This is a genomic window from Nitrosospira sp. NpAV, assembly GCF_000832065.1.
GTDB lineage: Bacteria > Pseudomonadota > Gammaproteobacteria > Burkholderiales > Nitrosomonadaceae > Nitrosospira.
The window spans coordinates 1-57,671 of record NZ_JXQM01000012.1; the positions used below are offsets into that span (position 1 = coordinate 1).

The 57,671-nt window shown below is 51.5% G+C and carries 55 protein-coding genes and 3 tRNA genes (1 of these 58 running past the window's edge); 38 read left to right on the forward strand and 20 right to left on the reverse strand.

All coding sequences use genetic code 11. The features are described 5' to 3' along the window. The first annotated feature begins 709 nt into the window (after positions 1 to 709). Positions 710 to 1,087, forward strand: coding sequence for a hypothetical protein (locus tag SQ11_RS08125; RefSeq protein WP_041513673.1), 378 nt, complete (start codon positions 710 to 712; stop codon positions 1,085 to 1,087). Between the two features lie 290 nt (positions 1,088 to 1,377). Here the strand turns inward: SQ11_RS08125 and SQ11_RS08130 are convergent, their stop codons facing one another. After that, entirely contained in the window at positions 1,378 to 2,082 is a 705-nt protein-coding gene (locus SQ11_RS08130) for a glutathione S-transferase family protein (protein ID WP_041513674.1), read from the reverse strand. 203 nt (positions 2,083 to 2,285) lie between these two features. After that, entirely contained in the window at positions 2,286 to 4,487 is a 2,202-nt protein-coding gene (metG, locus tag SQ11_RS08135) for a methionine--tRNA ligase (RefSeq protein WP_041513675.1), read from the reverse strand. Between the two features lie 381 nt (positions 4,488 to 4,868). Between metG and apbC the strand changes: the two genes are divergently transcribed. The 3 genes from apbC (at position 4,869) to SQ11_RS08150 (ending at position 8,161) form a co-directional block, all read left to right on the forward strand. Beyond that, positions 4,869 to 5,957, forward strand: a complete 1,089-nt coding sequence (apbC, locus tag SQ11_RS08140; RefSeq protein WP_041513676.1) for an iron-sulfur cluster carrier protein ApbC — start codon at positions 4,869 to 4,871, stop codon at positions 5,955 to 5,957. A gap of 81 nt (positions 5,958 to 6,038) precedes the next feature. Further along, on the forward strand, positions 6,039 to 6,605 hold the full coding sequence (gene dcd, locus SQ11_RS08145; RefSeq protein WP_041513743.1) for a dCTP deaminase: 567 nt from the start codon (positions 6,039 to 6,041) through the stop codon (positions 6,603 to 6,605). A 380-nt stretch (positions 6,606 to 6,985) separates the two neighbouring features. Continuing rightward, positions 6,986 to 8,161: a type III PLP-dependent enzyme gene (locus tag SQ11_RS08150; RefSeq protein ID WP_041513677.1), complete on the forward strand. Its 1,176-nt coding sequence runs from the start codon at positions 6,986 to 6,988 to the stop codon at positions 8,159 to 8,161. A gap of 237 nt (positions 8,162 to 8,398) precedes the next feature. On the opposite strand, the gene SQ11_RS08155 is transcribed toward SQ11_RS08150, so the two are convergent. After that, entirely contained in the window at positions 8,399 to 8,905 is a 507-nt protein-coding gene (locus SQ11_RS08155; protein WP_041513678.1) for a dihydrofolate reductase, read from the reverse strand. Continuing rightward, a complete protein-coding gene (locus tag SQ11_RS08160) occupies positions 8,902 to 9,696 on the reverse strand; it encodes a thymidylate synthase (protein WP_041513679.1) in 795 nt (264 codons plus the stop codon). Before SQ11_RS08160 ends, SQ11_RS08155 begins: the two co-directional genes overlap by 4 nt. A 108-nt stretch (positions 9,697 to 9,804) precedes the next feature. Between SQ11_RS08160 and SQ11_RS08165 the strand changes: the two genes are divergently transcribed. After that, positions 9,805 to 11,292 (forward strand): leucyl aminopeptidase family protein, encoded by a 1,488-nt coding sequence (locus tag SQ11_RS08165; RefSeq protein ID WP_041513680.1) that lies wholly within the window; start codon positions 9,805 to 9,807, stop codon positions 11,290 to 11,292. A 136-nt stretch (positions 11,293 to 11,428) separates the two neighbouring features. Here SQ11_RS08165 and SQ11_RS08170 read toward each other — a convergent pair whose 3' ends face one another. Further along, positions 11,429 to 12,430, reverse strand: a complete 1,002-nt coding sequence (locus SQ11_RS08170; protein WP_041513681.1) for a zinc-dependent alcohol dehydrogenase family protein — start codon at positions 12,428 to 12,430, stop codon at positions 11,429 to 11,431. Further along, a complete protein-coding gene (locus SQ11_RS17865) occupies positions 12,427 to 12,768 on the reverse strand; it encodes a hypothetical protein (protein WP_232297942.1) in 342 nt (113 codons plus the stop codon). The genes SQ11_RS08170 and SQ11_RS17865 overlap by 4 nt, the downstream gene beginning before the upstream one ends. On the opposite strand from SQ11_RS17865, the gene aroC reads away from it, so the two are divergent. Further along, complete coding sequence (gene aroC, locus SQ11_RS08180; RefSeq protein ID WP_041513683.1) at positions 12,712 to 13,893, forward strand: chorismate synthase; 1,182 nt, start codon at positions 12,712 to 12,714, stop codon at positions 13,891 to 13,893. The two genes, SQ11_RS17865 and aroC, sit on opposite strands and share 57 nt — an antisense overlap. 466 nt (positions 13,894 to 14,359) lie before the next feature. Here the strand turns inward: aroC and SQ11_RS08190 are convergent, their stop codons facing one another. The 5 genes from SQ11_RS08190 to SQ11_RS08210 form a co-directional block, all read right to left on the reverse strand. After that, complete coding sequence (locus SQ11_RS08190) at positions 14,360 to 17,281, reverse strand: EAL domain-containing protein (RefSeq protein ID WP_041513685.1); 2,922 nt, start codon at positions 17,279 to 17,281, stop codon at positions 14,360 to 14,362. A 14-nt stretch (positions 17,282 to 17,295) separates the two neighbouring features. Beyond that, a complete protein-coding gene (locus SQ11_RS08195; protein WP_232297934.1) occupies positions 17,296 to 18,558 on the reverse strand; it encodes a porin in 1,263 nt (420 codons plus the stop codon). A gap of 4 nt (positions 18,559 to 18,562) precedes the next feature. Next, on the reverse strand, positions 18,563 to 19,012 hold the full coding sequence (locus SQ11_RS08200; RefSeq protein ID WP_232297935.1) for a substrate-binding domain-containing protein: 450 nt from the start codon (positions 19,010 to 19,012) through the stop codon (positions 18,563 to 18,565). 207 nt (positions 19,013 to 19,219) lie between these two features. After that, the gene (locus SQ11_RS08205) at positions 19,220 to 20,014 is read right to left on the reverse strand and encodes a PEP-CTERM/exosortase system-associated acyltransferase (protein WP_041513687.1); all 795 of its coding nucleotides are present in this window, start codon (positions 20,012 to 20,014) and stop codon (positions 19,220 to 19,222) included. Between the two features lie 622 nt (positions 20,015 to 20,636). After that, positions 20,637 to 20,723 (reverse strand) — tRNA-Leu (locus SQ11_RS08210). Between the two features lie 73 nt (positions 20,724 to 20,796). On the opposite strand from SQ11_RS08210, the gene rnr reads away from it, so the two are divergent. From rnr to dnaB, 7 genes are all read left to right on the forward strand, one after another. After that, positions 20,797 to 22,983 (forward strand): ribonuclease R, encoded by a 2,187-nt coding sequence (rnr, locus tag SQ11_RS08215; RefSeq protein WP_052494097.1) that lies wholly within the window; start codon positions 20,797 to 20,799, stop codon positions 22,981 to 22,983. Positions 22,984 to 23,048: 65 nt separating this feature from the next. Beyond that, on the forward strand, positions 23,049 to 23,789 hold the full coding sequence (gene rlmB / locus SQ11_RS08220; protein WP_041513688.1) for a 23S rRNA (guanosine(2251)-2'-O)-methyltransferase RlmB: 741 nt from the start codon (positions 23,049 to 23,051) through the stop codon (positions 23,787 to 23,789). A gap of 275 nt (positions 23,790 to 24,064) precedes the next feature. After that, positions 24,065 to 24,442: a 30S ribosomal protein S6 gene (gene rpsF, locus SQ11_RS08225; protein WP_041513689.1), complete on the forward strand. Its 378-nt coding sequence runs from the start codon at positions 24,065 to 24,067 to the stop codon at positions 24,440 to 24,442. A gap of 16 nt (positions 24,443 to 24,458) precedes the next feature. Then, entirely contained in the window at positions 24,459 to 24,755 is a 297-nt protein-coding gene (gene priB, locus SQ11_RS08230; protein WP_041513690.1) for a primosomal replication protein N, read from the forward strand. A 21-nt stretch (positions 24,756 to 24,776) separates the two neighbouring features. Further along, on the forward strand, positions 24,777 to 25,061 hold the full coding sequence (gene rpsR, locus SQ11_RS08235) for a 30S ribosomal protein S18 (protein WP_041513691.1): 285 nt from the start codon (positions 24,777 to 24,779) through the stop codon (positions 25,059 to 25,061). A gap of 11 nt (positions 25,062 to 25,072) precedes the next feature. Continuing rightward, on the forward strand, positions 25,073 to 25,528 hold the full coding sequence (rplI, locus tag SQ11_RS08240; protein WP_041513692.1) for a 50S ribosomal protein L9: 456 nt from the start codon (positions 25,073 to 25,075) through the stop codon (positions 25,526 to 25,528). 130 nt (positions 25,529 to 25,658) lie between these two features. Beyond that, on the forward strand, positions 25,659 to 27,047 hold the full coding sequence (gene dnaB, locus SQ11_RS08245; RefSeq protein WP_041513693.1) for a replicative DNA helicase: 1,389 nt from the start codon (positions 25,659 to 25,661) through the stop codon (positions 27,045 to 27,047). 153 nt (positions 27,048 to 27,200) lie between these two features. On the opposite strand, the gene SQ11_RS08250 is transcribed toward dnaB, so the two are convergent. The 4 genes from SQ11_RS08250 to queD form a co-directional block, all read right to left on the reverse strand. Continuing rightward, positions 27,201 to 27,545, reverse strand: a complete 345-nt coding sequence (locus SQ11_RS08250; RefSeq protein ID WP_041513694.1) for a VOC family protein — start codon at positions 27,543 to 27,545, stop codon at positions 27,201 to 27,203. Positions 27,546 to 27,612: 67 nt separating this feature from the next. Next, positions 27,613 to 29,046 (reverse strand): PhoH family protein, encoded by a 1,434-nt coding sequence (locus SQ11_RS08255; RefSeq protein WP_052494098.1) that lies wholly within the window; start codon positions 29,044 to 29,046, stop codon positions 27,613 to 27,615. Next, positions 29,043 to 29,513, reverse strand: coding sequence for a peroxiredoxin (locus tag SQ11_RS08260; RefSeq protein WP_041513695.1), 471 nt, complete (start codon positions 29,511 to 29,513; stop codon positions 29,043 to 29,045). The genes SQ11_RS08255 and SQ11_RS08260 overlap by 4 nt, the downstream gene beginning before the upstream one ends. Positions 29,514 to 29,692: 179 nt before the next feature. Further along, the gene (gene queD / locus SQ11_RS08265; protein ID WP_041513696.1) at positions 29,693 to 30,160 is read right to left on the reverse strand and encodes a 6-carboxytetrahydropterin synthase QueD; all 468 of its coding nucleotides are present in this window, start codon (positions 30,158 to 30,160) and stop codon (positions 29,693 to 29,695) included. 17 nt (positions 30,161 to 30,177) lie between these two features. On the opposite strand from queD, the gene SQ11_RS08270 reads away from it, so the two are divergent. Next, entirely contained in the window at positions 30,178 to 31,038 is an 861-nt protein-coding gene (locus tag SQ11_RS08270; protein WP_041513747.1) for a radical SAM protein, read from the forward strand. Positions 31,039 to 31,118: 80 nt separating this feature from the next. On the opposite strand, the gene SQ11_RS08275 is transcribed toward SQ11_RS08270, so the two are convergent. After that, a complete protein-coding gene (locus SQ11_RS08275) occupies positions 31,119 to 31,403 on the reverse strand; it encodes a DNA-binding transcriptional regulator (RefSeq protein ID WP_041513697.1) in 285 nt (94 codons plus the stop codon). Between the two features lie 288 nt (positions 31,404 to 31,691). Between SQ11_RS08275 and SQ11_RS08280 the strand changes: the two genes are divergently transcribed. The 8 genes from SQ11_RS08280 (at position 31,692) to SQ11_RS08315 (ending at position 38,357) form a co-directional block, all read left to right on the forward strand. Next, on the forward strand, positions 31,692 to 32,921 hold the full coding sequence (locus tag SQ11_RS08280) for an aspartate kinase (RefSeq protein ID WP_041513698.1): 1,230 nt from the start codon (positions 31,692 to 31,694) through the stop codon (positions 32,919 to 32,921). Between the two features lie 80 nt (positions 32,922 to 33,001). Continuing rightward, a tRNA-Ser gene (locus SQ11_RS08285) sits at positions 33,002 to 33,094 on the forward strand. A 914-nt stretch (positions 33,095 to 34,008) separates the two neighbouring features. Then, a complete protein-coding gene (locus SQ11_RS08290; RefSeq protein ID WP_041513699.1) occupies positions 34,009 to 34,374 on the forward strand; it encodes a helix-turn-helix transcriptional regulator in 366 nt (121 codons plus the stop codon). Between the two features lie 12 nt (positions 34,375 to 34,386). After that, positions 34,387 to 34,863 (forward strand): ArsI/CadI family heavy metal resistance metalloenzyme, encoded by a 477-nt coding sequence (locus tag SQ11_RS08295; protein ID WP_041513700.1) that lies wholly within the window; start codon positions 34,387 to 34,389, stop codon positions 34,861 to 34,863. 5 nt (positions 34,864 to 34,868) lie between these two features. Next, positions 34,869 to 35,366: an arsenate reductase ArsC gene (locus SQ11_RS08300; RefSeq protein WP_041513701.1), complete on the forward strand. Its 498-nt coding sequence runs from the start codon at positions 34,869 to 34,871 to the stop codon at positions 35,364 to 35,366. A 61-nt stretch (positions 35,367 to 35,427) separates the two neighbouring features. Then, positions 35,428 to 36,714, forward strand: coding sequence for an arsenic transporter (locus tag SQ11_RS08305; RefSeq protein WP_041513702.1), 1,287 nt, complete (start codon positions 35,428 to 35,430; stop codon positions 36,712 to 36,714). A 318-nt stretch (positions 36,715 to 37,032) separates the two neighbouring features. Continuing rightward, positions 37,033 to 38,043, forward strand: a complete 1,011-nt coding sequence (locus SQ11_RS08310) for a zinc-dependent alcohol dehydrogenase family protein (protein WP_198140828.1) — start codon at positions 37,033 to 37,035, stop codon at positions 38,041 to 38,043. 237 nt (positions 38,044 to 38,280) lie between these two features. Beyond that, positions 38,281 to 38,357, forward strand: a tRNA-Arg gene (locus SQ11_RS08315). Between the two features lie 221 nt (positions 38,358 to 38,578). On the opposite strand, the gene SQ11_RS08320 is transcribed toward SQ11_RS08315, so the two are convergent. Beyond that, complete coding sequence (locus tag SQ11_RS08320; RefSeq protein WP_052494099.1) at positions 38,579 to 39,100, reverse strand: class I SAM-dependent methyltransferase; 522 nt, start codon at positions 39,098 to 39,100, stop codon at positions 38,579 to 38,581. A gap of 369 nt (positions 39,101 to 39,469) precedes the next feature. Between SQ11_RS08320 and SQ11_RS16785 the strand changes: the two genes are divergently transcribed. Next, positions 39,470 to 39,685 (forward strand): hypothetical protein, encoded by a 216-nt coding sequence (locus SQ11_RS16785; RefSeq protein ID WP_074633349.1) that lies wholly within the window; start codon positions 39,470 to 39,472, stop codon positions 39,683 to 39,685. A gap of 206 nt (positions 39,686 to 39,891) precedes the next feature. Here SQ11_RS16785 and mnmC read toward each other — a convergent pair whose 3' ends face one another. From mnmC to SQ11_RS18240, 3 genes are all read right to left on the reverse strand, one after another. Beyond that, complete coding sequence (mnmC, locus tag SQ11_RS08325) at positions 39,892 to 41,736, reverse strand: bifunctional tRNA (5-methylaminomethyl-2-thiouridine)(34)-methyltransferase MnmD/FAD-dependent 5-carboxymethylaminomethyl-2-thiouridine(34) oxidoreductase MnmC (protein ID WP_041513704.1); 1,845 nt, start codon at positions 41,734 to 41,736, stop codon at positions 39,892 to 39,894. A gap of 90 nt (positions 41,737 to 41,826) precedes the next feature. Beyond that, positions 41,827 to 42,573 carry a TerC family protein gene (locus tag SQ11_RS08330; RefSeq protein WP_041513705.1) on the reverse strand — a complete coding sequence of 249 codons (747 nt, stop codon included), beginning with the start codon at positions 42,571 to 42,573 and terminating at the stop codon, positions 41,827 to 41,829. Between the two features lie 322 nt (positions 42,574 to 42,895). Continuing rightward, positions 42,896 to 43,198 (reverse strand): L-histidine N(alpha)-methyltransferase, encoded by a 303-nt coding sequence (locus SQ11_RS18240; protein ID WP_084226782.1) that lies wholly within the window; start codon positions 43,196 to 43,198, stop codon positions 42,896 to 42,898. 431 nt (positions 43,199 to 43,629) lie between these two features. On the opposite strand from SQ11_RS18240, the gene SQ11_RS08340 reads away from it, so the two are divergent. The 15 genes from SQ11_RS08340 to SQ11_RS08410 all read left to right on the forward strand — a co-directional run. Beyond that, on the forward strand, positions 43,630 to 44,139 hold the full coding sequence (locus tag SQ11_RS08340; protein ID WP_041513706.1) for a PRC-barrel domain-containing protein: 510 nt from the start codon (positions 43,630 to 43,632) through the stop codon (positions 44,137 to 44,139). A 230-nt stretch (positions 44,140 to 44,369) separates the two neighbouring features. Continuing rightward, on the forward strand, positions 44,370 to 45,512 hold the full coding sequence (locus SQ11_RS08345; RefSeq protein WP_041513707.1) for an MFS transporter: 1,143 nt from the start codon (positions 44,370 to 44,372) through the stop codon (positions 45,510 to 45,512). 70 nt (positions 45,513 to 45,582) lie between these two features. Then, positions 45,583 to 46,992 carry a 3-isopropylmalate dehydratase large subunit gene (gene leuC / locus SQ11_RS08350; RefSeq protein ID WP_041513708.1) on the forward strand — a complete coding sequence of 470 codons (1,410 nt, stop codon included), beginning with the start codon at positions 45,583 to 45,585 and terminating at the stop codon, positions 46,990 to 46,992. A gap of 51 nt (positions 46,993 to 47,043) precedes the next feature. Beyond that, on the forward strand, positions 47,044 to 47,169 hold the full coding sequence (locus SQ11_RS08355; RefSeq protein ID WP_041513709.1) for an entericidin A/B family lipoprotein: 126 nt from the start codon (positions 47,044 to 47,046) through the stop codon (positions 47,167 to 47,169). A 3-nt stretch (positions 47,170 to 47,172) separates the two neighbouring features. Next, a complete protein-coding gene (gene leuD / locus SQ11_RS08360) occupies positions 47,173 to 47,811 on the forward strand; it encodes a 3-isopropylmalate dehydratase small subunit (RefSeq protein WP_041513710.1) in 639 nt (212 codons plus the stop codon). A 224-nt stretch (positions 47,812 to 48,035) separates the two neighbouring features. Continuing rightward, positions 48,036 to 49,097, forward strand: a complete 1,062-nt coding sequence (gene leuB, locus SQ11_RS08365; protein WP_041513711.1) for a 3-isopropylmalate dehydrogenase — start codon at positions 48,036 to 48,038, stop codon at positions 49,095 to 49,097. A gap of 18 nt (positions 49,098 to 49,115) precedes the next feature. Further along, entirely contained in the window at positions 49,116 to 50,228 is a 1,113-nt protein-coding gene (gene asd / locus SQ11_RS08370; protein WP_041513712.1) for an aspartate-semialdehyde dehydrogenase, read from the forward strand. After that, positions 50,174 to 51,256, forward strand: a complete 1,083-nt coding sequence (locus SQ11_RS08375; RefSeq protein WP_156972447.1) for a FimV family protein — start codon at positions 50,174 to 50,176, stop codon at positions 51,254 to 51,256. The genes asd and SQ11_RS08375 overlap by 55 nt, the downstream gene beginning before the upstream one ends. A 126-nt stretch (positions 51,257 to 51,382) precedes the next feature. Beyond that, entirely contained in the window at positions 51,383 to 52,189 is an 807-nt protein-coding gene (truA, locus tag SQ11_RS08380) for a tRNA pseudouridine(38-40) synthase TruA (protein ID WP_041513751.1), read from the forward strand. 43 nt (positions 52,190 to 52,232) lie between these two features. Then, positions 52,233 to 52,859, forward strand: coding sequence for a phosphoribosylanthranilate isomerase (locus SQ11_RS08385; protein ID WP_041513713.1), 627 nt, complete (start codon positions 52,233 to 52,235; stop codon positions 52,857 to 52,859). Further along, on the forward strand, positions 52,846 to 54,042 hold the full coding sequence (gene trpB, locus SQ11_RS08390) for a tryptophan synthase subunit beta (protein WP_041513714.1): 1,197 nt from the start codon (positions 52,846 to 52,848) through the stop codon (positions 54,040 to 54,042). The genes SQ11_RS08385 and trpB overlap by 14 nt, the downstream gene beginning before the upstream one ends. A gap of 16 nt (positions 54,043 to 54,058) precedes the next feature. Beyond that, entirely contained in the window at positions 54,059 to 54,880 is an 822-nt protein-coding gene (gene trpA, locus SQ11_RS08395; RefSeq protein ID WP_041513715.1) for a tryptophan synthase subunit alpha, read from the forward strand. Next, positions 54,877 to 55,746, forward strand: a complete 870-nt coding sequence (gene accD / locus SQ11_RS08400) for an acetyl-CoA carboxylase, carboxyltransferase subunit beta (protein ID WP_041513716.1) — start codon at positions 54,877 to 54,879, stop codon at positions 55,744 to 55,746. Before trpA ends, accD begins: the two co-directional genes overlap by 4 nt. Positions 55,747 to 55,812: 66 nt before the next feature. After that, on the forward strand, positions 55,813 to 57,120 hold the full coding sequence (folC, locus tag SQ11_RS08405; RefSeq protein WP_232297936.1) for a bifunctional tetrahydrofolate synthase/dihydrofolate synthase: 1,308 nt from the start codon (positions 55,813 to 55,815) through the stop codon (positions 57,118 to 57,120). Between the two features lie 134 nt (positions 57,121 to 57,254). After that, positions 57,255 to 57,671 carry the 5' portion of an SPOR domain-containing protein gene (locus tag SQ11_RS08410; RefSeq protein WP_041513717.1) on the forward strand. It continues 216 nt past the right edge of the window, so only the first 417 of its 633 coding nucleotides appear in the window; its start codon is at positions 57,255 to 57,257; its stop codon lies off the right edge, out of view.

Genomic DNA, 57,671 nt, shown 5'->3' on the forward strand with positions numbered 1-57,671 from the left:
GGACGGATGGTCAGAGTCCTTACTGCCTTGCTGCGGACGGATGTTCAGAGTCCTTGTTGCCTTGTTGCGGACGGATGGTCAGAGTCCCTTTTACTACTGGGGGGCGAATGTTCAGAGCCCCAGATATTAGAAAAGATCTGCTTGGGAAAAGTTTCCACAATCTTAATTCACGTTCTAAAACGAACGTCTCCTGCCTTCAAACACGTCAAATTGTAAACTTGCCTGCAATTCTTGTCTAACCTGCTTAATGCACCTTTAATCCGGAAAGACACTACACATAATATGGTATTACAAATGTAACATAACATAAGTCCAGAAAATGTCAAATTTTTTTTAAATGAAATTTAATAGTCGAGTTACAGTTAGTTTTAATACTTGAATAATAGCTGCCCGAGCATCAATTAAGGTTAACGTTATCGTTATATTGATAGGAACGGGATGATATTGCGGGATTCATTAGCAGGACGCGGAACTGTTCCAGTAAAAAAATATACGGCTAGAATTTTACGGAAAATACTCCGGGTTTCTGGAACAGCCAAATGCTACAAGTCTAGAACACTCCTCATCGTCGGAGAGCCGGTTATCTTTTCATGCGCGGAAGTTCGCGGCGAATAAGAACTTGACATATATTGTTACTCCGTTATATTTTTTCACCGTCATTTAATTGTATTCCCGAATCGTATCTAAAATTCATAAGGTAAAAGAGAAAATGTCATTGATAAAAATAAAAACGTTTTCCGCAGCTTTATTTGTCGCCAGCTGCTTATTGGCTGGGTGCGCTCATGAAGCTCGGCGAAGTCCAGATGTTCTTAAAGCCGAACAAGACACACGAACATCTGGCGAACACGCTGCGTTGGCAAAGCATTTCGAAGAGGCAGCGAAAGAAATGCAGTCCAAAGCGAATGAACAAAAAAAGTTGCTAAAACGTTATGAGGAGAAACACTATCTGTACGATCGACAACCCCACGATCTGGAAGCGCATACCCGGGCTTTGATACTAAAATATGAGCAGGCGGCAAAGGCATGTGCGGAGGAAGCCATCTATCATAGAAAAATGGCATCAGAAGCCGCAGAGCTGAAGAAGTAACACTCTTCCAGGCAAGCTTTCTATAATTGGGGCCTGCAATAATGTCTAATCAGGAGCCATTTACACGCAAAATTGCACCTTTCGCCCCACGAATGTGCCAAGCGGGTTGAGAAATACCTTGAACTGATCTTCTCTTCAAGGGCGTTTCCATGACGACTGACGTACGGCCGGAGTCGGCGCATGGTTGTGCTGGCGAAACAGGTCGATATTCCAATGATGCCTCTCATACTGTTAAGAAATTCCACAGTGTAGGGCGGGTGAGTCAATTGCGCTTCGGTAACGACCCACTCCTATTGTAAATCCGGATAATATTCCGCTTTGATCCGGTTAACATACTTTCTCAGATTGTCTTTCGACAAACTATATTCCTTGAGCGGGGATTCAATCGGGCAGCCAAGGGTATTGATCAGAAAGCCGAAGGCCGTGGCGTCCAGGCTGACCGGCTGATTTCCCAGGAAATACTTTTTGTCCCCCAGGCATGCGGATAATGCGTCAATATCCAGCATGCCAAGCTCAAAAATTTCTTCCGCTGTGTGCCGGCCGGTGCCGTGCCCATAAATCTGTTTATTGATCTTATAGCGGTAGATGATCGCCGCTATATCGCGAATGACCGGCGGCAGAACTCCAAATATGGCTCTTTTATTGATTTGCCAGTTTGCGTCCGTGTATTGCCAACGCGAATACATCGTGGCCCAGAATAGATGTTCTTCAATCAAGCGCTGCATCGCTAGCGCCAGCGCCGACTCTGCAGGATTCAAGTGTTGATCAAGATTCTTATAATGGGTTTTAAGGTGCTGTATGATGAAACGGGAATCCGCCAATTTTAGATCGCCGTCTTCGATATAAGGTAGTTTGCCCTTTGGCGCCAATAATGGCAGCGTCGTCTTGATGGTGTATTCGATGCCTGCCATTCTTAGATATGTTTCTATTTTGCAGCAGAAATGACTTAGATTTGGATTACCCCAGGTACGCTCGAATTGATAAAGTACCAACATAAAGAAACTCCATGATCTCTTTGGACCAAGCGATTGGTTTGTCGCTTGCAATTCAAAAGTGTAGAAGCGTAGCGTAATGTATTGCAAAATGCAAGTTGCTAATACACGACCATGGAGTATGGCGGCAAGCTGCTCAAAGGATATTCTTGCAGTGTCTCCATTCTGGGGGAAATGGGCGGGACGTCAGCGGGTTGGCACAGCTGCTATTTCACACGCATTCCCGGCTGCGCTCCTTCATCGGGAGCAAGCAGATATGGTCCGTCGCTCCCATTTCCCGCTGCCAGCACCATTCCTTCCGACATACCGAATTTCATCTTGCGCGGCGCAAGATTAGCCACCATGATGGTCAGACGACCTTTGAGTTGTGCGGGATCATAGGCAGACTTTATACCGGCAAATACGGTTCGTTGCTCCGCACCGATATCCAAAGTGAGTTTCAACAACTTATCTGCGCCTTCTACCTGTTCGGCATCAATGATTTTTGCCACTCTGAGATCAATCTTGGTGAAGTCATCGATAGCGATGGTTGCCGATGCGGTACCTTTTACATTCGCTGCATCGGGGGAAGATGATGGGGGTGGGGTTGCGGAGTTTTTTTCTTCCATGATTTGCACTTGTTGTTTGGTTTGTGATGGTTGTGTTGTCGGCTGCAAGCTCTCCTTATTGACCTTGATCAATGTCTCGATCTGTTTGGAATCGATACGGGCCATAAGATGTTCATAATTATTGATCTGATGACCATCAGGCAATAATCTGTTTTGTGAATTCGCATCGTTCCAGGTAAAAGGATTTACTCCGAGAAATCGCTCTGCTTCTATGGCAAGTTTTGGCAGCACCGGTTTTAAATAAATGGTCAAAATCCGGAACATATTCAATGCCACACTACATATTTCATGCAATTCGGTGTCGTTCTCACCGCTTCTTGCCAGCTCCCATGGCTTCATCCGGTCCACGTATTGATTGGCCACATCGGCCGCAAGCATTATTTCCCTTATCGCCTTTCCGTATTCCCTGCGGTCATAAAAGTATGCAATCGAGACGTGGCGGCCGAGGAAAGTATCTCCTTCACCCAGTTCGCAGAAAAGAAACTGATTGAACCACTTTCTGCTGGTTTCTGAAATAGTGTGGGTAAGCTTGCCGCCAAATTTTTTAATAATGAAACCGGAGCACCTACTGGCAATATTGATGTATTTTCCTACCAAATCGCTGTTAATGCGTGCAATGAAATCATCGAAATTGAGGTCAATATCTTCCATGCTGTCATTCAGTTTGGCGGCATAGTAATAGCGCAGCCATTCCGGATTCAAGCCCTGTTTCAAATAGCTCTCCGCCGTAATGAATGTCCCACGGGACTTGGACATCTTCTGTCCGTTGACGGTAAGAAATCCATGGGCGTAAATTTGGGTTGGGGTGCGATAACCGGAGAATTTCAGCATTGCGGGCCAAAACAGGGCGTGAAAGTAGAGAATATCCTTCCCGATGAAATGCATCATTTCCGTATTGCCGCCCGGCCGCAGAAACTCGTCGATTTCCGCTTGAGATCGCTGCTTCTGTTCGAAGTAATTCTTGAAACTGCCGAAGTAGCCCACGGGGGCGTCCAGCCAGACATAGAAAAATTTCTTGCCACCTGTTCCGGGAATCGGAAAGCCAAAATAGGGTGCATCGCGGGAAATATCCCAATCAACGAGGCCACCTGAAAGCCACTCGTTCATCTTATTGGCGGCTTCTGGTTGAAGTCGCCGTTTTGCTTCCGGCGTAGTGCCGGATTGGCCTTCAAATGATTCAAAAACCCACTTCTCAAGGAATGCCTTGCAGCGCGGATCGGAAAGCTTGAAGAAGTGATGTTTTGAGGATTTTCGTTCCGGAGTCGCGCCGGAAACGACGGAGTATGGATCAACCAGATTGGTGGATGAATACGTCGCGCCGCAAACTTCGCAGGAGTCGCCATATTGGTCTTTGGCATGGCACTTTGGACATTCGCCTTTGATATAGCGATCAGGCAAGAACATCTGCTTGACAGGGTCATAGAACTGCTCGACCGAGCGTTTCGCGATTAAGCCCTTAGCTTCGAGCTGAGAATAGATGTCTTCGCAAAATTGGCGGTTCTCAGGTGAATCCGTAGTGTAGTAATTGTCGAAGCCGATGTGAAAGCCATTGAAATCAGTTTTATGTTCATGCCATACACGATCTATCAACTGTTTGGGCGTGATACCCTCCTGCTCGGCGCGCAGCATGATCGGGGTGCCATGCGTGTCATCGGCACATACGTAATGCACCTCGTGCCCTTGCATTTTCTGGAAACGCACCCAGATGTCGGTCTGAATGTATTCCACCAGATGTCCGAGATGGATGCTGCCGTTGGCGTAGGGCAGGGCGGAGGTGACGAGAATTTTTCGCTTGTTCATCAATTGCCTATGGAAATTGTCAAACATAATTGTAACAAACTGCAGGCTACGCGGTCTGTAGAACTGCAGGAAGCCAACTCTCGATTCACTGGAGCGTCCAGATTCCTTGCTTTTTCCCGGTAAATTAAGCTGTCGTTTAAAGCCGGATAATCCGTTAGAGCGCAAGGTAATAGAGACCGCCAGCACTCGGGTGGGTTCGCAGAGCCACTTAATGAATTATCTGGACTAAATATGCGGGGATTATGCTGCGTATTCATTTTTCATTGTGTTCCCGTTTTTATTTTTTAGTCAACAGACTCACACCCCCGATATTTGTTAATATTTTAAGTTTGTTGTGATTTATGTGTTCCTTCCACAGGCGCAGGGTAAAGGAGTAGTAAAGTGGCTATCACCGAACAGCAAGTGCAATCCGCTCTCAAGGAAATTACTGATCTGAGCACCGGCAAGGATTATGTGGTTAGCAATGAGGCGCGTAACATCAAAATAGATGGCGATAACATTTCACTTGATATTGTCCTCGGATATCCGGCGAAGAGCGTGATCGAAAGTATCCGCAAGCAGGTGACCGGCAAACTCAAAACCATTCCGGGCAGTGGTAACGTGAGTGTCAATATCACGAGCAAGATTGTTTCTCACAGCGTGCAGCGCGGAGTGAAGCTCATTCCCGGGGTGAAGAATATCATTGCAGTGGCTTCCGGCAAGGGTGGGGTGGGCAAATCCGCCACGGCGGTAAATCTGGCGCTGGCGCTGGCTGCGGAAGGCGCTTCTGTCGGCATTCTGGACGCCGATATTTATGGCCCTTCACAACCCCAGATGCTGGGGATCACCGGTCGCCCCGAATCTCCTGATGGCAAGAGCATCGAATCGATGGAAGCGCACGGCATCCAGGCCATGTCCATTGGTTTCCTGATCGATGTGGAGACACCCATGGTGTGGCGCGGACCGATGGTCACTCAGGCGTTGCAGCAATTATTGAATGATACGCGCTGGAATGACGTGGATTACCTTATTGTGGATATGCCGCCTGGTACCGGTGACATCCAGTTGACGCTTGCCCAGAAAGTGCCGGTTACGGGTGCGGTTATTGTCACCACCCCGCAGGATATCGCATTGCTGGATGCTCGCAAGGGACTCAAAATGTTCCAGAAAGTCGGTATTCCCATAGTCGGCATTGTCGAAAATATGAGTACCCATATTTGTTCTCAGTGTGGTCATGAGGAACATATTTTCGGCGCGGGTGGTGGAGAAAAGATGTGCAAAGATTACGATGTCGAGTTTTTGGGAGCCCTGCCGCTCGATATCAGAATCCGCGAGCACACCGATGCCGGCACTCCCACGGTGGTGGCGGATCCCGATGGACGCATAGCGGAGATCTATCGCGGCATTGCGCGCCGTCTCGCAGTCAAGATCGATGAGTTGTCGCTGGATCACTCCGCATTATTTGCAAACATAGTGATTCAGGATACCTGATGATCCTGTGGTGGACCGGATTTGATGACGTGCCGGTCCACGCCTAACAATTCGCTTATATTCCTGCCCTTAATACTTCAAATGACCATCAAGTCTGACAAATGGATTCGTCGCATGGCGGCGGAGCATCATATGATCGAGCCCTTTGAGCCCAATCAGATCAAGCATGCGAATGGCCATAAGATCGTTTCATATGGGACATCGAGTTATGGTTACGATATTCGCTGCTCGGATGAATTCAAGCTGTTTACCAATATCAACTCCACTATCGTCGATCCCAAGAATTTTGATTCCAATTCATTCGTCGACGTGAAGAATAAGATTTGCATTATCCCGCCCAACTCATTTGCGTTGGCGCGCACCGTCGAATACTTCCGCATTCCGCGCAATGTACTGACCATTTGCCTTGGAAAATCCACCTATGCGCGTTGCGGCATCATTGTTAATGTCACGCCGTTTGAGCCGGAATGGGAAGGCTATGTCACACTGGAATTTTCAAACACTACTCCGCTGCCTGCCAAGATTTACGCGAATGAGGGAGTGGCCCAGGTAATTTTCTTTGAATCCGACGAAGTATGCGAAACCTCTTATAAGGATCGTGGAGGGAAATATCAGGGGCAGCATGGCGTGACCTTGCCAAAAATTTGATTTCGTTTGTGGATCGAGAAAGGCCTCGTCCGGTCAAAAAATGGTTTGGAATGGAGTCATCTTTATATTCAAGATATCTCCAGAAAACCACAAAATTTGGTCGTTATAAAACGTCCGATGCCTACAATATCTTTGTTCAGAGTCAGCAACGGTAATATGATGCAGGACAGATTCTTCCACAGCATTTCGGGCATTCACGATTATTTTTTTTAGATAAGAAAAAAACGCTTGATTCCAGCAAAATGCGGTCTATAATCCGCTTTTTTTCGCCACATAAAGAACAGGAGGTCATCATGAAAAGCAAAGCAAACTATTTTGACACGGCTGATTTGGTAAACATCCATATTCCCGTAACGTAGCGCCTCCCCGAGGAGAATCTCATGCAAATGCGTAATGCCGCTCTACGGCAAAAAGTAGAGTCCGAAGCAGTATTCGACACCCATCCCGAAGTCAGCCTGGATTTTCAATATGTCCAGGAGACCCTGAAAAAGGGCTACAGCAAGCCATTCCTGCTGGTTGACAGCAATATCATCCGTAATAAAGCCCGCCGTTTCAAAGCTGCCATGCCGCGCGTGCAGCCACACTATGCCGTCAAGGCCAATCCGGATCCACGCGTTCTGAGAACCATGATCGAGGAGGGCGTAGGTTTTGAAATCGCCTCTATCGCCGAACTGGATCTGCTGCTCAGCCTGGGTGTGCCCGCTGTCGAGATATATTACAGCAACCCTATGAAATCAAGGGCTTATCTGGAGTATGCGGCGTCCAAAGGCGTTGAATGGTATGTGCTGGACAGTGTCGAAGAGCTGCGTAAAATCGTGAGCGTCAAGCCGGATGCGAAAATGTATTTGCGCATCGATACACCCAACATTGGTAGCGATTGGCCGCTGGCAGGCAAGTTTGGCACGCACGCAGCAGAGATCGAAGGCATTATTAACGAAGCGGCAAAACTTAAGGCCGACCTTGCCGGGGTGACTTTTCATGTAGGCTCTCAGTGCCGCAATCCGCAGAACTGGCGGGTGGGTATCGAGCGAGCCCAGAAAGTTTTTGCCGATATGCACCATGCCGGGTTGACTCCGCGCTTACTCAATATCGGTGGCGGTTATCCCGTACGCCATATCAAGCCCATTCCCTCGATTGAAATAATAGCGGAAGTCGTGAATACGGCCATCGCGGACCTGCCTGAGGGCATTCGTGTCATGGCCGAGCCGGGGCGTTATCTAGTGTCCGACGCCGCGTATTTCGTCTGCCGCGTGGTGGGGACAGCCACCCGCAATGGCAAACGCTGGATGTATTGGGATGCAGGGATGTTTGGTGGCGTGATCGAAGTGACGGAAGGTCTGCGCTATGAAATTCTTTCCGATCGCTCGGGACAAGCTATTCCCTGGTCCGTCGCCGGGCCGACGTGCGATTCGGTGGACATTCTGATGCGCGACGAAATGTTGCCCGAGGATATTCAGGAAGGCGATTTCATCTATATTCCCAACGCCGGCGCCTACACTACGGCCTATGCCAGCAACTTCAACGGTTTTCCGTTACCGGATGTGATGGTGTTGTAGCCAGGATCAAACAGGATTGTGGAAAGACAGACGGCGGGCGCAATGAAGATGTGTCCCGCCGTTTTTGTTTAGGCGTTCATGCCCAAGCGGCAGGTGTATCCTTATCCTGATGCTTCACCCGCCAGCTATTTTCGCCGCTTGCTGAGCGTCCATAGATCAAGCTATGGACTTCTCCCTACCGGGAAAATTTTTTCGCAACCTTCCGCGCCATCATCTCGCGTCCGAATGGATACTGGGTTAATTCCACTTGCGGTCCAGCACGACAAAATGATATTCCAATCCATCATCATCCAAATGATGCTTCTCGCGCGAGGTTTCGCGCCATTCGCCTCGATTGAATTTGGGAAATAGCACGTCACCATCAAAATCTTTCTGAATCTCGGTAATATACAATCGGTCGCAGACCGTCAAACCTTGCTGGAATATTTCTGCCCCGCCGATAATGAAGCTCTCGGCCGTATCAGCGCATTCGTAGCAGGTCCTCAGTGCGGTCGCCAACGAGCCCACTACAATAGCACCCTCGATCTTATAATCGGGCTGCCGTGTAACAATAATGCTGGTGCGGCCCGGTAACGGCCTGCCGATGGATTCGTAGGTTTTCCGGCCCATGATGATGGGATGCCCCATGGTAAGCGCCTTGAAGCGCTTCAGATCAGGGGGCAGCCGCCAAGGCAACGCATTATCCTTGCCGATAACACGATTTTGGGCCATGGCCACCAAAATGGAAAGACGGCGGGGGGTCATACCGCGACAGTCGCTTTGATTGCCGGATAGGGGTCATAACCTTCCAGTGTGAAATCTTCATATTTGAATCCAAAGATACTATCGATCGCCGGATTCAAATTCATCGCCGGCAGTGTCCTCGGTTCCCGGCCTAGCTGTTCCTGAGCCTGTGTCAGGTGATTGAGGTAAAGGTGGGCATCGCCCAAGGTGTGCACGAAATCTCCAGGTTTCAGATTGCATACTTGTGCCACCATCAGCACGAGCAGCGCGTAGGAGGCGATATTGAACGGAACGCCCAGAAAGATATCGGCACTGCGCTGGTATAGCTGGCATGAAAGCTTGCCATCAGCAACGTAGAACTGAAATAGGGCATGGCACGGTGACAATTTCATTTTATTCAACTCACTTACGTTCCAGGATGAGACGACCATGCGGCGTGAGTCGGGAGTATGCCTGATCTGCTCGATTACCTCGCTTATCTGATCGATTCCCTGTCTCTCCACATCCGGCCAGGATCTCCACTGCCGGCCATATATAGGGCCCAGATCGCCATTTTCGTCAGCCCATTCGTCCCAGATGGAAACACCATTCTCCTTGAGGTACCTGATATTGGTGTCGCCTCGCAAAAACCACAGCAATTCATAAATAATGGATTTCAGATGACATTTCTTGGTGGTCACCAGCGGAAATCCTTCAGATAAACTGAAACGCATCTGGTGGCCGAATACCGAAAGCGTGCCGGTGCCCGTACGATCGGATTTCTTGTGCCCGTGCGTGAGCACATGGCGCATTAAGTCGAGATACTGGCGCATAGAGGTCAGATGACGGAAAAATATCCGAGGCTTAGGTGCGGCGGCGGCCGGAACGGATGCATGGTGTATATAATAACAAGCTTATATTTTACAGGATAGGCCACCGATATGCTTGCAACGCTGACACAAAATGCTTCGCCTATAAGTCAACCCATCAAGGCAACACATATCCTGGTAGTGCTGCCAAAGTTGGAAGGGGTTTCGGATAAGTATCTGGATAAATTTGACTTTATGGGCAAGAACGCACTGCAATCACTATTATCGCGACGCAGGATGCGGCTTCGAGAAATGGACGATACACCCGCGGTTGCCAATCTCGACAGCGGAGCTTTATGCGCATGGGTCATGGTGGATTCAGGCAAATCCCTATTCGGGCAACAAACCTCCGTTCGCAAAGGGTTGCAATTGCTATTGGAGGAAAATCCGATTGAAATGCATCTTGCGATTTACGGTAACCCGGACGAAAAGCGTGCATTTGCGGAACTGGCGGTATATGCCGCCTGGATCAATGGCTGTGTGCTGCCATCGCGGAAAACCAGCAGGAAAAAGCCGGGCAGGAAGCCATTGGCAAGAATCGTGCTGCATGGATATAAAGACGCGGACAATTTTGCCTTGACGCAGGCCAAGGCGGAAGGCAACCTGCTCACGCGTGAACTCACGGTGCTGCCACCCAATGAATTGACGCCCGGGCTTTATCGCAGACACATCAAGAAGCTTGCGGCGGACGAAGGTTGGAAGTATCAGGAGTTTGATGTCAAGGCGCTGCGCAAGATGGGTGCGGGTGCATTTGTCGCCGTGGCCCAGGGTAGCGACCCGGAGGATGCCGCCATCGTGCATTTGCAGCGGCGCATCAAGCGTGCGCATAAAACCGTGGCGCTGGTAGGCAAGGGTATCTGCTTCGATACCGGGGGCCACAATTTGAAGCCGCCTCGCTACATGCACGGCATGCATGAGGACATGAATGGATCCGCCGTGGCCCTGGGTATTTTGTTGGCCGCAACGCGCGTCAACCTGCCGGTGAACATCGACTGCTGGCTCGCCATTGCCCAGAACCACATCAGCCCGCGTGCCTACAAGCAGAACGATGTCATAACGGCGCTGGATGGTACCACCATCGAGATTATCCATACCGATGCCGAAGGCCGGATGGTGCTGGCGGACACCTTGTCGCTGGCGGGTAGACACAAGCCTGATGTGATGATTGATTTCGCGACGCTGACCGGCAGCATGCACGTGGCGCTGGGATCGCGTTATAGCGGCATATTCAGTAACCGGGAAGAGCTGGCGCAGAAGGCGCTTGCGGCAGGGAAGGCGAGTGGCGAGAGAACCTGGGCGTTTCCAATGGATGCCGATTATGACGCGGAGCTGGAAAGTAAGATCGCTGATATCAAGCAGTGCACCCTGGAAGGCGAGGCAGACCACATTATTGCCGCACGCTTTCTCAGTCGGTTTGTGGGCGACGTGTCCTGGCTGCATATGGATCTGTCGGCGAGCAGCAACAAGGATGGACTCGGAGCGGTGGGCAGCGACGTTACGGGCTTCGGGGTGGCATGGGGAATCGAGATGTTATCGCGGGTAGCGCGGATAAGTGAATAAAATTCGCGACCATGGTTGAATATATAATCCCGGATCCGGCAGTTGACCGCTCATTTGTCAGTCTGGCAATTTGAGGAGTGATAACTGTGCCACCGGTTCTTAAGGTGAGCCCAATCACCGGATTCAGGATAATAGTTCAGACAATCTGCAACACTATTTTGCCAATGGTATGTCCGGTTTCGATCAATCGGTGCGCCTCGGCGGCTTTTTCCAACGGTAGTGCATGGCTAATGTGGGCTTTGACTAAACCTCGCTCGAGCAGCATGGCGCCATGCTCGAGTATGCGCGTCTGTGCCACACGTGCCCGGTGAATACCGAAATAAAGCGGAGCGGTCATTTGCACATAGCCCACGGTAAGGTTGCGCAGCCGCGCGGTATTGGTGTGCCTGATGTCGCATGTCGTCGAGAGCAGTGTCACTACGCGGCCATATAGCCGGGTTGCGGCGAAAGATTTACAGAAAGTTTCTCCGCCCACCGTATCCATGACAAGTCTTACGCCCTGTCCCTCCGTCCAGTTCAGCGCCGTTTCCACAAAATCCTGTTCGGTATAATTGATTGCCAGTTCCACTCCGAGCGATTGCACAAACTCCGCTTTGCGGGCGGATGATATGGTCGTGGCGACCGGCGCATTCAAGTAGCGGGCAAGCTGAATCGCAATATGACCCACGCCGCCTGCACCCGCGTGAATGAGCGCGGGCCGGCCTTTACTCATGCCACCACGGTTTACCAGCGCCTCCCACGCTGTAATCATTGCAAGCGGTATGGCGGCTGCTTCCAGCATGGAGAGACCCTTTGGTTTCAATGCCAGATATTCTTGCCTTACCACGGTGTATTCAGCATATGTTCCAGGTGATCCACCCAGCCCATTGTTGAAAAAAAATACTTCATCGCCCGGGTGCACGCGCGTGACTGATCCCCCCACCGCTTCCACCACGCCCGCACCATCACAGCCCAGAATTGAAGGCAGTTTGTCGGGATAATACATATTGAGCTTGCGTACCTTGGCATCTATCGGGTTCACACCTGCGGCATGAAGTTTTACCAGTACGCTGGATGGATCGGGGAGGGCAGGGATGGGTACATCGGCGGGTGCCAATACATCCGGTCCACCCGGGATATTCATCAGTACGGCCTTCATGGCTTTCCTTTATTCTTGTCCCATATATAACGGACAAACCGTTGCCAGCGGTTGAGGTTGGTCGTCTGCGCGGATTTTTCCTGTAGTCTTTCTGGTCGGTCGCGGCCCGCGCTCAGTTTCACCTGTTCATGAATCTGGCGCAAGGTCAAACCGCCGGGACCCTTGAGTTGGTCAGGATCAGGTTTTGTCATAATCAATTCATCCGGCACCCGACTGGATGGCAAAATAGAGGGAGGGAAGGATATGTTAAACTTGGGAACTTGATTTGGCGAGAAAATAAAATGTCCGGTAATACCCTTGGCAGGCTTTTTTGCGTTACATCTTTTGGTGAATCTCACGGTCCCGCTATCGGCTGTGTTGTGGATGGTTGTCCGCCAGGGATGGAGTTATCCACTGAAGACATTCAGCGGGACCTGGACAGGCGCAAGCCCGGTACCTCTCGCCATGTGACGCAGCGGCACGAATCCGATACGGTGGAGATCCTCTCCGGCGTATTCGAGGGCAAGACCACCGGCACGCCCATTGCGCTGCTGATCCGCAACGAGGATCAGCGCAGCAAGGATTATGGCAAGATTAAGGATAGCTTCCGGCCTGGGCATGCGGACTATGTATACTGGCAGAAATACGGCATACGCGACTACCGGGGCGGCGGACGTTCTTCCGCACGCGAGACCGCGGTGCGGGTGGCGGCGGCTGCTATCGCCAGAAAGTGGCTGTTCGCAAATTATGGCATAGTAATACGCGGCTTTATGTCGCAGCTGGGACCCGTGGATATCCCGTTTAAGCAATGGGAGATAGTTGACCAGAATCCATTTTTTGCGGCAGATACGGGCATTATCCCCAGACTTGAGGAATTCATGGATAAGCTGCGCAAATCCGGGGAGTCCGTGGGGGCAAAAATCAGTGTCGTGGCGGAAGGGGTGCCGGTAGGCTGGGGTGAGCCGGTGTATGATCGGCTGGATGCGGAAATTGCTTACGCCATGATGAGCATCAACGCCGTGAAAGGTGTGGAAATCGGCGCGGGATTCGCGTCCGTTGCACAAAAAGGTACCGAACACTCTGATGAAATCACCCCCGAAGGATTCTTGAGCAACAACGCGGGGGGCATATTGGGAGGGATTTCCACCGGCCAGGATATTATCGTTAATATCGCCGTCAAGCCCACCTCCAGCATCCGTCTGGGGCGACGCTCGGTTGATAAGTCCGGCAAGCCCGTCATAGTGGAAACGCACGGCAGACATGATCCCTGCGTGGGGATTCGCGCTACGCCCATCGCTGAGGCAATGCTGGCGTTGGTGCTCATGGATCATGCCTTGCGCCATCGTGCGCAAAATGCGGATGTCGTTTGCTCCACGCCAAAAATTCCAGGTAAGGTTGACAAGCAAGAATCCATCTCATCCAGCCTGGCCGCTATCAGGATAGAGACTGGATTAGCCGAAAATCCGGAACCTGATGAAGCATGAATATCAGGAAAACCACCCGCGGCGAATGCAGTTAGAAAATGGTTTGGTCCATAGTGGAAAATAATGATCTTGATATTCCAATGGTGTACTTAAGTCCAATTGTCCATATCTCCAGGATCCGTAAGATACAGATAGTAATTTCCCCATCGTATTTACTAAGGGGAGACCAAAAATCATTCGGAGAGCATGGGAAGATGGAACTCACAAGGATTTTTGCATTGTCTGTAATGATATTGATTGCTTCTTATGCAAATACTTACCTGGGAAAATCTGCCGAGAAGGAATTTCCCTGTGAGTCTGTGGAACAGGCGCCACAAATAAGTCCTGATAAACGATCGGAACGAATAGATCTGATCTATTCTTCTAGATCCCTTGCCTCTTAACCTTGCAGGCTCGCCGAGAAGCTATTAATGTAAGGCGAAATCGGCACCGTCCGAATTATTCCACAATAATATATTCGCCCGCCTCACCCCTGCAGGAAATCTTTGAATAGCGACTCATGCGTCGGCGCTGGCGTTCCTATCCAATAACCTTGCGCATAGTCCACCTGCATTTTTTCAAGCAACGAGAATGTCGCGGCATTCTCTACAAACTCAGCCGTTGTTTGCTTTCCAAATCCTCTGGCCACATCGCATAAAGCCTTTACCAGGATTTGATCGTCAGGGTTATCGGCCAAGTTTCGTATGAACGACCCATCTATCTTTACCACGTCAATCGGGAGTTGGCGTATGTAATAAAAGGAAGAGAATCCAACGCCGAAATCATCCAGTGTAAAACTGCAGCCAAGAGTCTTGATTGTTTCCATGAGTTTTCGCGCCGCCGGCAGATCTTCCAGGGCTGCCGTTTCAGTTATTTCAAACATGAAGGTTGATGGGTCCGCGCCATAGTGAGCGAAGGTCTCGGTCAAGATCGGCAGCAACTCGGGATCGTGAAACGCGTGAGCGGACAAATTTATCGAGAATCGGACTTTGTGTCCGCGTTGTTGGATTTCAGCCGATAGGGCAATAGATTTCCGCAGAACCATATGATCAATGGCATGAATAAGACCCGTTTGTTCCGCCGCGGGTATAAAAAGATGAGGGGCAAGTATTGTTCCGTCATTATCGAGCATGCGCAACAGCACTTCATAATGGTCGATGACTTTGTTTGGAATATGCATGATAGGCTGAAAGTAGAAGAAGAATCTGTCATGCAAGAAGGAGTATTCAATTTTCTCTTTCCAATATACAAGCGTATGCATGCGCTCGCGGGTTTTCTCCTCGTTGGAGAACAAGTGCCAGCCACCCCGCCCCGCCTCTTTTGCCTGATACATGGCAAGGTCTGCTGCCGCTAGCAGGTCATGAACATTGTTCCCATGCTCTGGAAAGAGGGCAATACCGATGCTGGCTGAAGCTTTATGAGTTCGACCGTTCACCGTCAGTTTGCCCTGACTCATGGCTGCCAGGATATTTTTTGCGACTTCTATTGCTCCTTCGGGTGTGGTTTGCGGCAATATCACCGCAAATTCATCCCCGCCCAGCCGTCCGAGTATATCGACGCTGCGGATACCGCTAAGCAACATGCGCGCGACCATTTTCAATAAAGCATCGCCCGCTTGATGTCCGCTGGTGTCGTTGATGTACTTGAACTGATCCAGGTCGAAAAAGAGCAGCGCGCCCGAATAGTTATAACGGGCAGCCAAATTAAGCATTTGTTCCAGTTCTTCTTGAAAGCGGCGCCGGTTGAATAAATCCGTAAGCGGGTCATGATCGGCCAGCCAGGCCAGCCGGCCTTCCGCACGCTTATGTTCCGTCATATCCAGCCCTACCGATAATATCGCCGGATCTTCCGCGGCGTGCCGTGTCAGACGGGAGTGCAGCCAGAGTATGTGGCGTACCGAGTCATCTTTACACAAAATATTGGCTTCGTGGCGCAGCTGGTCTCTTTGTTCAGATCGCACTTCCTCAAGATGGATAGGCAAGTCCTGCAGATCATTTTCAAGAGCAAGGAGTTCGATGAAAGGCTTGCCTCGCAATTCCTGTTCCGTATATTGAATAAGCATTTCGCCGTGGGCATTAAGCGTCATGATTCTACCGTTGGCATTTTGTGTCAATACAATCACCTGTGCGATATCAAGCAGGTTTGTAATGAAATCTCTTTCCTTGCTCAACTCGTCCATTTTCCCCGCCAGTATCCGCGTCCGGTCCGCGACCTGATCTTCCAGTTTTTCGAGCTGATAGGACAGGGCGACCGCTGTTTCATCAAGCATGTCAATTTCATCTGTTAGCCACTGTTTCTGGCCTGCGGAATGAAGTGACGAGCGAAAATTTTCAAAGTTGCTGTGAGCCAGGAGCGGTAAAGCAAAAACAATGTGTTTGAATCGCGACAGCGGTCTTGTAAGGATTGCAAATAACAATATTACGGATAGCAGAAGTCCCACTAAACCTGTTATCACGTTTCGCCATGTCAAACTATTAATGACATCGATGGTCGAAGTGATATCGGTGATAACGATCAACCGTGCTTTATCAGTTGGATTTTCCCTTCCCAGGGGAAGCAGTTTTATTTGCTGATAACGGTTGCCCAAGGAGATCTGTACACCGTTTTCAAGACTATTCAAGTCCGGGTATTGTTCCGCGGCCCTATTGAGAATTGCGAGACTTTTTTCTTTGCTGGTAAGCGCCGCAATCCGGACATTCCAGTTTGAAATTCTCATGCCACGACTTTTAGGTGCGTTGTCACGTTCCTTGATAAACAAGCCAATATCGGCACCGGATATATTTTTGAACCCCAGGACGGCGTCAACCAGAGAAATTCCGACGACCACGACGCCAACACTGATTCCCTCGACCAGCAAGGGGGCCACAACAAACTGCATGCAACTTTCTACACAACTGAGAGGGCTGATGGGTTGTTCCTGCGCATTCACTTCCCGGACCCAATTCAGCATTGCATCGCTTCCGTGCATGGCGGATTCAGGGCTGCCCCAGGTTGCCAGCAATTGATTCGACTTACTGTAGAAATGTACCAGTTCAATGCCTTTGTTGAGTTGAAGGGGTGTCCAGTAAAGATCAAATGTTTTTTCAATACTTTCATGGTTGCCCATGAACAGAGCGGTACTCATTCCCTCCAGAAATGGGATCATTTCGGCCAATTGGTGCAAGTCCTGCGAAATTTCCTTGATCAAGCCTTCAACTTCGCTGGCATAACGCTCGTGCTGTACATCCCTTTCGCGTTCAAAGTTGTCTATCAGGCGTAAGTAGGTGATTGCACTGAACAAAGCTACGATAGCAAACAGTATCAGGCTGCTCAGCAACAAGACTTTCCACTTCAGGCCAAAAAATTTGTGTGGCCTGAATGTTGCGGCACTGTCACGTCGTACCGCGCCTTTGTGGGGATCCCGTTGCATGGATATGATTGTCCCTAGAACCGATAGGAACCCAGGATTGAGAACAGATTCCAGCGCTGAGACAAGTCACCAGTATTTGGATTATCCAGCGTCGAGAGCCAGGCAGTGCCATTTACATGGTGATATTCCGCGCGCAGCATGAACTCGGGTGTGATATTCCAGCGCAATCCGACAGTGATATCCTTGGCAAAGCGGGTGTGAGCGAGCCCTGCTCTGCTGGGCCGTTCAGCCGCCCATTTCTTTCCATGGGGATCATCTTTGTCTGTGACTTGAGCATCGTAACGGACAATGCCTTCCCACTCGGGAGTAAAACGATAGACACCTTGAAAGTAGTAGCTCTCACCGTAGAAATCCATGTTGGGCGTGGCGCCGAAATTATTGTATTCAAGGCGGCGGAGCGCATATTCCGAAGTGAGGCTCCAGCGTTCGGCGTTGTATTGCGCGGAAAAAATCAAGGGGGTAAAGCGAACCGAGCCCGCCTGAAGGATATCCCCTGCACCAGGGACATAACTGATGTTGAGCTGGGATGCGCTGACGGCAAAGCGGATACGCCCACCATCAAGGTCATAATTAACGCGGCCAGTATACGAGATTTCTGGCGCCAAATGACCCGGAAATTGTCCCCCCAGCACCGCTGCTTCGGCTTCGGCACCTAGCACCAATGGACGTACCACACCAGCCTGAAAAGAGACGTCTCCTAAATCCGAACGGTGTTCTCCGTACAGGTGCACGCCGTCGGCGGCGAGCGCAAGCTTACGGGTACGGTCGAAGTAGATGGACTGAGGTAATAGAATGCTCGGCCGCGTGAAGGGAACATCACGCGTGTCATTGTAGAAGCCAAGGGGCGTTTTCATTCTGCCCAGCCGTATTCCCAATTGGCTGCTTTCTCCGGAGAAATACGTGTAATCCATAAATCCAAAATCGAGGCGGACATTGCCGGGACTGCCTTCGCCTGCAGTGCGCGACAACATTTGCGCTGAAAATTGCAGCCTGGTCAGCGGCCGCATCGAAGCGTTCAATCCCAGCTCCCTGAAGTCGAAGCTGCCGCTATCGGAGCTACTCTTGCCGAAAAAGTTATTGTTACCCGAACTCATCAGCCAAGATTGGCTTGCAAAACCATGAATCTGCAGGTTATGAGGCAACGGTGGCAGCTTTGGCAGTGTAGGCAATTTTGGCAGCATCGGCAGTGTTGGCAGTTTGTCAGCTTGTGCAGATAAACTCCATAGGAGTGCCGACAGGGCAATCACAATGATGGCCCCTGGAGAATGCTTGCGCATGCAACTATTTGATCTCGAGGACATTGACTCTGCCATCCGTCTTGGATTTGGTTAAATAGCCGATTGCTCCAGGCGTGTTGGCAACCCTAGCAAGCATTTCCTCTGGGGACATAACTGTATCAGGCGCCTGGCCCGTGCCGGAAAATACCAGCCGATCCCATGTGGAGCGCAATTGATAGGGAAAGACATTCAGCTTTTCTTTAGAAAAGGCGACGTGCAGCGGCGCGTCATCAGGCATCACAAACACTCTGATTGCTGTGCCGTCCGGCCAGGTATGGAGACGCATCCCGAAGATGGCGCGAAGAGAACTCTTGGGTAGCGTTTTCTCATTCACGCTCGGATTAGTCACAATTTCATAGGGTTCTATAGCCCAAGCCATGCTTATGGGATAGTTGATGCCAAGGAGCAGGCATAACAGTAAAATGAAGCCGCCGGTATTTTTTTTAGTTATCACGAGTTATATCATTTATCTGTTCGTGTCATCCGCTGAGGCCCAGCCAGAATCAAGATCACCAAAGTAGAAATAGGCAGCAAAAGTGGAATGTGCCTGATTCTGAGCGCATCCGCATTTTCAAGCTGTCGCCTCTTTGTCGTTCAGTCGTTACCAACAATGTTGATGTCATATATCAGGAATAAAGCTGTAGCAATCTTTTAAGGTCTGTTATTCGACTGCTTCCAGAAAATGTTCAGGATTTGATACGGAACCTTGCGTGTACTCATTGGATACTGGTCTGACCTTGCCATAGTCGGTAACCAGTTCCCAAAACTGGTGGTAATCTTTAGACATTCTATCCAGCATCTTGATTAAATTGACATAATAGGGTCTACGTTGGCCATGATGTTCGATTATGGGTCCGACTGGATCAAGCTGAAGTCCATAGAGGCTCAACAATCTATTCAATGAAGGCTCCATTACAGACAACCAGTGCGTGATATTGTGTTCGGCCGACATGCGTATGATGCCAACAGCAAGCGCCAATAGGGGGTGAGGGAAGCGCCGCTTGTTGGTCGGGTTCCAGTTTTCAATGTTCACACCCTTTTCAAGCGCATGGAGGGGTTCGTCCCTGCGCCGGGCGAATCGGCGTATGACGACGAGACGCGATATCTCACCGGTATGTTGTCGCGACACTTTGCTCATATCGATCAGGGCGGGATCAAGCCGGGTGTGCTGCTCGGTCGGAAACGGCTTTTTTGGTTCCAGCGGATCGGGAAGTATCAGGCGCGCAGTTCCGACAAATTCACCGGATGGACGATGTCGTAGAAGCATATGGGATGAATGATGGTCGTAGCAGTCGCTTTCCATCTCTGTAGGGTACTTTGACGCTTCGAACCCCGGGGCACGTTGCTCGACACAGTACACCCGGTAGCGCAGATGAAATGCCTGACGTAATAACTCCGGGGAACGAACGTCAATAACTTCGAAGTATTCGTTAAAGGCGTCGACGACATCATTCATTGGAAGAAACTCCAGTAGTTGTGATAGTAATCTGCTGGCTTCAACATCACTTGCATCACTTCCGTAGAAAGTTTTGTCTCACCGTGTTATGTCAACAGAAATCGGGATTCGCGGTAAGGTTGGGCCGCAATGCCAGAAATCCTTTTCTTTTATTACGGCGTTGTTCACATAAAATGGAATTGAATGCAGTTTTTTGCTTTTTGCCCGGCACATGATACGACGTTAGTTTCTATATCGTTATGACGAATAAAGAGGTAATGGTCTGCATCCAAGACGTTATGAGACAACGGATTGAAGGTTGTGGATAGCTGTAAGATTTTACAGTTGGAAAATACCAAAATCAGCGGCATCCAATAACTGGGGCTAATCCACGGGAAAACGGAGCGCCATTTTAACCGCGGAAATTATGGAAAACGTTTACGAGGCCGAAAATATGCCACCACAGCCATAGGATGTTATCAACGGCAGAGCTTTGACATTGCTTAACCTTTTCTTCGGTACCGCGTACCGCCTGCTATAATCCTGACGTCAAACGGTAGCGCATCCACCAGAATCGCGGAAGAACCGTGCAGTGTCGGCAATATGACGCACTTGCGATTGAATGGGAAGCGTGTTTACATCGTGGTGCCCAGAAGAGGACTCGAACCTCCACAGTGTTGCCACCGCTAGGACCTGAACCTAGTGCGTCTACCAATTCCGCCATCTGGGCGATGCCTGCTTTCTGTCTCAATATGGGACAGGGACACGGGATAGAGGCGCCAATTCTATAGGAAATCATTGCTTTGTCAATCAAGAAGAAACGCAACCTGCGCCATCTGGATCCCTACCTGGAACGTGAAAAACAACGTTACGGCCACGCGCTGCCAAGCAGGGAGTTCATGTTGCAAATCCTGGAAGACCAGGGTGTGCCCGTGAATGAAGAGGCGTTGCAGAGCTTGCTCGAGATCACAGAAGAAGAAAATGAGATTTTTAGCCGCCGTATTTCCGCAATGGTGCGCGAAGGTCAGATCATGCGTAACCGCAAAGGTGATATCTGTGTGGTTGAAAAGCTCGATCTTATCAAGGGGAGGATACAGGGTCACCCAGATGGGTTTGGATTCCTGGTGCCCGATGATGGCAGTCCGGATTTATTTCTGAGTGCCAAGGAAATGCACAAGGCGCTGCATGGCGACCGTGTGATGGTGCGTGAGATTGGCGTGGATCGAAGAGGTCGCAGGGAAGGAACCATTGTGGAAGTACTTGAGCGTGCTGTTACGCAGCTAGTGGGAAGGTTGCACGCGGATCATGGAATACTGTTTGTAGAGGCGGAGAATAGACGCATCAGTCAGGATATTTTGATACCCGGGGAAGAATCCATGAATGCCAGGGCTGGTCAGGTAGTGATGGTGGAAATCATTCAGCAGCCGAGTAAACATGCGCAACCCATTGGCCGCATCGTCGAGATCCTGGGTGAGTATACTGCGCCGGGAATGGAAATTGAAATTGCCCTGCGCAAGCATGATCTGCCTCATCTGTTCCCACCGGACGTGGAAAAGCTTTCCACCAAATTTCCGCAGAAGGTGCTAACAGAAGAGCTGACGGAAAGAGAGGATATCCGTCATCTGCCGCTGGTGACCATAGACGGCGAAACGGCGCGAGATTTTGACGACGCGGTATATTGCGAACGTGAGGGGAAGGGTTTCAAATTATATGTTGCCATTGCCGATGTCAGTCACTACGTTCGTCCGCGTGATGCACTCGATCGGGAGGCGCTTAATCGCGGCAACTCGGTGTATTTTCCCCGACGCGTGATCCCGATGCTACCGGAAGTCCTTTCCAATGGTTTATGCTCACTCAACCCGCAAGTGGAGCGTTTATGCATGGTGTGCGAGATGCTCCTGGATGCCGCGGGGGATTTTCGCGAATACCGGTTTTATCCCGCAGTCATGTATTCCCACGCCCGGTTGACCTATACTGAAGTCGCGGGCATGCTGGACAATCCCAAGGGGGGGGACGCGAAGCAATATCCAGAGCTTTTGCCGCATATCCAGTTGCTCTATAAGTTATTCAAGGTCCTACTGAAGGCAAGAACGAAACGCGGCGCAATCGATTTCGAAACCATTGAAACACAGATGATATTCAACGCTCAGGGAAAAATCGAGCGTATCCTCCCGGTAAAGCGAAATGATGCCCATCGTCTGATCGAGGAATGCATGTTGGCGGCGAATGTATGTGCCTCGGATTTTTTGCAAAAACACAAGCAACCCACCGTCTACCGTATTCATGAAGGCCCTACGCCGGAAAAGCTTGCTGCCCTGCGTGATTTCCTCAAAGAGTTCGGTGTGCAGCTAGGCGGCGGTGATGCGCCCAGTGCCAAGGATTACGCCAGGACGCTTACCAGGATAAAGGATAGGCCGGACGCGCAACTCTTGCAGACGGTAATGCTGAGATCCTTGCGTCAGGCGGTTTACAGTCCCGATAACGTGGGTCATTTCGGGCTTGCCTATGAGTCTTATACCCATTTCACATCACCTATCAGACGCTACCCCGATTTGCTGGTGCACCGTGCTATCAAGGCGGTATTGAGCGGTACCGTGTACTCTCCTGGCAGCTGGCACGAACTAGGCATGCATTGCTCCCAGACAGAGCGCCGCGCGGACGAGGCGACACGCGACGTGGAAACATGGCTCAAGTGTTATTACATGCAGGATAGAATCGGTGAATCTTTCGAGGGGGTCATCAGCGGCGTAACGGGTTTCGGTCTGTTCGTGGCGCTGGATGGCATCTACGTGGAAGGGCTGGTGCATATTTCCGAGTTACCCAGCGATTACTTTCATTTCGATACTACCAAGCACATGCTGCTGGGTGAACGTAGCGGTAAGCGCTACCGTCTTGGCGATCGACTCAAGATCAGGCTGGTGCGGGTGGATCTGGAGTCGAGCAAAATCGATTTTGTACTGGCTGAAAATGGCGGCAAGGATTCTACCTGAATTATTGAGTCAGTCAGGATGGGAGGTCCCAATCCATCGGGTCACATACAATACATGTTTAGAGAATGTCTAATTTTCGCCTTATATTCGGTTTCCATGCCGTTACCAGCCGCTTGCGGCAGAATCCCGGCAGCATCAGGGAAATTTTTCTCGATTCTACCCGGCGCGATCAACGTGCACGCGATTTAGCAAAATTTGCCGAGGTCCAAAACATTCGACTGATTGCCTGCGATCAGACAAGGCTTGCGGCTATGGCAGGCAATGCCCGCCATCAAGGCGTGGCGGCAAATATAGATGCGTCCCGGAGCCATGTGGATATCGACGATGTGCTCGATACGCTTGCGGAGCCGGCCTTACTTTTAGTCTTGGACGGCATCCACGACCCGCATAATCTGGGTGCCTGCCTGCGAGTGGGGGATGCTTTTGGCGTTCATGCCGTTATTGCGCCAAAAGATCGGGCAGTTGGACTTACAGCCACGGTGCACAAAGTAGCGAGCGGCGCTGCCGACGCCGTACCGTACGTTTCCGTAACTAATCTCGCTCGTACCTTACGAGAATTGAAACAGCGCGGTATAGCCCTAGTTGGTGCTACTGCCGATGCGGAGAGCGATCTTAATTCCACTAGACTGGACGGACCCATTGCCTGGGTCCTGGGTGCGGAGGGAAAAGGCATGCGCAGGCTTACGCGCGAAACCTGTGACCGGCTTGTTTCTATTCCCATGCTGGGCAGTGTGGAGAGCCTCAATGTTTCGGTCAGTGCTGGTATATGCTTGTTTGAGACCCGCCGGCAGCGGGCGAGACATTAGCAGGAACTCGGAAAAGTCTCCACGAAGGGTATACGGGCGCTTTGGGGGATTGCTCCGGATTAACGGAACTGCTTTCTGTCTGCAGCATTAAAATGTCAAGAGAAGATGGAATTTGGATCGCCGATGGGTACTATCCATGGATCCTTTCGTTTCAGATACCGCGTTAAATACCTCTTGCCGATTGATATTTTTGTCCTGGTTCAGTATAGTACCGACCTCTCAACCTTGCCCCACCGCGTTCGCATCCCGGGGGGTTTTACCCATAAGGAGACTGCATGCGACATTACGAAATCATTTTTATTGTCCATCCCGACCAGAGCGAGCAAGTGCCCGCAATGATCGAGCGGTATCGCGCCATAGTAACCGCAAAAAACGGCCGGATTCATCGCCTTGAAGACTGGGGACGCCGTCAGCTTGCCTATTTGATTCAGAAGGTTCATAAGGCGCATTATGTCTTGATGAATATTGAATGCGATCAGGAAACTCGCGATGAACTGGATCATGCGTTCAAATTCAACGACGCGATACTGCGCCATCTAACCATTAAAATGGACGGACCGGTGACCGCGGCTTCGCCGATGATGCGCGAAGAGAAAGCAAGGTCTGCAACGCCGGCGGCAGATGACCTCAGAGAAACCACTCTGGTGGCGTGAGGTTCGGATAAGCTAATTGAATTGCAACCAGACTGTAATTTGCGGAAAGATTATTGAAATTGGCGGTCTGCGTTATACGCCAGCCGGAGTGGCGGTGACGGAATTCAAGATCGGCCATATCTCCCGTCAAGTCGAGGCAGGAATGCCGCGACAAGTGGAATGTGAAATTTCAGCGGTTGCGTTAGCTGGGATGGCTGAAACCATCGCCGGCTTGCCACTGGGTACCAAGGTAAAGTCGATCGGCTTTTTGGCAAAAAAGAGTCGTACGAGCTTACAATTGGTGTTACATGTAAACAACGTAGATCTCATTTAGTGAGAAACAGGGAAAAGGATTATGGCTCGTTTTACTACAAGACGTAAAGATAGCAAGGACAAAGAAAAGGACAAGAAGGCCAATCGCCCCTTGTTCAAGCGCAGGAAATTCTGCCGTTTTACTGCCGAAGGTATTCAGACGGTGGATTATAAGGATATCGAGTTGTTGAAAGACTTTATCAACGAGAATGGAAAAATCATTCCCGCCCGCATTACCGGCACCAAGTCACGTTATCAGCGCCAGCTGGGTATCGCCATTGAGCGTGCGCGTTTTCTCTCACTGCTTCCTTACACTGATTTGCACTGAGGAGTGATAACATGCAGATCATACTAATGGAGAAAGTTGTCAACCTCGGCCAACTGGGCGATGTTGTTAAGGTAAAAAATGGTTATGCGCGGAATTTTCTGATCCCGCAAGGCAAGGCAAAGCGGGCAACGCCGGCTGCCATTGCCGAGTTTGATGCAAAACGCGCAGAGTTGGAAAAAACGCAGGCGGAAATTCTGGCGGGTGCTCAAGCCCATGCGGCAAAATTGGATGGATTAATGGTGCAAATTAGCCAGAAAGCCGGAGTGGATGGTAAGCTGTTTGGCTCTGTCACGAATGCTGATATCGAGGAAGCGCTTAAAGCTCAGGGGTTTGAAATTGAGCGGTCCATGATACGCATGCCGCAAGGATCGTTAAAGCAGGTGGGCGATTATCCGTTAACGATTGCACTGCATAGTGATGTATTGGCACATATCGTCGTATCAGTTCTGGGTGAAACCGCTTCTTGAGTATAAGTGCGTTTTAGTCCGGGCAAGTAAAAGGGGCTGCTGAAGCCCTTTTTATTTTTCTATGCCACCGATGCCTGACAGGCTGCTAGTGGTAGAATCTTTCCGATACTTGTAGTGTCATCCGGGTTCCATGGCTCAATTTCTCGCCGCAGCGACCAACGATCAATCGCTTGAATCCTACAAAATGCCCCCGCATTCGGTTGAAGCGGAGCAGTCTGTACTGGGTGGGCTGATGCTGGACAATTATGCCTGGGACAAGGTGGCTGACGTCATTACCGAGGATGATTTTTACCGGCAGGATCATCGGCTCATTTACCGGCATATTTGTAAGCTGGTCGAACATGGTAAACCAGCGGATGTAGTGACCGTCGCAGAGTCGCTTGAAATATCCGCGGAACTGCAAAACGTGGGGGGGCTGGCTTATGTTGGCGTGATGGCCCAAAACACGCCATCCGCAGCCAACATTCGCCGCTATGCGGAAATCGTGCGGGAGCGGGCGGTGATGCGTAGGCTGGCTCAAGTTGGATCCGAGATCGCCGAGTCTTCATATAACCCTGCAGGGCGATCCGCCGCGGATCTCCTGGATGAAGCCGAAGCCAGGGTGTTTGAAATAGCCGAGGCGGGAGCACGGGGAAAGCAAGGTTTCGTTGATATCCAGCCGCTCCTGAAACAGGTAGTGGAGCGTATCGAGACGCTCTACAATCAGGACAACCCCAGCGATGTGACGGGTATTGCTACCGGTTTCCAGGATCTAGATCAAAAAACTTCAGGTTTTCAGCCGGGCGATCTGATTATTGTTGCTGGCAGACCCTCGATGGGAAAAACCGCGTTCTCGCTCAATATAGCTGAACATGTGGCGTTAGAGCTGGAAAAACCGGTAGCGGTATTCAGTATGGAAATGGGGGGAGCGCAACTGGCAATGCGGATGCTGGGTTCCGTGGGGCGCCTGGATCAGCACAAGGTACGTACTGGCCGTTTGCAGGATGAAGACTGGTCCAAGCTGACCCATGCCTTGGGCAAGCTGAGTGACGCCCCCTTGTTTATAGATGAAAGTGCCGCCTTGAACGCATTGGAACTCAGGGCGCGGGCTCGACGGCTTTATCGTCAGCACGGTGAATTGGGGTTGATTGTGGTGGATTATTTGCAGCTGATGTCCGCTAGCGTTCAGGGCGAGAATCGCGCCACTGAGATTTCCGAAATCTCCCGTTCTCTGAAAGCGCTGGCAAAAGAACTACAGGTACCCGTAGTCGCGTTATCGCAACTGAATCGCAGCTTGGAGCAGCGTCCGAACAAGCGTCCGGTCATGTCCGATTTGCGCGAATCGGGTGCCATCGAACAGGACGCGGATTTGATCCTGTTTATTTACCGTGATGAAGTCTACAATTCGGAGACGCAGGACAAAGGGATCGCCGAAATCATTATCGGCAAGCAGCGTAACGGGCCTATCGGCAAGGTTGATCTCACTTTCCTCGGCGAATACACGAGATTTGAGAGCTATGCCAAATCCGGGCATTACTAGACCTGGATAATTTGTAGTAATCGTGATTCAATCCGAGAGTCACTGCCCGTTTTTGACCCGAAGCCGATGGTCAAACTTCCCGAAAGCGGACACCCCAACGGTGGAGTTCAGCAGCCAAAGGGCGATCGGCTGAAGCGACGCGTTAGGCGGAAATCATAGTTGCCACAAACCGTGATTCACGCCTCCCTGAATATAGATCGCAAATGTACCTCTTCCCGGAATCTCCAACGGAGGGTGCGCAACGAAAGCGCCCTGCCGAGATACTGCATCCAGCGCCGCTTCGATGTCGCCAACGAGCCAGTACGGTCGAACGATGGGCTCCTCCGTATCCCGCAAGGGACCGCGCACGCCAATGCTGCCTCCATCCGGGAGCCGAGCCGTCCGCGCACCTCCAAGAAGCGGATCAGCCGAACCAAACTTGATGCGGTGTGCAGCCTCATAGGCCGCACACACAGCCTCTACATCTGAAGCGACAATCTCTAGGTAATGAACTTTCATTCCACACTCTTTCGTGTTTCCGGCCTAACAATTATTAGTAAGACCAAGTCGCGACTGCTACATCTCGCTACAATACCTCTGCCGCATAATCCGCCAACCTGGAGCGCTCCCCGCGCTGTAAGGTCACGTGTCCGTTGTGATCCCATCCCTTGAAACGATCGACCACGTAGGTCAACCCCGAGCTTCCCTCCGACAGATAAGGCGTGTCTATTTGTGCGATGTTGCCCAGGCAGACTACCTTGGTGGCGGGACCAGCCCGTGTGATGAGTGTTTTCATCTGTTTAGGCGTGAGATTCTGCGCTTCGTCGATGATCAGAAACTTGTTGATGAAAGTGCGGCCACGCATGAAATTGAGTGATTTAATCTTGATACGTGAGCGAATCAGGTCACGTGTGGCGGCGCGCCCCCAATCGCCAGCATCATTGTCGGTTTTGTTGAGTACATCCAGATTGTCTTCCAGCGCTCCCATCCATGGCGTCATCTTTTCTTCTTCGGTACCGGGTAGAAAGCCGATGTCCTCACCCACCGGCACGGTAACCCGAGTCATGATGATTTCCGAATAAACCTTGTACTCAAGGGTCTGCATGAGGCCAGCGGCGAGGGTCAGCAATGTTTTACCGGTACCCGCTTGTCCCAACAGCGTGACGAAATCCACTTCCGGGTTCATCAGGAGATTGAGCGCAAAATTCTGCTCACGGTTGCGTGCCGTGATGCCCCAGATATTGTTTTTCTGGTGCGTGTAATCTTTGAGCGTTTGCAGAACCGCGGTCTTGCCGCTACGTTCCTTTACCAGGGCGTAGAACGGTTTGTCATGCTCCAGATAAACAAACTGATTGATCAGGAAACTGGTGCAAAGCGGGCCGCTTACGCGATAAAACGTATGTCCGGATTGTTGCCATGACTCCATTTCCTTACCATGCCTGTCCCAGAAATCCACTGGCAGTTCCTGAATGCCGGAATAGAGAAGATCAGTATCCTCCAGCACTTTGTCGTTAAAATAATCTTCCGCTGCCAACCCCAGCGCACGCGCCTTGATGCGCATGTTAATGTCCTTGGAAACCAGCGCGACGCTGCGGTTGAGACAGGTTTCATGCAAAAATTTTACTACGCCGATAATCTGATTGTCAGCACTGCCGCTCGCCAGCCGCACCGGTAGAACGCTACTGATCGCCTGGGTCTGAAGGAACAGCCGTCCGGTCGCATTCTTGCTGCCATGCGATTCCAGTGAAATGCCTTCGTCAATATCCGTTATCGCGCTGCTTACGATCTCATCCAGGAAACGGCTTGTCTGACGGGCATTGCGCGCCACTTCCGACATTCCTTTCTTGTTGTTGTCGAGCTCTTCGAGCGTCACCATGGGAATATAGATGTCGTGTTCCTCGAAATGGAACAGACTGGTGGGATCATGCATCAGTACATTGCTGTCGAGTACAAATAGCTTGGGGTTGGCCCGCAAGCGGGTGATTGTGGTAACGGGAGAAGTCGATTTTCTGGAGCTCATGACCCCTCTCTGGGCAGAGTTTTCACGAACTCAAGCACTTCCTGAACGTGGCCGGGAACCTTGACCCCCCTCCATTCCCTCTGCAACGCTCCTTTCGCATCCAGCACGAAAGTGCTGCGTTCTATGCCACGAACCTGCTTGCCATACATATTTTTCATCTTCATGACATCGAACAATTTGCAGACAGCTTCATCACTGTCGCTCAAAAGTTCGAAAGGGAAATCCATCTTCGCCTTGAAGTTCTCGTGCGATTTAATGTTATCGCGCGAGACACCAACAATGTCACAGTCGAGCTTGGCGAATTCGCTGTAAGCATCGCGGAACTGCTGGCCTTCCGTGGTACAGCCTGGTGTGTCATCTTTTGGGTAAAAATAAATTACCAGGCTTTTTCCGGATGCTTGAGATAGGCTGAATACCTTGCCGCCGGTGGAGGGAAGTTCAAAATCGGGAATGGGCTGAGCTAACATGGGGAAGCCTCATTGGAATAATTCATAAAAAGATAACTTGTAAATTTTCATCACCTTGCATGGTAACAAAAAGAAGTTATAAAGCAAATCAACCATTACGCCAAGATGGGGAGCGTTCGCAGGAGGCCCATGAGGTTTTAGCCGCTTTCGGCCAAAGAAATCGAGCGTAAGTCATCATCTTACGGGGTGGAACTGCCAAGTGTTTGTTCTCGCGTCGCATCTGCCCAGCAATTGGGTGTTTCGAACAAGCGCACCCGTTCCAGTCTGAGATGATTGCCATAGCTATCCCGGTAGGCTGTATCAAGTATGCGGAATGCGGCGAGTGCGAGATTTTCCGCTGTGGGCGGTACATCGAGCACGATTGTCTTGTGGCCGGCGAGAGATTGAAGAAATTGTACTACCGCTACATCTTTTGAATACACCAGGAATGCATGATCCCATTCATCGACCAGGACAGCGCTGGCTATACTTTTAACTTCTGAATAATCCATCACCATTCCTTGCTCGGGAACTCCTGCCTCAGTGATAATGTCACCTGACAAGGTGATTTCAATAGCGTAACGATGGCCGTGCAAGTGGCGGCATTTGCTATTGTGGGAAGGTATGCGGTGGCCGGCATCGAATTCCAGCCTGCGTGTAATTAACATTTATGAGGATTGTAGCATTGGAGCACGCCTCCAAACTATTGAATATTGCGGATCACAGCCGCGACAGCGCGGGAATGACCTATATCTATCCGGTGGTGTCGCGCCGCGCTGGAGGCGTCTCAGTGGGTGTCAATCTTAATCCCAACAACGCCTGTAACTGGCGTTGTGTTTATTGCCAGGTTCCGGAGCTCAAGCGCGGCACGGCACCGGTGATTGACTTGACCCAGCTCGACGACGAGTTGCGCACCTTTTTGCATGAAATTCAATATGGTTCCTTCATGCAGACACAAGTACCCCTGGATGCAAGACGCATCAATGATATTGCTCTATCCGGAAATGGGGAACCCACTAGCGCCGGAGAATTTGCGCAGGTGATCGAATTGATTGCACGGGTAAAGCGCGACTTTGAGCTGGCCAGGCAGCTAAAATTGGTGCTGATTACCAATGGAAGCCTGGTTGACCGGCCCGGCGTGCAGGCTGGATTGCGCCGCATGGCGGAGCTTAATGGCGAGATCTGGTTCAAGCTGGACAGCGTCACGCGCGAAGGAAGACAGCGCATCAACAATACAAGAATGAGCTTGAAGCGGATGCGCGAGAATCTGCAATTGGCTGCATCCTCGTGTCCTACCTGGCTGCAAACCTGCGTGTTTCAAATCGATGACGAACCGCCTGCCAGCGCGGAATCTGCCGCTTATCTTAAATTTCTAGAAGGATTATTACGGGAAGGCGTGCCGATCAAGGGAATACTGTTATATGGCCTGGCGCGTCCATCCATGCAGCCTGAAGCGCCACGGCTCACAAAAGTCAGCCAAGTATGGATGGACACATTTTGTGCGAAAATCCAGTCTCTTGGACTCGCCGTAAAGCTCAACCCGTAATTGCCAAATTTTGGTTTACCAAAGGACATCCGACAGGACAGAACCAATGATCATTTGGCTGCTGCGACTAACTGCCACAGTTATTTTGACTTGGCGGATTTTTTAAGACTTTTGTATAAATCAGGGTCCTGGCTTTTCAGCAATGCGGCCACGACGAGGTCATCTTTTCTGATCTTTGCCAGATCGATATGTTCGATATGCACAAGTCTTACGAGCTCTCTCACCGGTCTTGGCATATTCCGCCCGCTTTCATAACGTGAGCCCCCACTTTGAGTGACGCCTACCTTGCTCCAAAAATCATGCTGATTGAGACCAAGCTTACGCCGGATGTCGCGAGGGTTGGATATTTCTTCAAAGAGTTTCATAAGGGCAGCTCTCTATAGGTTAAGGTATATGTTATAAGATTATTGCGCGTTCATAAATTTAATTTGTTTTCTTATTCAATGCAAGTTTTAAGTGCATGCTGCTTGATATTTTTCGGGATCTCCCTGTTATCATTATTGCATATGTTTAGTTATTTCCGGTAATCGGGTAAAATTCCCGTTTCCACAGAGTCAAATTCTTTACCGTTGGAAGCGTAATTGATTCAACATATAAGACCCGTTTGTTCGCGGCAGAGTTCCATATTTTTTTAACGTGAAAGCGTCGGTAACGTGACACTGATTATTCAAAAATACGGCGGTACGTCGGTTGGCAGCACTGAGCGAATCAAAAACGTTGCCCGACGGATAGCAAGATTTCAATCCCGGGGGCATCAGGTGGTGGTGGTAGTTTCCGCCATGAGCGGTGAAACCAATCGCCTCATCGCCATGGCCAAGGAATTTCAGGCTCATCCCGATCCACGTGAACTGGATGTCATGGTGTCGACCGGTGAGCAGGTTTCCGTTGCCCTGCTGTCTATGGCGCTGATGGATCTGGGTGTCAAGGCAAAAAGCTATACCGGCGCACAAGTTCGAATACTTACCGACAATGCCTATACTAAAGCGCGCATACTAAAAATTGATGAAGATAGAATCCGCGCTGATCTTGATGCCGGATATGTTGTAGCGGTAGCGGGCTTTCAGGGGGTGGACGAAAGCGACAACATCACCACCTTGGGCCGCGGCGGGTCTGATACCACGGGTGTGGCATTGGCAGCGGCGCTTAAAGCCGAAGAATGCCAGATTTATACCGACGTGGATGGTATTTACACGACTGACCCGCGCATTGTCCCCGAAGCGCGGAAACTCAAGACTATTACCTTTGAGGAAATGCTCGAAATGGCAAGCCTTGGTTCCAAGGTGTTGCAAATTCGTTCGGTGGAATTTGCCGGTAAATATAAAGTCAGGTTGCGGGTGCTGTCCAGTTTCGACGAAGAGGGCGAGGGCACCCTTATTACTTTCGAGGAAGGCGAGAACATGGAACGCGCGATTATTTCAGGTATTGCATTCAACCGTGATGAAGCGAAAATTACCGTACTTGGGGTGCCGGATAGGCCAGGCATTGCTTATCAGATTCTTGGCCCGGTAGCCGATGCCAATATCGACGTGGATATGATTATCCAGAATGTCGGTCACGATGGCATGACTGACTTCTCATTTACCATAAATCGGAATGAGTTTCCCAGAACCATGGATATCCTCGAGAATCAGGTGCAGCCCCATATCGGCGCACGTGGTGTAATCGGTGGCGACAGAATAGCCAAGGTATCGGTGGTGGGTGTGGGAATGCGCTCGCACGTCGGCATTGCCAGCAGAATGTTCCGTGCCCTGGCGGAAGAAGGCATTAATATCCAGATGATTTCCACCTCCGAAATAAAAATTTCTGTGGTGGTGGATGAAAAGTACATGGAACTCGCGGTACGGGTATTGCATAAGGTTTTCGAATTGGAGCAGGTATCCTGAAATTCTGCGAAACGCGATGGTGTGGTACGATCCATGGTTTGACCGAAGGGTGGTAAACCGCTATCCTAATGCGTCTTTTTGGAGAGATGGCCGAGTGGTCGAAGGCGCTCCCCTGCTAAGGGAGTATAGGCTCAAAAGGCTTATCGAGGGTTCGAATCCCTCTCTCTCCGCCAATTGAAATCGCTTACTTGAAAGCCCCCCAATATCCCTCGAAAGGTGGCGGCGTTTCAGCGGTTCTAAATCCTGTATTTCCGTGGTATTGAAATCCACCCGGAAACGTGGCGGTTGTACAATCGCCTCGGAACTCCAAAGTTTATGCGGGTTCGATATAAAATCCAGAGTGGTTCTAGGTGCGGCATCGCATGAACGCATGGGGCGCGGCGATTGAGTGGATTTCTCGATCAGAGCGGTCCTGTCGGTTTCGGGTTTCTTGATCCGGGTTTTATACGCCTTGACCATCGAATCGTTATCTGTCTCAACCAGCCTGTCCATCAATTTCAATTGTTCGACTTTGCCATCCAGCTTGCGTAACTCATCCTCAAGCGATAGCCGCTGCGTAATTTGCGCCTGCCGGTAACGCCGCCATATTTCAAGCATCCTGGTCGCAGTTTTTGATTAACGGTGCAGCAGGCTTTTCAATTCGCCCTCGATCTTTCCGCGCCGAATGGCTTTGCCCTAGCTCTCGCATGCCTTGGTAAAGCAGTAGTAATACAGATAGTATTTACTGCACCCCTTGGTCCAGCATGCAGTGAGTGGATTATCGCAATCGGCGCACCGTATCGCAGACCTGAGCGGGAAATCTTCATTCAAATCTCTGCGAGCCGGTATTTTGGCTTTTTCCTGCATGCGCATCTGGATTTTCCGATACGTCTCTAGCCTGGGTTCCCCTGCGCACGGCAATACCTACATCACAACGTGGTGCGCATCTGGGCAGGTCAAAGAAGAGAAGTCGTCGTGTTTGGTCCCTGAAGCTTGAACTACACAAAATCCCGTGAGGCAACACTTGCGGCAGTCGGAATATTCCAAAAGGAGCTATAAAATTCATATAACGCTTGACTTAATTCGATTATTCTATAATATTGGAACTATGGAAACTAAAGAAGCTGTTACGGCTCTCGCGGCGCTCGCACATGAAACACGCCTTTCGATATTCCGCCTCCTCGTTCAGGTGGGACCGGAAGGAATTCCCGTGGGGCAGATTGGCGAAGAAGTGAAAGTCGCCCCTGCTACGCTCTCATTTCACCTGAAGGAACTTTCTCACGCCGGGCTGATTTCGTCGCGCCAGGAAAGCCGGTTCATTTTTTATACCGTCAACTTTGAGCGCATGGCGGCCATCATGACCTTTCTGACGCAAAACTGCTGCCAGGGCATGCCCCAAGAGTGCCTTACTGTCGCGGAAACACCTCTTAGCAGTTGCTGCGACACAAATTCCAAAGCCAAACCTAAAGAATAAGGATTCACAATCATGAAGCGCTTTCACGTCCACGTTGCCGTTGATGATCTGGATGCCAACATACGTTTTTATTCCGCGGTGTTTGGTAGCCCGCCCACTGTTGAAAAACCCGACTATGCGAAATGGATGATCGAGGAACCCCGTCTTAATTTCGCAATTTCCAATCGTGGCGCAAAAACCGGTCTGGATCATCTGGGATTTCAGGTCGATTCGGATGAGGAGCTAGGGGAATTGCGCCAGAAAGCGGCCGATGCAGAAATTGCCGCGCTCGATCAGCTACAGTCGGAATGTTGCTATGCCCGTTCGGATAAATACTGGATCACCGACCCGCAGGGCATTGCCTGGGAAACCTATCATATGCTCGGCGCAGTCGAGATTTATGGGACGGATATGCCCAAAGCTGCAGAACTCGCTGCTGAACGGGCCGCATGCTGCGCTCCAAAGCCCAATTTAATTAACGCCGTCCCGAAGCGCTCAAGCTGCTGCTAAAGATCATGACCATTCGCCCCTTCAACGTTTTGTTTCTGTGCACCGGCAATTCCGCCCGCAGCATTCTTGCCGAAACTTATCTTAATGCGTCCGGACAGGGTAGGTTCCACGCTTACAGCGCCGGAAGTTTTCCAACGGGAAAGGTTAATCCCTACGCGCTTGAGCTTCTGGAAGAAAATCACCTTCCGACCGAAGGGCTGAGAAGCAAGGCATGGGACGAATTCGCCAAGCCCGACGCGCCAAAAATAGACATCATCATTACGGTCTGCGATCAGGCGGCGGGGGAAGTGTGCCCGGTCTGGCCTGGTCAACCTATTACGGCACATTGGGGCGTAGAAGATCCCGCAAAAGCAACAGGCGATAATGATGCCAAGCAAACCGCCTTTATCCACGCCTTTTCCGTACTTCAGCGGCGCATCGACCTACTCATAAATCTCAACCCCGACAGGCTTGATCGCAGGGCCACCGAAGAACAGCTCCGAACAATCGGAGAAGCGGAATAATACGGCTCTCGAGCTGTAAAAGCCGTAGAGAGCGGTAAAACCCGCTCAGAAGGAGATTGAGGTGCTTGCCGCGCTACTGATTTTTCTTGTCACCATTGTTCTGGTGATCTGGCAACCGCGCGGGCTCGGCATCGGCTGGAGCGCAATGCTCGGGGCCTCCGTGGCGCTGCTATCCGGCGTGGTGCATCCTAGCGATATTCTGATTGTCTGGCAGATTGTCTGGAACGCGACGGCCACCTTCATCGCCGTTATCATCATCAGCCTGTTGCTGGATGAGGCCGGATTTTTCGAATGGGCGGCTCTGCACGTGGCACGGTGGGGCGGCGGACATGGCCGGATGCTATTTGCCTTGATCATCCTGCTCGGGGCGTCAGTCGCTGCCTTATTTGCCAATGATGGGGCGGCGCTAATTCTCACGCCCATCGTGATGGCGATGCTCCTGGCATTGGGATTCAATCCGGCAGCCACTCTCGCGTTTGTAATGGCGGCGGGTTTTATCGCCGATGTTGCCAGCCTGCCGTTCGTTGTTTCCAATCTGGTCAATATCGTATCCGCCGATTTTTTTAAAATCGGGTTCAACTCTTACGCCTCGGTCATGATTCCGGTAAATATCGCGGCAGTGATCGCCGCCCTGAGTATGTTATTGCTCTATTTTCGCCACGGTATTCCAGCATACTATGAGGTGAGGCAGCTTAAGCGACCCAGCGATGCCATCCGGGACGTGGTGACTTTTCGCACCGGCTGGCTGGTGCTCGTGCTGCTGCTGGTCGGATTTTTCGGACTCGAACCGGTCGGGATACCGATCAGTGCTGTTGCGGCTGCTGGTGCGGTGCTTCTCTTTGTTGTGGCCGCGCAGGGACATGTCATCAGCACCCGTAAGGTACTGCGCGAGGCTCCCTGGCAGATTGTCATTTTTTCGCTTGGGATGTATCTCGTGGTTTATGGTTTGCGCAATGAGGGGCTTACCGACTATATCGCCCAATTGCTTGATTACTTTGCACAGCGGGGAATATGGGGAGCCGCATTCGGAACCGGCCTTCTTACTGCCTTCCTCTCCTCAATCATGAATAATATGCCAACGGTGCTGGTGGGAGCGCTTTCCATTGATGCCACGAATACCGCAGGCGCAGTCAAGGAAGCGATGATCTATGCCAATGTGATTGGCTGCGACCTGGGACCCAAGATCACGCCTATCGGATCACTGGCGACGCTGCTCTGGCTCCATGTCCTGGCCCGCAAGGGTATGAAAATCACCTGGGGCTATTATTTTACGGTAGGCATCGTGCTGACCGTGCCAGTCTTGCTGTTGACGTTGGCAGCCTTGGCATTACGTCTCAGTATGCCTTGACTATTGCGCTGCCCTGGATTTTTTATTGATCCGGATGAGAAATATGAATATGGGAAAAAGAAGAAAGGACGCAAAAATGGTGGTTAAGGATCAAATCCGTTCATGAGGACGGCTCCTGAAAGTATGGCGCATTACTCTTGAGATAGTCGTTCCATTGCTCTAGAATTTCCAGAAGGTGGTTCGAAGTTTCGCACTCCGCGTCCGCCAAATAGCTTTCCCAAATCGGGTTATGGCATTCTTCCTTCGATGGGTTCCCCAATTTCGATTGTTGTCATGATTGTTATTGTTGAACTCAACAATTGAGCTTTGCGGGGCAACATGTCCGAGCTGGATTATTCCATGCAAGCAATGGTGCTGGATGAGCAGGGACAAACGGTGCATATGCGCTGCCTGCCTCGTCCCCGGCCAAATCCGGATCAACTGCTTATTAAAATAGCGGCCTGTGCCGTTTGCCGCACGGATCTGCATATCATTGACGGTGAATTGCCCGGACCAAAGCTGCCGATAATTCCCGGTCATGAGATCGTGGGGCGGGTGGTGTCTTGCGGAACAAACGTCCACAATTTTGCGATTGGGGAGCGGATTGGTATTCCCTGGCTGGGTTGGACCTGTGGGCACTGCCGGTACTGCCGTAATGGCCATGAAAATTTGTGTGCGGAAGCCAAGTTTACCGGATATCAAATCGATGGTGGCTATGCAGAATATACCGTTGCGGACGCGCGTTACTGTTTCCGCATACCGGAAGCTTACAGTGACGTCGAAGCGGCACCCTTATTATGTGCTGGCCTGATTGGCTATCGCGCGTTCAAAATGGCAGGGACCGCGGATCGGGTTGGGATTTACGGTTTTGGCGCAGCGGCCCATATCGTGGCGCAAATCCTGCGTTATCAGGGGCGGAGATTATTCGCGTTCACACGCGCTGGTGATACGATGGCACAGGATTTTGCCAGCCGGATGGGTGCGGCGTGGGTAGGCAACTCGGATGTGACGCCGCCTGAAGAGCTTGATGCCGCCATTATTTTTGCCTCCGCCGGCGCTTTGGTGCCTGCCGCACTGCGCGCTATCCGCCCAGGGGGGATCGTGATTTGTGGTGGCATCCACATGAGCGAAATCCCTGCTTTTCCCTACGACATTCTATGGCGCGAAAAACATCTGGTCTCGGTTGCTAACCTGACTCGCCAAGACGCCGAAGAATTTCTGGTATTGGCGCCGAAAGTGCCCATTCGGGTGACGACGGAATCCCTGTCGCTAAGCCAGGCCGATACCGCGCTGATGAGACTACGAGAAGGAAAACTGACAGGTGCGGCGGTATTGATTCCCGATCGTTAAGCTTTCAAGACGGTAAACCGGACCGTGGCTGATTCGACGTTCGCGGCGCATAACATCAGAAAGTCATGCACTTTTTCTGGCGGATTAAGTAAAGAACTATAGAGAATTACTGTAACGTGGCAATGAGGAGAATTTCCCCAAAAATTTTAATTGATGGATTCACTTTGACGTGATGAGTCGCCAGTCTGGTATAATTGTGCCTAGTAGCCTGCCGGAGTTAAAGGATCGGCTGCGAAAGCGCCCGTAGCTCAGTTGGATAGAGTACTTGGCTACGAACCAAGGGGTCGTGGGTTCGAATCCTGCCGGGCGCGCCATGAAATCAAGGAGTTAGAGAATCCTCTAACTCCTTTTTCTTTGCCTTCTCTCCGGAACCTAAGTTAAGTACCCAACAGATTGCAACGCTGGAATTAAACGGAGTTCATGGAGTTCAGGGGGAGGAGGTATGGATCAGTAGGAAGGACCCGTCCGATCCTCTAGATGTGCTCACATAAAAATTCTGTTTCATTGGTAATATGTCAGAGACATAGATCCGATATCATTTCGCGGCCACTACACAAATGAGCGGATGTGAGCGAACGCCATTGTGATGCACACTTACTGAGAAAAAACCCGCTTGCGCAAACAATTGCGTAAGTTTATCCGGGCGGAACGCTTGATATGCTTTCTGTTTTTTATCACGAACCGTGACAGCGACATGACCACTCGGTTTAAGAACCCGATGCAGCTCACGCAACCCTTGGAGTGGCTCCTTCCAAAAATAGATGCAATTGATGGAAAACGCTTTGTCGAATGTCGAGTCGGCAAAGGGCAAATGTTCCGCTGAGCCAAGTTGTAAATTGACGCGCCCGGCGGCAATTGCTGCTTCATTTAATTGCCTTGCCGACGCCAGCATGGTTTCGGAGTGATCAATGCCAGCGATGTGAACCGAGGCGTTTACATCCGACAATAATTGGATTGCCTGCCCCGGTCCAAACCCCACCTCGAGAATATTTTCGCTGTTATTGATTTCCAAGAGAGAGATCGTCCACTCGTTGTCGGGGCGGTTGCGCCACGCCATAATCCGACCTACTATACGGCCGATCAAACCTCTCGGTAGTCCAGCTTGACTAATTGCGGAACTCATTGGTGCTTTCGACGCTAACTTCGTTATCGGAAGACAGCTCCAACTCCGACCTCTTCATATAGATCATGAGCTTAGAAGGGTTGTGTTCGAAGATATATTGTACCATTTGCCTGATACAGGGTCTTGATATATAATGATAATATATTGTTCAGAACATACGGCTACGAACCAAGGGTCTTGGGTTCGAATTCTGCCGGGCGCGCCACGTGAACAAAGGCTAGGCGAAGGTCTGGCCTCTTGTTATCCCTCAGTTGGCATCCGGTCATCCTAGAGTTGAAAACGCACAACTTTTCATAATTCATTATGTCTGCCACCATTTATTGCTACCATTGTCATGTTCAACACTCGCGCGATGAGATGCGTCTGGTCGTTACAAAGACGGGCAAACGCTGGCGATGCGAGCGTAGCATCAAGAGCGCCCAGGCTGACAGGAAAACACGTGATGCGTTCGGACGCCAGATCTCGGCCATCAATAAGGCGGAGGCGCAGGCAAATATTCGAATGAGATCGAAAGACTGAGCATTAAGCTTATATGATGCGTAGCCCATTTAACGGGGCTAGAAGCGTCATATCATTCGTTCAAATCGATATTCTCCCCGTCTGCAGAGTAATCTTTTCGCAATAAGGCAGCCGGGTAGCACGTCGGTCGCGGTCATGCGAGAATATGAGAGGGTCGATTCCCGGCTTTTTATGCCCATATCATGGGCTCTCCTCCGTCCGGTTCCTTAAGATCTCGTAGGTCCTATAAGCCTTTTCGCAGGAGATAGTGCGCTTACCACTGACGCTGGCACGGGTGGCAATTGTCCGCATGCAGTCGCCGCGATCAATTCACCAGAAAGTCCGGCCGTTATCAAGCCACGTGTACCATGCCCCAGGCTGGCATAAAGCCCAGGTAAAATTTCCCCTACCAGCGGCATGGCGCCGGGAACAGAACCCCTCACCGCTGCGCGTCCGCCCAGTTGCCCGACATCCAAAGAATCAATATTCATGGCACTGGCGAGAGTGGGAGAGATTTCCGCCAGTCTCGATAAGTTCTCGACATGATCGGCTATGCGCAAATCAACCCCTTCGTCGTTAAAGCCATGCGTCGCTCCTATTACATGTGATCCCGTGACGGATGGAGCGAGATAGCCGCGCGCGCATACGATTGTCCGTAGATTCCGGCTATGCAGCGTAGCGGGGACTACAGTGATCTGCCCGCGCACCGGCGTCAGCGGGAAGTCTGCCAGTGGCGCGAATGATTTCACTTGGTATCCGGTGCAAACCACAACAACCTCCGCCTCACAAAACCACGACTGCCCACGTGAGTTTTCCCCCTCCACACGCCAGCCAGTATCCGCCGCCATCAAGGATTCCACACGATGGCCGGTGCGCCGCACGATGGCCGGGCTGGTCGCCAGTTCTGTGCAGAATCGCGTTGGCACTACCCAGCCACCGGCGGGAAACCACAAGCCGCCATATGCCAGTTCGATACCAGCCAGAGAGGATGCCTCGGCCGCATCCACATATCGCAATACATGCTGCGGCCAGTGGAGCACCCTTAGCTTGTCGATTCGTTTCGCCTCTTCTGCGGAAAAGGCCAGTTGCAGTTCTCCACACTCCGCACGGGAGATGCCATCTATGGGCAGTTTTTCGTCCAGCAAAGCAAGCGCATGTCCGTAGGATGCCAGTACAAAGCGTTGCAGCGGATTCATACCTGCGCTCAATCGGGTGTGCAGAATGCCTCGCGGGTTACCCGACGCCGCCGCCGCCAACGCGGGTGAATGTTCAATGAGGGCAGTGGAGATCCCGCGTATTGCCAATGCCGAAGCAACGGCGCAACCCGCCACCCCTCCGCCTATAACAATAGCTGTTGCAGGCTTGGAGGAGACGGGTCGCATGAGCGACGAACCAGGGAGGCAGCCTTTCAGCATTTCGCGTTTGCTCCCAAAGCCGGGCAATTTGCTTACCTGAAATCCGGCTTCCTCCAGACCTCGCCGTACCCCGCCAGCACATGTATAGGTGGCAAATGTGGCCCCTGGCCGGGAAGCCCGTACGACACTTTCAAACACCTGCTGTGTCCACATTTCGGGATTGCGCGCCGGGGAAAAGCCGTCGAGAAACCATGCATCGACACCATGATGGATTTCAGGCAGCGACTCGGCCACATCGCCTATTGCCAGCGTCAGCCGTACCCGTCCATTGGCAAAGCTCCATCGATTCCAGCCCGGTACGCGGCGCGGCCACCGTGTAATGAGATTATCAGCATAAGGCTGCAACACCGGCCATAATGCGAGTGCACCAATTAGTTCCCGCTCATCAACCGGATATCTTTCGACGCTGAAAAAATCCAGGGTGGCTCCGGTTGGGGCCAGTTCATCGAATAGTTGCCATGCGCATAAGAAGCTCAGCCCGGTGCCGAATCCCGTCTCGCCGATGGCGAAGGCACCTTCCGCCAAAGACGCAAAACGATCATGGAGTTGATTGCCTTGCAGGAAAACATGACGTTTTTCCGCCAACCCGGAATCTCTTGAGAAATAGATATCGTCGAAGAGGGAAGAAAAGAGTTGGCCATTTTGCCAATTGATCATCCTAAATCCGTAGCGGCTTCATATAGAAGATAAGCGTGAAATAATACGAAATATTGTCATTAATGGTATCCACACGCCTTGGGCTTGCAATCAGTCAATGTCATCAATCGGTTTGTTTAATCTGATCGCTTTTTTTCGACGCATTCGAAGGTTGAGGAACTCCACGCTGACTGAAAATGCCATTGCGAAATAAATATAGCCTTTCGGAACATGCACATCAAAACCTTCCACGATAAGGGTTACGCCGACCAATATGAGAAACGAAAGCGCAAGAATTTTGATGGTTGGGTGAGTATCCACAAAATCTCCTATCGACTTGGCTGCCATCAACATAACCAGCACCGCCAATATGATGGCAATCGCCATGAGTGAAACATGCTCGACCAGACCAACGGCTGTTATGACCGAATCGAGCGAAAAAACGATATCCAGGACAGCAATCTGCACGAGCACCATTCCCATGCTATTGGCGACGACTTTGTGACCCCCCTCATCATCCATACCTTCGACGCTATTGTGTATCTCATGCGTGGCTTTAGCCAGTAGAAACAGGCCTCCCCCAATCAGAACGACGTCACGCCCTGAAATCACGTTGCTGAATAGCTCAAACCATGGTTCAGTTAAGCTCATTACCCATGAAATGGAGAACAGCAGCCCAAGACGAGTAAGCATGGCCAGGCCAAGTCCCATTCTTCTCGCAGAATTGCGTTGAGCTTCGGGAAGACGGCCTACAAGTATCGAGATGAAGATTATATTGTCGATCCCCAATACTATTTCCAGCGCGGTTAACGTCACTAACGCTACCCATGCTTCCGGGCTAGCCAGCCACTCAAACATCAACTTTCTCCCATTTTCAACACAAACCCGGATATCCATTAAGTGGCTCTTCGAGCCTATCCGAGGGATGCGGTAAGTTTCGGTCATTTCATCGCTTTCCCAGACGAACTCGCAACCCGTCGTGTCATCAATCCCGCATCACGATGGATTATCCGGGTTAAACGCTATTCTCAAGCCGCTATTCTCCCATCCCTGTTTCTCTCACGCCAGATATTGTCATAGGCGATTCCCAGCAGGTACCTGAGAGGAATTGATCTAAGGATACTCAGCGCGAGACTGCACCGGTCACGCGGATAGGGAGCCGCTGTGGACCGTTCAAAGTCTATGTTATTACGCCCAGGCTGACAGCGAACCAACGATTGGGATCTGTCCAGATATGCTCAATCACGAAGCCGCCGCGCTGCAACAGATCCTCAAGGCACGCGACTGTGTACTTATAACTGTTTTCGGTATGAATACGTTCACCTTGATAAAACTGTAATGTCGTATCAAGAGCATCGACTCTCACAGATTGGAGACACGTGCTTTCGAGATGCAGTTCGATGCGCGAGGCCGCCTCATTCCAGAATGACACATGGTGGAAAGCATCCGGCTCGAAGTGACCGCCAAGTTCTCGATTGATTATGACGAAAAGGCTTCATCGGAAATCTACTTGGAACTATTCTTGCGTGGATTAACAGTTTTTTGATCTATAATTTATGATAAAAGCGTAATCAAAAGTCATATTCAAGAAACCTGACAAGCCGTTAGAATGTATGCATATTATTTGCAAATTCTCTATAAGTATCAGTATTAATTCTGTACGCTGGCAGACATAAGTGTCGTCCAGCGCGCCCGGATTTGTTCGTTATGGAAAAAATCAGTTCAGCCGTTTGCATATTGGTGAACCGTAATGAATATGCCGGAATGGTTGTTTTTGTGTGCTACCGCACTGACCGTATTCAACAAATTGCGCATTCTGTACCCGCCTGAAACACTCTTACCAGATTGGATTTCTTCGCTGGGCATATAGCAGTAACGAGGATTTCTCAAATACTATATTTATAGGAGATAAACATGAGCTACGAAGATCGCGATACCTACGGCATGTATAAAAATTACGACGAGAAGGGGCCAGGGCCTCGATTGATGGGTGCTGACACTCTCATCGGAGACGATGTATACAATCATAAGGATGAAGATCTTGGTGATATCAAGGAAATCATGCTGGATGTAAACAATGGCAGAATTGCTTATGCGGTGCTGTCTTTTGGGGGGTTTCTTGGCATCGCCAACAAGCTTTTCGCGGTGCCGTGGAGTGCGCTGAAGCTGGATACCGTGAATAAACGTTTCCTGCTCAAGGTAGATAAGGAACGTCTCGAATCCGCGCCGGGCTTCGATAAAGATAATTGGCCGGATATGGCTGACCCGACCTGGCAAAATACGATCCATTCTTACTATGGAACACAATCATATACGGATACCAAGTCTTCCGCCGACTATGTGGCATCCGGTCAAAAAAACGACGAGAGGGTTATTCCGGTGGCGCCAGTTGGCGCGGATAAGGCAAAGGATAAGCGGTACTGATGGCATCAAAGACGAGACCGAAGGGTCCTGTCAATTTCATAAGTAAAAATCGCTTCCCGATTCAAGGGTTGCGTGAACAAAGGAGGCAAGTCATCTTGCCTCCTTTGTTTTATTGGGATGAAGCCGAGCTTCATGAAAGTGGATAATATTGGCACCCAATAGTGCTTTCGCGATTCGATGCTGCTGAGTGCTGATCTGTTTATTCCTTGCAGCCTGTTAAAATCGGCCGGATGCGCCCCCTTCCGTACTGGTCTCTTTCCGGTTTTTACTTTTTTCATTTCGCTTTCATTGGCGCGTTTGCTCCTTACTGGGGCCTGTATCTCAAATCCCTTTCCTTTAGCGCTTTCCAAATCGGGGTGTTGATGTCGCTGTTGCATGTCACGCGTATTTTTGCGCCTGCTGCGTGGGGATGGCTTGCCGATCACACCGGTAAACGGTTGCTGATCGTACAACTAGCCGCAATTACGGGGCTGATAAGTTATTGCGGCGTTTTTTTTGGTGAATCGTTCGCCTGGATGGCCGCGACGATGGCGCTGATGAGCTTCTTCTGGAGTGCGTCGCTGCCATTGATCGAGGCAACCACCCTTTCTTATCTTGGCGACAGCACCGCAAAATATGGGCGTATTCGTGCGTGGGGTTCGCTGGGGTTTATCTTCGCCGTGATAAGCGTGGGTTATCTGCTGGACGCGATGGTTATTGGCTCATTACTATGGGCAGTACTGGGTTTCAAGCTGGGTATCGTAATCTTTTCCCGGCGAATTCCCGATGCCGAAATTGCGCCTCAATCCGCGGACAATCTTTCCGTACGGGAGATATTCAAACGACCTGAAGTACTGGCATTTTTCGCGGCGTGCTTACTGATGGCGCTCGCTCATGGCCCTTACTACACATTTTATTCGATTTATCTGGTGGAGCATGGTTACAGCAAGGGTACTGTCGGCTGGTTATGGGCCACTGGCGTGATATGTGAGATTAGCGTATTTTTTTTGATGCCGCAGCTCATGCGCCGGTTCGGGCTGAAGCAGATTATGGCTTTCAGTTTCAGTTGTGCGATTGCTCGTTTTTTGATGATAGGCTGGGGAGTGGAATGGCCAATTGTCGTGCTGTTGGCACAAATACTGCATGCTGCGACCTACGGCGCGCATCATGCCACCGCGATGATGCTGGTGCATCATTTCTTTCGCGGGCGTCACCAGGCCAAGGGGCAAGCCCTCTACACCAGTCTTACATTCGGCCTTGGCGGTACATTCGGGGGAGTATTCAGCGGCTATGCCTGGGAATGGCTGGGGCCAGGTCTTACGTTCACCCTGAGTGCCGTCGCCGTTTTGTTCGGATTGGGATTGGTCATCCGGAAGATGAACGTTAGCCGATGATGTGAAAAAAGGCTAGAGTTAAAAGTGTGGTCTTATGGGATAATTACAGATTCCCTTGGGATTGTGCAACATGCAAACCTTATACGACAAACTCTGGCAAAGCCATGTAGTGCATCAGGAGTCCGATAAACCGGACGGGATGGCACTGGTCTATATCGATCGCCATCTGGTGCATGAAGTTACCAGTCCGCAGGCGTTTGAAGGACTGAAGCTGGCCGGCCGCGCGCCCTGGCGACGGGATTCGATCCTTGCCGTGGCTGACCACAACGTTCCCACCACCGGACGCAGCCACGGTATCAGTGATCCGGTCTCGCGTCTGCAAGTGGAAACGCTCGACCAGAATTGCGAGGAGTTGGACATCACCGAATTCAAAATGAACGACCTGCGTCAGGGGATCGTTCACGTGATCGGCCCGGAGCAGGGTGCCACGCTGCCCGGCATGACGGTGGTTTGCGGCGATTCGCATACCAGCACACATGGTGCATTCGCGTGTCTCGCGTTTGGTATCGGTACCTCGGAAGTGGAGCACGTGCTGGCAACGCAGTGCTTGCTGATTAAAAAAGCAAAATCCATGCAGGTTGTGGTCGAAGGCGAGCTGGGTCATGGCATTACCGCCAAAGATATCGCACTGGCCATTATCGGTAAAATCGGTACGGCGGGCGGTACCGGCTATGCCATTGAGTTCGCTGGCGGCACCATACGCGCGCTTTCCATGGAAGGGCGCATGACGCTTTGCAATATGGCTATCGAGGCGGGCGCGCGCGCGGGGATGATAGCGGTGGACAATATTACCATCGAGTACATCAAGGGACGTCCTTTCGCACCCAGAGGCGATCAATGGGAAAATGCGGTCGCCTACTGGCGCACGCTGAAAAGCGATCCGGATGCGATCTTCGACCGGGTGGTGATACTGGATGCGGCGCAGATCAAACCGCAGGTAACCTGGGGTACCTCGCCTGAAATGGTCACAACGGTCGACGGCAAGGTGCCTGATCCGTCACAGATTACCGATGTGGTGAAACGTCACGACATGGAACATGCCCTGGAGTATATGGGTCTTGTTCCCAACATGCCTATCACCGACATTTGTCCGGACAAGATATTCATCGGTTCATGCACCAACTCTCGCATTGAAGACCTGCGCGCGGCGGCGGACGTGCTGAAAGGAAAGCATATCGCCGCGAATATCAAACTCGCCTTGGTTGTACCGGGTTCCGGTCTAGTTAAGCATCAGGCGGAACAGGAAGGACTGGACAAGATATTTCGTGAAGCGGGCTTCGAATGGCGCGAACCCGGGTGTTCCATGTGTCTTGCAATGAATGACGACCGGCTCTCATCGGGGGAACGCTGCGCTTCGACGTCCAATCGCAATTTTGAAGGCCGGCAAGGGCCGGGTGGGCGCACACATCTGGTAAGTCCGGCGATGGCGGCGGCGGCGGCAGTGGCGGGGCACTTTGTGGATGTGCGGGAAATATATTAATATTAATTGGCATTTAATCGACGAAAGATTTTTTTATAAAGGGGGGTTGGAATGAAAATGTTGTCTGTAATGATTGCCTTGATCGCCGCTTTTGGTTTGTCCGCGTGCAATACCCTACAGGGAATGGGGAAAGATATTCAGAAGGGCGGCGAGGCGGTTGAGAAATCGGCAAAGTAACGAGTGGAAAAATTTTATTCCTGTAAGGGACTGGTAGCGCCGCTGGATCGTGCCAACGTCGACACCGACGCTATCATTCCCAAGCAGTTCCTTAAATCCATCAAGCGTTCCGGTTTCGGGCCGAATCTGTTCGACGAATGGCGTTACCTGGATCATGGCGAGCCAGGGATGGATAGTGCACAGCGTAAACTCAACCCTGAATTCATACTTAATCTGCCACGTTACCGAGGCGCGCAAATATTACTTGCACGCGCAAATTTCGGCTGTGGTTCGAGCCGGGAGCATGCACCCTGGGCGCTTCAGGATTATGGGTTCCGGGTGATCATCGCGCCCAGCTTCGCGGATATCTTTTTCAACAATTGCTTCAAGATTGGTTTGCTGCCCATCGTGCTTGATGCGAACAATGTGGATCGGTTATTCCGCGAAGTATTAGCGACCGAGGGTTATCGTCTGGTTGTCAATTTGGAAGAACAGTCAGTCACTACGCCCAGTGGCGAATCTTTTTTCTTCGATATCGATCCTTTCCGCAAACATAGTCTGTTGAATGGACTGGATGAGATTGGATTAACGTTGCAACATGCGGATAGGATCAAGGCGTTCGAAGCGCGGCATCGGGCGGCGCAGCCATGGTTGTTTACATGAAAGAGTTTTGATTTGGCAGAGTATTTCAGGTCACCTCTATAAATTTGAAGCGCTAAGTAAGCTCATTTGCCAACTGAGGGCGCGAAGCGGGGTAAGCAGGCAATCCGCGTAGCGGGTACTTGCAAAGAAATTTTAGCGCGCCGCATATACTTAACATGTAAGCGGTAAAATTTCTTGAGTAACGCAGTATCACGACGAGATTTGGATTTAATGAGGTGCCCTTTATGAAAATTGCAGTCCTGGCCGGTGACGGTATCGGTCCGGAAATTGTCGCTCAAGCGGTTCGAGTACTGGAAGCACTGCAGAGTGACGGGTTAAAATTCGAACTGGAACCGGGTCTGTTGGGAGGATGCGCGGTCGACGCGGCAGGCGAGCCGTTTCCAGAAGCGACACGCAAGCTTGTGGCCGATGCCGATGCCGTGGTCCTGGGTGCAGTAGGAGGACCGCAGTACGACGTGCTGCCGCGTCAAATAAGACCGGAGCAGGGTCTGCTCGGCATACGCAAAATGCTCGGCCTGTTCGCCAACTTGCGGCCCGCAGTGCTTTATCCAGAACTCGCCAATGCTTCCACGCTAAAGCCTGAAATCGTTTCGGGCCTGGATATCCTCATCGTGCGAGAATTGACCGGGGATATTTATTTCGGCGAGCCGCGGGGCATTGAACGGCGAGACGGTCAGCGGATTGGTTTCAATACCATGATTTATAGCGAAGCGGAGATCCGCAGGATTGCCCGGGTGGCATTCCAGGCGGCGCGTAAACGCAATCACCGGCTGTGTTCGGTGGACAAAATGAACGTGCTGGAGTGTACCCAATTATGGCGCGATGTAGTGACCGAGACGAACAAGGAGTATCCGAACGTGGAGCTTTCGCATATGCTGGTGGATAATGCCGCAATGCAGCTGGTGCGCAATCCCAGACAGTTCGATGTAATGGTGACGGGCAACATGTTCGGCGATATCCTGTCGGATGAAGCTTCCATGCTGACCGGCTCTATAGGCATGCTGCCCTCGGCATCGCTGGATGACAAGAACAAGGGGCTATACGAGCCAATACACGGCTCGGCTCCGGACATCGCAGGTAAAGATTTGGCTAACCCCCTGGCAACCATATTGTCGGTAGCGATGATGTTGCGCTACACATTCGACCAGGAAGCGGTAGCGGCGCGCATTGAGAGTGGGGTGAAAAAAGTTCTCGCGCAGGGTTATCGGACCGCGGATATTTATGAACCAGGGACGAAAAAGGTTGGCACCGCCGCAATGGGTGACGCAGTTCTGGCAAATATATAGACAGATAGAGAGCGATCAATGAAACGAGTGGGATTTATTGGCTGGCGCGGTATGGTGGGTTCAGTACTGATGCAGCGAATGCGGGAAGAAAATGATTTTGCACTGGTCGAGCCGGTGTTTTTCACCACCTCGCAGAAGGGAGGCAAGGGTCCGGATATCGGCCAGGAAACATCGCCGCTCAAAGATGCCTACAATATAGACGAGTTAAAGGCGATGGATATCCTCATTTCCTGCCAGGGAGGGGATTATACCAGTGCGATCTTTCCCAAGCTGCGGCAAGCAGGCTGGCAGGGTTATTGGGTCGATGCGGCTTCGACGCTGCGCATGGGGGGAGATGCAGTCATTATTCTTGATCCGGTCAACCTGCCGGTCATCAAGCAGGCGCTGCACGATGATGTAAAAAATTATATTGGCGGCAATTGCACAGTCAGTTTAATGCTGATGGCGGTGGGGGGCTTGTTCGAAGAAGATATGGTGGAATGGATGAGTGCCATGACTTATCAGGCGGCTTCCGGCGCCGGCGCGCAGAATATGCGGGAATTGTTGCTGCAAATGGGGGAAGCCCATCGAGTGGCAAAAGATTTATTGGACGACCCGGCTTCGGGCATACTGGACATTGACCGGGAAGTCGCAGGAACACTGCGCAACGGGAATTTTCCGATTCAGAATTTCGGCGTACCGCTGGCGGGCAGCCTCATTCCCTGGATAGATAAGGATCTTGGTAATGGGCAGACGCGGGAAGAATGGAAAGGTCAGTCCGAGACAAACAAGATCCTGGGCCGTAGTGACCATGCGGTTCCGGTTGACGGTATCTGCGTTCGTGTCGGCGCCATGCGCTGCCATAGCCAGGCGCTGACTATCAAGTTGAAGAAAGACGTTCCACTTGACGAGATCGAGGATATTCTTTCAGCTTCCAATAACTGGGTGCGGGTTGTTCCCAATGAGCGTGAGAGTACGATGAAAGAACTGACTCCCGCCATGGTTACCGGTACGCTGACCATACCGGTAGGGCGGCTGCGCAAGCTCGCCATGGGCGGAGAATACCTTTCGGCATTTACGGTGGGCGATCAATTGCTGTGGGGCGCGGCGGAACCGTTGCGCAGGATGCTGAGAATTCTGGTAGAAGCTTAATTTGCAGGTGTTCTTCTCAAGAGTGTGCCGCTGTGCGCAAACCTGTTTCCGAAGTGTGTCTGCTCTTAATAGTGTTGCTTTCTCCATTGCTGGTGCATGCGGCGGGTCTGGGCAGGCTGACTGTCAATTCCGCTTTGGGGCAACCATTCAAGGCAGAGATCAATCTGACGATTGAAAAAGAAGAGAAAGGGTCTTTAACGGCACGGCTGGCACCACGGGAAATTTTTCGTCAGGCAAATATTGACTATGCACCCCTTCTTTCCACCTTTAAAGCGAGTATTGAAAGCCACTCCGATGGAAGCGCCTATATCAGAGTAACTTCTCCGCAGCCTGTCTCCGAGCCACTTTTGAACATCTTGATGGAATTGAACTGGCCGTCAGGGAGAGTGTTGCGGGAATATACCGTTATACTTGCCCCCCCGGAAATTGATGCGCAACCCTCTATAACACCGGTAAGTCAAACCCACCCTCCCGCTCCTGTTAAAGCAGAGTCCATCGCCTCTGAACAGCTGGATATACCCGTCAAAAACCCAGTCACCGGTGGAAATCCTGCAAATCCTGCAACAACAGAATCCGCTTTCTCCAAGAGGATTTATACTGTCTATGGTCCCGTAAAGTACGGTGATACTTTAGCAGGGATAGTGAAAAATATTGCTCCCCTTTTTGGGGTAAGCTTTAATCAGATGTTGGTCGCGGTTCATCGTGCAAACCGGGATGCCTTTTTTGGCAATAACATGCATCAGCTTAGGACGGGGCCAATTTTGCGGATACCGGATAATGGCGAAATAGGCGCCATAGCCGCGGAGGAGGCTGACCGGGAGGTGAAAATTCAGACAGTGGATTGGTGGAGCCGGCGGAAAGTGGCAGGGATGGCAGGAGCGGCCAAAGAATTAAAACAAACCGATACGGTGCAGATAGAATCCGCCGCCGATGCAGGAATCCTACTGCTCCCTCCTGCAACTTTCCCTCAGGCAGGACTGGTTCCACAGCCCGATTTAGCAAAATCGATCCGGGTTCCGGAGCACTGAAACGGACGGCCCGAAAGAAGCAATCGTCGAGTCTGTAGCGGAAATAACCTTTTGGTTCCGCTATTCTTCCGCAAACTTCGCGGGAATTCGGCTCTGGATAAAAATAGTCATGGTGGCGGCTATTCTGTGAGAATCGCGCTGATACTGGAATACGACGGTAGTACTTACTGCGGCTGGCAAAGCCAGTTATCAGGGGGTTCCGTGCAGGATGCTGTGGAAGCCGCCTTGTCGAAGATTGCATGTAATGATATTCGGGTGGTTACGGCGGGTCGCACCGATTCGGGCGTTCACGCCACATATCAGGTATTGCACTTCGACACTCAGGCACAGCGGCCGATGAACGCCTGGGTGCGCGGGGTCAATGCCCTGTTGCCCACCAGTATAGCGGTACGCTGGGCATCGCAAACTTCCGATGATTTTCACGCGCGCTACTGCGCTACAGAGCGCTGCTACCTTTATTTGCTATCCAATCACGCGGTGCGTCCGGGGCTTTGTCACGGCAAGGTCGGCTGGTTTCATCAGCCTCTTGATCTTGAACGAATGCGCGTAGCGGCCCACATGCTGCTGGGCGAGCATGACTTCAGCGCTTTTCGCGCCGCGGAATGTCAGGCCAAATCGCCGGTGCGTAACTTGACAAAACTTGAGATCACGCGGCAGGGAGATCTTGTCATATTCGAATTGCGTGCCAATGCGTTTTTACATCACATGGTGCGCAATATCGTGGGTTGCCTGATTTATGTAGGCAAGGGCAAGTATCCCCCGCAATGGATAAAAGAGTTGTTGGCAGGCCGTGAGCGTCGCCAGGCGGCTCCTACTTTTTCCGCCGCGGGGTTATACTTGGCGGGAGTCACCTATGATGCCAAATGGAAGTTTCCCGCTTTTGTCGAGCCGCCGCTTGCCTTGTTATTGCCCAGAATCGGGGAGATTGCTTGAATGATCCAGCAGAATCCAGCTCACGATAAGGCGAATTGAAAGCATGGCTATCCGGGTAAAAATTTGCGGCATTACGCGTATTGAGGATGCGCTGACGGCGGTGAATCTTGGGGCGAACGCCATTGGCCTTGTATTCTGGAGCCAGAGTGCACGTTATGTCGCACCCGCGAAAGCCCGGGAAATTATTGCGGCGCTGCCACCATTCATCAGCGTGGTGGGCGTGTATGTTAATCCGGATGCGGAATGGGTAAAGGAGACGTCCTCCATCGCGGGACTGAATCTGCTTCAGTTTCATGGTGATGAATCCCCTGATTTTTGTCAAAAATTTTCACTGCCTTATATCAAGGCCGTGCGCGTCAGAGCGGGCATAGATTTGCTACAATACGCAACCCGTTATACCGCCGCCAGGGGATTGTTGCTGGATACCTATGTTAAAGGCGAGCCGGGAGGTACTGGAAATGTGTTTGACTGGCGTCTGATTCCGCGGAATCTACCGCTGCCATTGATACTTTCGGGGGGGCTGAATGCCGCCAATGTTACCGAAGCAATCAGGCAGGTTCATCCTTGGGCGGTGGATGTATCGAGCGGTGTGGAAGCTGCCAAAGGCATCAAGGACGCGGAGAAAATTGTCGCCTTCATGCAAGGAGTTCGAAATAGTGAAAGTTTATGATCTTCCTGACAGTCATGGTCACTTCGGCCCATACGGTGGCGTGTTCGTTGCCGAGACGCTCATGGCGGCACTGGAGGAATTGCGTGTTCAATATGAGCATTATCGCGGTGACGCAGACTTCCAGGCTGAATTTGCTTACGAATTGAAACACTATGTGGGACGGCCCAGTCCCATCTATCACGCTAAAAGATGGTCGGCGCATCTGGGAGGCGCGCAGATTCTGCTTAAGCGTGAAGATCTGAATCATACAGGCGCGCACAAAATCAATAATGCTATCGGACAGGCCCTTCTTGCCAGGCGCATGGGCAAGTCGCGGGTGATTGCCGAGACGGGTGCGGGTCAGCATGGCGTGGCCAGTGCCACGGTCGCCGCGCGTTATGGTATGGAATGTGTGGTGTACATGGGTTCCGTGGATGTGGAACGCCAAGCGGCCAATGTTTACCGGATGAAGCTGTTGGGTGCCACCGTGGTGCCGGTCGAATCGGGTTCCCGCACACTGAAAGATGCGCTCAATGAGGCTATGCGCGATTGGGTCACCAACATCGAAGATACGTTCTACATCATCGGTACCGTGGCCGGACCGCATCCCTACCCGATGATGGTGCGTGATTTTCAAGCGATTATCGGACGCGAAGCGATTGCGCAGATGCAGGAAGAATACGGGCGCCAGCCGGATACGTTGATCGCATGCGTGGGGGGCGGGTCCAACGCAATTGGCCTGTTTTATCCTTATCTGGACAGTAATATCCGTATGATAGGCGTGGAAGCGGCCGGACTCGGCATTGAAAGCGGCCAGCATGCCGCTACCCTGACGCAGGGGACACCCGGCGTGCTGCATGGTAATCGCACATATCTGATCCAGGATGAGAATGGGCAGATCATCGAGACACATTCCATCTCGGCCGGTCTGGATTATCCTGGTGTCGGCCCGGAACACGCGTGGCTCAAGGACAGCCATCGTGCAGAATACGTGGGTATAACGGATGACGAGGCGCTGGCTGCCTTTCACGCCCTCTGTCATTTCGAAGGTATTATACCGGCGCTGGAATCCAGCCATGCGCTGGCTTATGCCGCCAAGCTCGCCCCCACGCTTGGCCGGGACAAGCTATTGCTGGTGAATCTCTCCGGTCGCGGAGACAAGGATATGGCCACCGTGGCGCACGCTTCCGACATCACCTTTTAATTCAATTCTCTATTTCATGTCACGCATTGCAATTACCTTTGAAAAGCTACGCCAGCAAGGCAGAAAAGCGTTGATTCCTTTCATCACCGCCGGCGATCCAGAACCTGCGATGATGGTGCCGTTGATGCATGAACTGGTAAAGGCGGGCGCTGATGTCATTGAGCTGGGTGTGCCTTTTTCCGATCCCATGGCTGATGGGCCAACCATACAACGATCGTCCGAGCGGGCGTTAAAGCACAATGTTGGTCTGAACGATGTGCTGACCATGGTGGCGGAGTTCAGGAAAAACGACTCCTCCACGCCGGTGGTATTGATGGGCTATGCCAATCCGATAGAAGCGATGGGGTATGAAAAATTCACGGTAAAAGCAAAAGCATGCGGCATAGATGGAGTGTTAACGGTGGACTATCCACCGGAAGAGTCAGGGGAATGGGTAAAATATCTCGAACGCCAGCAGATTGACGCAATCTTCCTGCTGTCTCCCACTACCCCGCGGACACGCATCGAACATGTGGCGGAAATGGCTAAAGGATATGTGTATTACGTTTCGCTAAAAGGAGTGACGGGTGCATTGAACCTTGATCTGAGCGATGTGGCCAATAAGCTGACCCAATTGCGTTCGCTCATTTCCATTCCCATTGGTGTCGGGTTCGGCATACGCGACAGCGCCACGGCCAAGGCGGTGGCGGAGCTTGCCGACGCAGTGGTGGTTGGAAGCCGCATCATTGAGGAGATAGAAAGCTCGCCCAAAGGGGAGATATTGACGAATGTGAGTCATTTGGTAAAAAACCTGCGAAGCGCAATCGACGAAGTGGCTATTGATCACGCAAACTTATGAGCTGGTTTCAGAAACTTCTCCCGCCAAAAATCAAGCGCAAGGAAAGCGGCGAAAAAAAAGCCGTGCCCGAGGGACTGTGGAGCAAGTGCGCCTCCTGCGAAGCCGTGCTGTATTACTCTGATCTGGGAAATAATCTCAACGTCTGCCCCAAATGCAATCATCACAACCGCATTTCCGCCAGAGTGCGCCTCGATTTATTATTGGATGCCGAGGGACGCTACGAGATCGGAGCGGAAGTGCTCTCGCTCGATCCGCTTAAATTCAAGGATAGCAAGCGCTACATTGACCGGCTATCGGATGCGAAGAGGGATACGGAGGAGGACGATGCCCTGGTGGTAATGCAGGGGAGCGTAAAAACCGTTCCCCTGGTCGTGGCGGCGTTCGAATTCGGTTTCATGGGCGGTTCGATGGGATCGGTGGTGGGTGAGCGCTTCACGCGCGGGGTGCAAGTATGCGTCGAGCAGCGTCTGCCCTTTGTATGTTTCGCTGCCAGTGGCGGGGCGCGCATGCAGGAAGGATTGCTATCACTCATGCAAATGGCTAAAACATCGGCGGCGCTGACCCAGTTGAGTCAGCAGCGGCTTCCCTTTATCTCGGTACTGACTGATCCCACCATGGGCGGCGTATCGGCCAGTTTTGCCTTCATAGGCGACGTGGTAATCGCTGAGCCGGGCGCGTTGATTGGTTTTGCGGGGCCCCGCGTCATCGAGCAGACGGTGCGGCAAACCCTGCCGGAAGGCTTCCAGCGTGCCGAATTTCTGTTGGAGCACGGAGCGATCGATATGATCGTAGACCGCAGACGCATGCGCGATAAGCTTGTCAATCTCTGCACATTGCTGATGCATACGCCCGCACCGTCTTCTTGATTGCTGGCTCTCCAGCATCCCGCATCCCGACTTTATGCTAGAGGTATGGAGCAGCGTGAGCCACCGATGATGGAATCGGAATCCAGAACATTTTCCGGCTGGCTGACTTACTTCGATCATCTCCATCCCAAGACTATCGAGATGGGGCTGGAGCGGGTGAACCGCGTCAGAATCAAACTGGGCCTTACGCCATCTTTTCCCATCATCATTGTGGGCGGGACCAATGGTAAAGGGTCAACTTGCGCCATGCTGGAAGCAATTCTGAGCTGTGCCGGATACCGCGTGGGCTGCTACACGTCGCCACACCTGCTGCGTTATAACGAGCGGGTGCGGATAAACCGGCGAGAAGCAAGTGACGGCGAATTGTGCAGTGCTTTTGACGCCGTGGAGTCGGCTCGCATCAGTAGCGGCATTTCCCTGACCTACTTCGAGTTCGGTACGCTGGCGGCAATGCAATTATTCAGTCAAGCGGGCGTGGATGCCGCGATTCTGGAGGTGGGGCTGGGTGGACGCCTGGATGCGGTCAACATTTTTGACGCCGATTGTGCCGTGATCACCAGCATCGATTTCGATCATATGGAGTATCTCGGTGACACCCGGGAAAAAATCGGGTTCGAGAAGGCGGGAATTCTCAGGAGCGGGCAGGCTGCAATCTGCTCAGAAGAGGATATTCCCGCAAGTATTCGACACCATGCAAATAGCATTGGTGCGAATTTGATGCACATCGGCGAGCACTTCGGCTACTCGACCCACACAGCCGATGCAACGCTATGGAGTTATTGGGGGCCAGGCGGGAAACGCCATTCGCTTCCTCATCCCGCCCTGCGTGGCGCCTTTCAATTGCGTAACGCCAGTGCCTGCGTCGCAGCGCTCGATATCCTCCGGGACCGGTTGCCGGTTACCATAAGCGACGTACGCCAAGGCTTGCTGGACGTCACCTTGCCAGGAAGATTTCAAGTACTGCCCGGCCGGCCCGTGACGGTGTTTGATGTGGCGCACAATCCCGGTGCCGCATATGTACTGGCCCTTAACCTCGGTAGCATGGGGCAATACCGGAAAACTTATGCGGTATTCGCAATGCTCAAGGATAAGGATATAACTGGCGTGGCGCGGGCCCTTGCGGCAAAGGTGGATGTATGGCTGATTGCGGGCATTGATGCGCCGCGCGGTGCTTCGGCGAGTGAAGTGAGGCAGGCGGTGGAGGCCGCAGGGGCTGATGGCGCGGGAGAAACTGTTCTTACTTTCCCTGATCCTGCCACGGCCTACGCGTATGCCTGTAAGCAGGCGTCCGAAAATGATAGAATCTGCGTATTTGGCTCATTCCATACCGTCGCTGGGGCGTTACAGTACCGGAACACGGTTGAGCATGAATAGCGATCAAACGAATTCAACCCAAATCCGCTAGCTGTAGCGGATTCACCCAAAGGCGACCAAACAGCAAAGGAATTCTTTACGAATCATAATTCCAGACTGAGAAATGGGCGATCAACCACCGGATTCAGGTTCAAATGGCAAAAGCCGTCAGCGAAGAAGAAATTCAACTTAGAAAGCGCGCGCGAAGGCGTCTGGTCGGCGCAATTACCTTAGTGATCGCGGCGGTTGTAATTTTGCCAATGGTACTCGATAGTAAACCGGAACAGCGGAGTCAGGAGATTGACATCCGCATTCCACCGGAAGAGGCTGCGGAAGAGTTTACTCCCGGAATTGCGCCCCGTATGAAAGCGCCTACTCCCGAAAAAAATGCAACTGGCGTACAGCAGGAAACGCAAAAGCAGCAGGAAACGCAAAAGGAATCCGAACTCCCCGCCAAGCCTGCCCAATCTTCGAATGAGCCGGTAGAGAAGCCGGCTGCAGCCGGGACGAATGCGGGTGCCAAGGCTGAATCGGGAACTGCCAAGCCTACCGTCGCCACCGGAACGTTTGTC

What these genes read in the sequence shown, in the direction of transcription:
- SQ11_RS08130 (WP_041513674.1), bottom strand. Translation starts at nt 2,082, where the DNA reads ATGTTGGTACTTTATCAATTCGAGCGTACCTGGGGTAATCCAAATCTA.
- SQ11_RS08125 (WP_041513673.1), top strand. Translation starts at nt 710, where the DNA reads ATGTCATTGATAAAAATAAAAACGTTTTCCGCAGCTTTATTTGTCGCC.
- SQ11_RS08250 (WP_041513694.1), bottom strand. Translation starts at nt 27,545, where the DNA reads ATGAAAGTTCATTACCTAGAGATTGTCGCTTCAGATGTAGAGGCTGTG.
- SQ11_RS08160 (WP_041513679.1), bottom strand. Translation starts at nt 9,696, where the DNA reads ATGCGCCAGTATCTCGACTTAATGCGCCATGTGCTCACGCACGGGCAC.
- queD (WP_041513696.1), bottom strand. Translation starts at nt 30,160, where the DNA reads ATGTTAATTACACGCAGGCTGGAATTCGATGCCGGCCACCGCATACCT.
- SQ11_RS08355 (WP_041513709.1), top strand. Translation starts at nt 47,044, where the DNA reads ATGAAAATGTTGTCTGTAATGATTGCCTTGATCGCCGCTTTTGGTTTG.
- SQ11_RS08385 (WP_041513713.1), top strand. Translation starts at nt 52,233, where the DNA reads ATGGCTATCCGGGTAAAAATTTGCGGCATTACGCGTATTGAGGATGCG.
- SQ11_RS08340 (WP_041513706.1), top strand. Translation starts at nt 43,630, where the DNA reads ATGAGCTACGAAGATCGCGATACCTACGGCATGTATAAAAATTACGAC.
- SQ11_RS08295 (WP_041513700.1), top strand. Translation starts at nt 34,387, where the DNA reads ATGAAGCGCTTTCACGTCCACGTTGCCGTTGATGATCTGGATGCCAAC.
- rplI (WP_041513692.1), top strand. Translation starts at nt 25,073, where the DNA reads ATGCAGATCATACTAATGGAGAAAGTTGTCAACCTCGGCCAACTGGGC.
- SQ11_RS08255 (WP_052494098.1), bottom strand. Translation starts at nt 29,046, where the DNA reads ATGAGCTCCAGAAAATCGACTTCTCCCGTTACCACAATCACCCGCTTG.
- SQ11_RS08170 (WP_041513681.1), bottom strand. Translation starts at nt 12,430, where the DNA reads ATGAAGGCCGTACTGATGAATATCCCGGGTGGACCGGATGTATTGGCA.
- SQ11_RS16785 (WP_074633349.1), top strand. Translation starts at nt 39,470, where the DNA reads ATGTCTGCCACCATTTATTGCTACCATTGTCATGTTCAACACTCGCGC.
- folC (WP_232297936.1), top strand. Translation starts at nt 55,813, where the DNA reads ATGATGGAATCGGAATCCAGAACATTTTCCGGCTGGCTGACTTACTTC.
- aroC (WP_041513683.1), top strand. Translation starts at nt 12,712, where the DNA reads ATGTCCGGTAATACCCTTGGCAGGCTTTTTTGCGTTACATCTTTTGGT.
- metG (WP_041513675.1), bottom strand. Translation starts at nt 4,487, where the DNA reads ATGAACAAGCGAAAAATTCTCGTCACCTCCGCCCTGCCCTACGCCAAC.
- trpA (WP_041513715.1), top strand. Translation starts at nt 54,059, where the DNA reads ATGTCACGCATTGCAATTACCTTTGAAAAGCTACGCCAGCAAGGCAGA.
- SQ11_RS08330 (WP_041513705.1), bottom strand. Translation starts at nt 42,573, where the DNA reads ATGTTTGAGTGGCTGGCTAGCCCGGAAGCATGGGTAGCGTTAGTGACG.
- rpsR (WP_041513691.1), top strand. Translation starts at nt 24,777, where the DNA reads ATGGCTCGTTTTACTACAAGACGTAAAGATAGCAAGGACAAAGAAAAG.
- SQ11_RS08300 (WP_041513701.1), top strand. Translation starts at nt 34,869, where the DNA reads ATGACCATTCGCCCCTTCAACGTTTTGTTTCTGTGCACCGGCAATTCC.
- SQ11_RS08195 (WP_232297934.1), bottom strand. Translation starts at nt 18,558, where the DNA reads ATGCGCAAGCATTCTCCAGGGGCCATCATTGTGATTGCCCTGTCGGCA.
- dnaB (WP_041513693.1), top strand. Translation starts at nt 25,659, where the DNA reads ATGGCTCAATTTCTCGCCGCAGCGACCAACGATCAATCGCTTGAATCC.
- SQ11_RS08150 (WP_041513677.1), top strand. Translation starts at nt 6,986, where the DNA reads ATGCAAATGCGTAATGCCGCTCTACGGCAAAAAGTAGAGTCCGAAGCA.
- asd (WP_041513712.1), top strand. Translation starts at nt 49,116, where the DNA reads ATGAAACGAGTGGGATTTATTGGCTGGCGCGGTATGGTGGGTTCAGTA.
- SQ11_RS08155 (WP_041513678.1), bottom strand. Translation starts at nt 8,905, where the DNA reads ATGACCCCCCGCCGTCTTTCCATTTTGGTGGCCATGGCCCAAAATCGT.
- accD (WP_041513716.1), top strand. Translation starts at nt 54,877, where the DNA reads ATGAGCTGGTTTCAGAAACTTCTCCCGCCAAAAATCAAGCGCAAGGAA.
- rpsF (WP_041513689.1), top strand. Translation starts at nt 24,065, where the DNA reads ATGCGACATTACGAAATCATTTTTATTGTCCATCCCGACCAGAGCGAG.
- SQ11_RS08290 (WP_041513699.1), top strand. Translation starts at nt 34,009, where the DNA reads ATGGAAACTAAAGAAGCTGTTACGGCTCTCGCGGCGCTCGCACATGAA.
- SQ11_RS08205 (WP_041513687.1), bottom strand. Translation starts at nt 20,014, where the DNA reads ATGAATGATGTCGTCGACGCCTTTAACGAATACTTCGAAGTTATTGAC.
- SQ11_RS08310 (WP_198140828.1), top strand. Translation starts at nt 37,033, where the DNA reads ATGTCCGAGCTGGATTATTCCATGCAAGCAATGGTGCTGGATGAGCAG.
- leuC (WP_041513708.1), top strand. Translation starts at nt 45,583, where the DNA reads ATGCAAACCTTATACGACAAACTCTGGCAAAGCCATGTAGTGCATCAG.
- SQ11_RS08260 (WP_041513695.1), bottom strand. Translation starts at nt 29,513, where the DNA reads ATGTTAGCTCAGCCCATTCCCGATTTTGAACTTCCCTCCACCGGCGGC.
- SQ11_RS08190 (WP_041513685.1), bottom strand. Translation starts at nt 17,281, where the DNA reads ATGCAACGGGATCCCCACAAAGGCGCGGTACGACGTGACAGTGCCGCA.
- SQ11_RS08320 (WP_052494099.1), bottom strand. Translation starts at nt 39,100, where the DNA reads ATGGCGTGGCGCAACCGCCCCGACAACGAGTGGACGATCTCTCTCTTG.
- dcd (WP_041513743.1), top strand. Translation starts at nt 6,039, where the DNA reads ATGACCATCAAGTCTGACAAATGGATTCGTCGCATGGCGGCGGAGCAT.
- SQ11_RS08275 (WP_041513697.1), bottom strand. Translation starts at nt 31,403, where the DNA reads ATGAAACTCTTTGAAGAAATATCCAACCCTCGCGACATCCGGCGTAAG.
- leuB (WP_041513711.1), top strand. Translation starts at nt 48,036, where the DNA reads ATGAAAATTGCAGTCCTGGCCGGTGACGGTATCGGTCCGGAAATTGTC.
- rlmB (WP_041513688.1), top strand. Translation starts at nt 23,049, where the DNA reads ATGTCTAATTTTCGCCTTATATTCGGTTTCCATGCCGTTACCAGCCGC.
- mnmC (WP_041513704.1), bottom strand. Translation starts at nt 41,736, where the DNA reads ATGATCAATTGGCAAAATGGCCAACTCTTTTCTTCCCTCTTCGACGAT.
- SQ11_RS08345 (WP_041513707.1), top strand. Translation starts at nt 44,370, where the DNA reads ATGCGCCCCCTTCCGTACTGGTCTCTTTCCGGTTTTTACTTTTTTCAT.
- SQ11_RS08165 (WP_041513680.1), top strand. Translation starts at nt 9,805, where the DNA reads ATGCTTGCAACGCTGACACAAAATGCTTCGCCTATAAGTCAACCCATC.